At 57.6% G+C, this 52255-nt stretch carries 53 protein-coding genes and 1 tRNA gene (1 of these 54 cut by a window edge); 17 read left to right on the top strand and 37 right to left on the bottom strand.

Annotated features, from left to right (window positions below; genetic code table 11):
* From murB to FEZ62_RS16580, 8 genes are all read right to left on the bottom strand, one after another.
* On the bottom strand, nucleotides 1-369 hold the start of the coding sequence (gene murB / locus FEZ62_RS16545) for a UDP-N-acetylmuramate dehydrogenase (protein ID WP_172929010.1). It extends 651 nt beyond the left edge of the window; the window shows 369 of its 1020 coding nt (coding positions 1-369); its start codon is at nucleotides 367-369; its stop codon lies off the left edge, out of view.
* Nucleotides 366-830 (bottom strand): low molecular weight protein-tyrosine-phosphatase, encoded by a 465-nt coding sequence (locus FEZ62_RS16550; protein WP_150549480.1) that lies wholly within the window; start codon nucleotides 828-830, stop codon nucleotides 366-368. Before FEZ62_RS16550 ends, murB begins: the two co-directional genes overlap by 4 nt.
* The gene (kdsB, locus tag FEZ62_RS16555) at nucleotides 830-1594 is read right to left on the bottom strand and encodes a 3-deoxy-manno-octulosonate cytidylyltransferase (RefSeq protein ID WP_172929013.1); all 765 of its coding nucleotides are present in this window, start codon (nucleotides 1592-1594) and stop codon (nucleotides 830-832) included. The genes FEZ62_RS16550 and kdsB overlap by 1 nt, the downstream gene beginning before the upstream one ends.
* On the bottom strand, nucleotides 1595-1780 hold the full coding sequence (locus tag FEZ62_RS16560; protein ID WP_069898793.1) for a Trm112 family protein: 186 nt from the start codon (nucleotides 1778-1780) through the stop codon (nucleotides 1595-1597).
* Between the two features lie 51 nt (nucleotides 1781-1831).
* Nucleotides 1832-2845 (bottom strand): tetraacyldisaccharide 4'-kinase, encoded by a 1014-nt coding sequence (gene lpxK / locus FEZ62_RS16565; RefSeq protein WP_172929015.1) that lies wholly within the window; start codon nucleotides 2843-2845, stop codon nucleotides 1832-1834.
* A gap of 35 nt (nucleotides 2846-2880) precedes the next feature.
* Nucleotides 2881-3309 carry a biopolymer transporter ExbD gene (locus tag FEZ62_RS16570; protein ID WP_069898796.1) on the bottom strand — a complete coding sequence of 143 codons (429 nt, stop codon included), beginning with the start codon at nucleotides 3307-3309 and terminating at the stop codon, nucleotides 2881-2883.
* Nucleotides 3306-3938 (bottom strand): MotA/TolQ/ExbB proton channel family protein, encoded by a 633-nt coding sequence (locus FEZ62_RS16575; protein ID WP_069898798.1) that lies wholly within the window; start codon nucleotides 3936-3938, stop codon nucleotides 3306-3308. The genes FEZ62_RS16570 and FEZ62_RS16575 overlap by 4 nt, the downstream gene beginning before the upstream one ends.
* Nucleotides 3939-4010: 72 nt before the next feature.
* On the bottom strand, nucleotides 4011-6233 hold the full coding sequence (locus FEZ62_RS16580; protein WP_242454981.1) for a DNA internalization-related competence protein ComEC/Rec2: 2223 nt from the start codon (nucleotides 6231-6233) through the stop codon (nucleotides 4011-4013).
* 230 nt (nucleotides 6234-6463) lie between these two features.
* On the opposite strand from FEZ62_RS16580, the gene FEZ62_RS16585 reads away from it, so the two are divergent.
* Entirely contained in the window at nucleotides 6464-6991 is a 528-nt protein-coding gene (locus tag FEZ62_RS16585; RefSeq protein ID WP_069898800.1) for a DUF2062 domain-containing protein, read from the top strand.
* A 153-nt stretch (nucleotides 6992-7144) separates the two neighbouring features.
* Here the strand turns inward: FEZ62_RS16585 and FEZ62_RS16590 are convergent, their stop codons facing one another.
* From FEZ62_RS16590 to FEZ62_RS16600, 3 genes are read right to left on the bottom strand one after another with little or no spacing between them, the layout of a single operon-like run.
* A complete protein-coding gene (locus FEZ62_RS16590) occupies nucleotides 7145-8389 on the bottom strand; it encodes a lipoprotein-releasing ABC transporter permease subunit (protein ID WP_090508544.1) in 1245 nt (414 codons plus the stop codon).
* A complete protein-coding gene (gene lolD / locus FEZ62_RS16595) occupies nucleotides 8389-9072 on the bottom strand; it encodes a lipoprotein-releasing ABC transporter ATP-binding protein LolD (protein ID WP_172929081.1) in 684 nt (227 codons plus the stop codon). The genes FEZ62_RS16590 and lolD overlap by 1 nt, the downstream gene beginning before the upstream one ends.
* Nucleotides 9073-9094: 22 nt before the next feature.
* The gene (locus tag FEZ62_RS16600) at nucleotides 9095-10345 is read right to left on the bottom strand and encodes a lipoprotein-releasing ABC transporter permease subunit (RefSeq protein WP_150549484.1); all 1251 of its coding nucleotides are present in this window, start codon (nucleotides 10343-10345) and stop codon (nucleotides 9095-9097) included.
* A gap of 95 nt (nucleotides 10346-10440) precedes the next feature.
* On the opposite strand from FEZ62_RS16600, the gene FEZ62_RS16605 reads away from it, so the two are divergent.
* The 3 genes from FEZ62_RS16605 (at nucleotide 10441) to FEZ62_RS16615 (ending at nucleotide 12195) form a co-directional block, all read left to right on the top strand.
* Nucleotides 10441-11022, top strand: coding sequence for a PilZ domain-containing protein (locus FEZ62_RS16605; RefSeq protein WP_090508545.1), 582 nt, complete (start codon nucleotides 10441-10443; stop codon nucleotides 11020-11022).
* Between the two features lie 61 nt (nucleotides 11023-11083).
* The gene (locus FEZ62_RS16610; RefSeq protein ID WP_172929016.1) at nucleotides 11084-11371 is read left to right on the top strand and encodes a phosphodiesterase; all 288 of its coding nucleotides are present in this window, start codon (nucleotides 11084-11086) and stop codon (nucleotides 11369-11371) included.
* Between the two features lie 104 nt (nucleotides 11372-11475).
* Nucleotides 11476-12195 carry a glycerophosphodiester phosphodiesterase family protein gene (locus FEZ62_RS16615; RefSeq protein WP_172929018.1) on the top strand — a complete coding sequence of 240 codons (720 nt, stop codon included), beginning with the start codon at nucleotides 11476-11478 and terminating at the stop codon, nucleotides 12193-12195.
* A 187-nt stretch (nucleotides 12196-12382) separates the two neighbouring features.
* Here the strand turns inward: FEZ62_RS16615 and sthA are convergent, their stop codons facing one another.
* The 9 genes from sthA to FEZ62_RS16660 all read right to left on the bottom strand — a co-directional run bounded on the left by sthA (nucleotide 12383) and on the right by FEZ62_RS16660 (nucleotide 20993).
* Nucleotides 12383-13777, bottom strand: a complete 1395-nt coding sequence (gene sthA / locus FEZ62_RS16620; RefSeq protein ID WP_069898813.1) for a Si-specific NAD(P)(+) transhydrogenase — start codon at nucleotides 13775-13777, stop codon at nucleotides 12383-12385.
* Between the two features lie 113 nt (nucleotides 13778-13890).
* The gene (gene nqrM, locus FEZ62_RS16625) at nucleotides 13891-14118 is read right to left on the bottom strand and encodes a (Na+)-NQR maturation NqrM (RefSeq protein ID WP_069898815.1); all 228 of its coding nucleotides are present in this window, start codon (nucleotides 14116-14118) and stop codon (nucleotides 13891-13893) included.
* Complete coding sequence (locus FEZ62_RS16630) at nucleotides 14115-15140, bottom strand: FAD:protein FMN transferase (protein WP_172929020.1); 1026 nt, start codon at nucleotides 15138-15140, stop codon at nucleotides 14115-14117. Before FEZ62_RS16630 ends, nqrM begins: the two co-directional genes overlap by 4 nt.
* A gap of 2 nt (nucleotides 15141-15142) precedes the next feature.
* The gene (nqrF, locus tag FEZ62_RS16635) at nucleotides 15143-16366 is read right to left on the bottom strand and encodes an NADH:ubiquinone reductase (Na(+)-transporting) subunit F (protein ID WP_172929022.1); all 1224 of its coding nucleotides are present in this window, start codon (nucleotides 16364-16366) and stop codon (nucleotides 15143-15145) included.
* Between the two features lie 15 nt (nucleotides 16367-16381).
* A complete protein-coding gene (nqrE, locus tag FEZ62_RS16640; RefSeq protein ID WP_010485177.1) occupies nucleotides 16382-16990 on the bottom strand; it encodes an NADH:ubiquinone reductase (Na(+)-transporting) subunit E in 609 nt (202 codons plus the stop codon).
* A complete protein-coding gene (locus FEZ62_RS16645) occupies nucleotides 16990-17664 on the bottom strand; it encodes an NADH:ubiquinone reductase (Na(+)-transporting) subunit D (RefSeq protein ID WP_170827724.1) in 675 nt (224 codons plus the stop codon). The genes nqrE and FEZ62_RS16645 overlap by 1 nt, the downstream gene beginning before the upstream one ends.
* Nucleotides 17661-18449: a Na(+)-translocating NADH-quinone reductase subunit C gene (locus FEZ62_RS16650; protein WP_069898823.1), complete on the bottom strand. Its 789-nt coding sequence runs from the start codon at nucleotides 18447-18449 to the stop codon at nucleotides 17661-17663. The genes FEZ62_RS16645 and FEZ62_RS16650 overlap by 4 nt, the downstream gene beginning before the upstream one ends.
* Nucleotides 18442-19653, bottom strand: coding sequence for an NADH:ubiquinone reductase (Na(+)-transporting) subunit B (locus FEZ62_RS16655; protein ID WP_069898825.1), 1212 nt, complete (start codon nucleotides 19651-19653; stop codon nucleotides 18442-18444). The genes FEZ62_RS16650 and FEZ62_RS16655 overlap by 8 nt, the downstream gene beginning before the upstream one ends.
* A gap of 2 nt (nucleotides 19654-19655) precedes the next feature.
* The gene (locus FEZ62_RS16660; RefSeq protein WP_172929024.1) at nucleotides 19656-20993 is read right to left on the bottom strand and encodes a Na(+)-translocating NADH-quinone reductase subunit A; all 1338 of its coding nucleotides are present in this window, start codon (nucleotides 20991-20993) and stop codon (nucleotides 19656-19658) included.
* Nucleotides 20994-21265: 272 nt separating this feature from the next.
* Here FEZ62_RS16660 and FEZ62_RS16665 point away from each other — a divergent pair, with 272 nt between their 5' ends.
* On the top strand, nucleotides 21266-21829 hold the full coding sequence (locus tag FEZ62_RS16665; RefSeq protein ID WP_172929026.1) for a chalcone isomerase family protein: 564 nt from the start codon (nucleotides 21266-21268) through the stop codon (nucleotides 21827-21829).
* A gap of 61 nt (nucleotides 21830-21890) precedes the next feature.
* On the opposite strand, the gene FEZ62_RS16670 is transcribed toward FEZ62_RS16665, so the two are convergent.
* Nucleotides 21891-23357, bottom strand: coding sequence for a glyceraldehyde-3-phosphate dehydrogenase (locus tag FEZ62_RS16670; protein ID WP_069898831.1), 1467 nt, complete (start codon nucleotides 23355-23357; stop codon nucleotides 21891-21893).
* A 134-nt stretch (nucleotides 23358-23491) separates the two neighbouring features.
* Between FEZ62_RS16670 and mfd the strand changes: the two genes are divergently transcribed.
* Together mfd and FEZ62_RS16680 are read left to right on the top strand one after the other, a co-directional pair.
* Nucleotides 23492-26929, top strand: a complete 3438-nt coding sequence (mfd, locus tag FEZ62_RS16675) for a transcription-repair coupling factor (protein WP_172929028.1) — start codon at nucleotides 23492-23494, stop codon at nucleotides 26927-26929.
* A 9-nt stretch (nucleotides 26930-26938) separates the two neighbouring features.
* The gene (locus tag FEZ62_RS16680; RefSeq protein ID WP_172929030.1) at nucleotides 26939-27472 is read left to right on the top strand and encodes a CsiV family protein; all 534 of its coding nucleotides are present in this window, start codon (nucleotides 26939-26941) and stop codon (nucleotides 27470-27472) included.
* 944 nt (nucleotides 27473-28416) lie between these two features.
* Here the strand turns inward: FEZ62_RS16680 and FEZ62_RS16685 are convergent.
* Genes FEZ62_RS16685 through FEZ62_RS16700 form a run of 4 tightly spaced genes read right to left on the bottom strand, consistent with a single transcriptional unit; the run spans nucleotide 28417 to nucleotide 31461 of the window.
* Entirely contained in the window at nucleotides 28417-29151 is a 735-nt protein-coding gene (locus tag FEZ62_RS16685) for an S-methyl-5'-thioinosine phosphorylase (RefSeq protein WP_172929033.1), read from the bottom strand.
* A 10-nt stretch (nucleotides 29152-29161) separates the two neighbouring features.
* A complete protein-coding gene (nagZ, locus tag FEZ62_RS16690; protein WP_172929035.1) occupies nucleotides 29162-30160 on the bottom strand; it encodes a beta-N-acetylhexosaminidase in 999 nt (332 codons plus the stop codon).
* Between the two features lie 21 nt (nucleotides 30161-30181).
* Nucleotides 30182-30706, bottom strand: coding sequence for a L,D-transpeptidase (locus tag FEZ62_RS16695; RefSeq protein ID WP_172929037.1), 525 nt, complete (start codon nucleotides 30704-30706; stop codon nucleotides 30182-30184).
* A 47-nt stretch (nucleotides 30707-30753) separates the two neighbouring features.
* Entirely contained in the window at nucleotides 30754-31461 is a 708-nt protein-coding gene (locus tag FEZ62_RS16700) for a TetR/AcrR family transcriptional regulator (protein ID WP_172929039.1), read from the bottom strand.
* A gap of 256 nt (nucleotides 31462-31717) precedes the next feature.
* On the opposite strand from FEZ62_RS16700, the gene lexA reads away from it, so the two are divergent.
* Together lexA and sulA are read left to right on the top strand one after the other, a co-directional pair.
* Entirely contained in the window at nucleotides 31718-32323 is a 606-nt protein-coding gene (lexA, locus tag FEZ62_RS16705) for a transcriptional repressor LexA (RefSeq protein WP_069898845.1), read from the top strand.
* Between the two features lie 10 nt (nucleotides 32324-32333).
* Nucleotides 32334-32804 (top strand): SOS-induced cell division inhibitor SulA, encoded by a 471-nt coding sequence (sulA, locus tag FEZ62_RS16710; RefSeq protein WP_172929041.1) that lies wholly within the window; start codon nucleotides 32334-32336, stop codon nucleotides 32802-32804.
* A 76-nt stretch (nucleotides 32805-32880) separates the two neighbouring features.
* Here the strand turns inward: sulA and FEZ62_RS16715 are convergent, their stop codons facing one another.
* The 6 genes from FEZ62_RS16715 to fadB form a co-directional block, all read right to left on the bottom strand.
* A complete protein-coding gene (locus tag FEZ62_RS16715; RefSeq protein ID WP_069898849.1) occupies nucleotides 32881-33114 on the bottom strand; it encodes a hypothetical protein in 234 nt (77 codons plus the stop codon).
* A 77-nt stretch (nucleotides 33115-33191) separates the two neighbouring features.
* Complete coding sequence (locus tag FEZ62_RS16720; RefSeq protein ID WP_172929043.1) at nucleotides 33192-33710, bottom strand: DUF6586 family protein; 519 nt, start codon at nucleotides 33708-33710, stop codon at nucleotides 33192-33194.
* A 68-nt stretch (nucleotides 33711-33778) separates the two neighbouring features.
* Entirely contained in the window at nucleotides 33779-36388 is a 2610-nt protein-coding gene (topA, locus tag FEZ62_RS16725; protein ID WP_069898851.1) for a type I DNA topoisomerase, read from the bottom strand.
* A gap of 116 nt (nucleotides 36389-36504) precedes the next feature.
* Nucleotides 36505-36741: a DUF1653 domain-containing protein gene (locus FEZ62_RS16730; protein ID WP_069898853.1), complete on the bottom strand. Its 237-nt coding sequence runs from the start codon at nucleotides 36739-36741 to the stop codon at nucleotides 36505-36507.
* A gap of 80 nt (nucleotides 36742-36821) precedes the next feature.
* Nucleotides 36822-37997, bottom strand: coding sequence for an acetyl-CoA C-acyltransferase FadA (gene fadA / locus FEZ62_RS16735; protein ID WP_090508558.1), 1176 nt, complete (start codon nucleotides 37995-37997; stop codon nucleotides 36822-36824).
* A gap of 30 nt (nucleotides 37998-38027) precedes the next feature.
* Nucleotides 38028-40175 (bottom strand): fatty acid oxidation complex subunit alpha FadB, encoded by a 2148-nt coding sequence (gene fadB, locus FEZ62_RS16740; RefSeq protein WP_172929045.1) that lies wholly within the window; start codon nucleotides 40173-40175, stop codon nucleotides 38028-38030.
* Nucleotides 40176-40380: 205 nt separating this feature from the next.
* Here fadB and FEZ62_RS16745 point away from each other — a divergent pair, with 205 nt between their 5' ends.
* On the top strand, nucleotides 40381-40884 hold the full coding sequence (locus FEZ62_RS16745; protein WP_172929047.1) for a hypothetical protein: 504 nt from the start codon (nucleotides 40381-40383) through the stop codon (nucleotides 40882-40884).
* Here FEZ62_RS16745 and FEZ62_RS16750 read toward each other — a convergent pair.
* Nucleotides 40881-41318, bottom strand: coding sequence for a hypothetical protein (locus FEZ62_RS16750; RefSeq protein ID WP_090508561.1), 438 nt, complete (start codon nucleotides 41316-41318; stop codon nucleotides 40881-40883). The genes FEZ62_RS16745 and FEZ62_RS16750 overlap by 4 nt on opposite strands.
* Before the next feature lie 87 nt (nucleotides 41319-41405).
* Here FEZ62_RS16750 and FEZ62_RS16755 point away from each other — a divergent pair, with 87 nt between their 5' ends.
* Nucleotides 41406-41846, top strand: a complete 441-nt coding sequence (locus FEZ62_RS16755) for a universal stress protein (RefSeq protein ID WP_090508562.1) — start codon at nucleotides 41406-41408, stop codon at nucleotides 41844-41846.
* A 48-nt stretch (nucleotides 41847-41894) separates the two neighbouring features.
* On the opposite strand, the gene FEZ62_RS16760 is transcribed toward FEZ62_RS16755, so the two are convergent.
* Nucleotides 41895-43817 (bottom strand): ATP-binding cassette domain-containing protein, encoded by a 1923-nt coding sequence (locus FEZ62_RS16760; protein WP_172929054.1) that lies wholly within the window; start codon nucleotides 43815-43817, stop codon nucleotides 41895-41897.
* 303 nt (nucleotides 43818-44120) lie between these two features.
* On the opposite strand from FEZ62_RS16760, the gene FEZ62_RS16765 reads away from it, so the two are divergent.
* Nucleotides 44121-46052: a transglycosylase SLT domain-containing protein gene (locus FEZ62_RS16765; protein ID WP_172929062.1), complete on the top strand. Its 1932-nt coding sequence runs from the start codon at nucleotides 44121-44123 to the stop codon at nucleotides 46050-46052.
* 48 nt (nucleotides 46053-46100) lie between these two features.
* On the opposite strand, the gene FEZ62_RS16770 is transcribed toward FEZ62_RS16765, so the two are convergent.
* Nucleotides 46101-46907: an MOSC domain-containing protein gene (locus FEZ62_RS16770; protein ID WP_172929064.1), complete on the bottom strand. Its 807-nt coding sequence runs from the start codon at nucleotides 46905-46907 to the stop codon at nucleotides 46101-46103.
* On the opposite strand from FEZ62_RS16770, the gene FEZ62_RS16775 reads away from it, so the two are divergent.
* On the top strand, nucleotides 46906-47397 hold the full coding sequence (locus FEZ62_RS16775) for a DUF1499 domain-containing protein (RefSeq protein ID WP_172929066.1): 492 nt from the start codon (nucleotides 46906-46908) through the stop codon (nucleotides 47395-47397). The genes FEZ62_RS16770 and FEZ62_RS16775 overlap by 2 nt on opposite strands.
* On the opposite strand, the gene yegS is transcribed toward FEZ62_RS16775, so the two are convergent.
* A complete protein-coding gene (yegS, locus tag FEZ62_RS16780; RefSeq protein ID WP_172929067.1) occupies nucleotides 47394-48290 on the bottom strand; it encodes a lipid kinase YegS in 897 nt (298 codons plus the stop codon). The two genes, FEZ62_RS16775 and yegS, sit on opposite strands and share 4 nt — an antisense overlap.
* Before the next feature lie 191 nt (nucleotides 48291-48481).
* On the opposite strand from yegS, the gene FEZ62_RS16785 reads away from it, so the two are divergent.
* Complete coding sequence (locus tag FEZ62_RS16785) at nucleotides 48482-49180, top strand: pirin family protein (protein ID WP_172929070.1); 699 nt, start codon at nucleotides 48482-48484, stop codon at nucleotides 49178-49180.
* Nucleotides 49181-49230: 50 nt separating this feature from the next.
* On the opposite strand, the gene glp is transcribed toward FEZ62_RS16785, so the two are convergent.
* A complete protein-coding gene (gene glp / locus FEZ62_RS16790; RefSeq protein WP_172929072.1) occupies nucleotides 49231-50445 on the bottom strand; it encodes a gephyrin-like molybdotransferase Glp in 1215 nt (404 codons plus the stop codon).
* Nucleotides 50442-50981, bottom strand: coding sequence for a molybdenum cofactor biosynthesis protein B (gene moaB, locus FEZ62_RS16795; RefSeq protein WP_172929074.1), 540 nt, complete (start codon nucleotides 50979-50981; stop codon nucleotides 50442-50444). The genes glp and moaB overlap by 4 nt, the downstream gene beginning before the upstream one ends.
* A 68-nt stretch (nucleotides 50982-51049) precedes the next feature.
* Here moaB and mobA point away from each other — a divergent pair, with 68 nt between their 5' ends.
* The 3 genes from mobA (at nucleotide 51050) to FEZ62_RS16810 (ending at nucleotide 52173) form a co-directional block, all read left to right on the top strand.
* The gene (mobA, locus tag FEZ62_RS16800) at nucleotides 51050-51622 is read left to right on the top strand and encodes a molybdenum cofactor guanylyltransferase MobA (RefSeq protein ID WP_172929075.1); all 573 of its coding nucleotides are present in this window, start codon (nucleotides 51050-51052) and stop codon (nucleotides 51620-51622) included.
* Nucleotides 51623-51719: 97 nt separating this feature from the next.
* Nucleotides 51720-51941 carry a YgdI/YgdR family lipoprotein gene (locus tag FEZ62_RS16805; RefSeq protein ID WP_069898878.1) on the top strand — a complete coding sequence of 74 codons (222 nt, stop codon included), beginning with the start codon at nucleotides 51720-51722 and terminating at the stop codon, nucleotides 51939-51941.
* 155 nt (nucleotides 51942-52096) lie between these two features.
* A tRNA-Pro gene (locus FEZ62_RS16810) sits at nucleotides 52097-52173 on the top strand.
* Nucleotides 52174-52255: the final 82 nt, after the last annotated feature.

Genomic DNA, 52255 nt, shown 5'->3' on the forward strand with positions numbered 1-52255 from the left:
GGCGCCCACAGTGCCGGGAATCAGGCTGAGGTTTTCCAGGCCAACAAAGCCCTGCGCCAGACTCCATTGCACGAATGGATGCCACGGCTCGCCAGCTTGCGCCTCGACCACAACCCTGTCGGCGTCATCTTCAATAATGCTGATACCGCGAGTCGCCATGCGCACGACCAGCGCATCAATGTTCCCAGTGATCAGCATGTTGCTGCCGCCGCCGAGCAACAGCACCGGCAGCTGTTGCTGCTTGGCGAAACTCAGTGCCGCGCGCAGTTGCTCATCGTCGTGTACTTCAACCAGCGCCTTGGCAGTCGCCTCGATGCCAAACGTATTGAGACGTTTGAGCGAGACGTTGTGCTCAACCTGCAAGCTCATAAACGTCCCTCTAGCTCAGCCACCAGCGCATCACAGGCCTGCTCGAGCAGATCGAGCACGTTCTCAAAGCCGTCATCGCCGCCGTAATACGGGTCCGGCACCTGCTCCACTGCCAAGCCGTAGCGGCGCAGGAACAGATCGAGTTCAGCGCGGCCATTGGCAGGCTGAACCTTGGCAAGGTTGCTCAGGTTGCTGTTGTCCATCGCCAGAATCAGGTCGAAAGCGGCGAAGTCTGCCGTTGAGACCTGACGCCCGCGCAAGCCTGACAGATCGTAACCACGGGCTTGCGCGGCACTGCGCATTCGGCTGTCGGGTGGATTGCCGACATGCCAGTCACCCGTGCCCGCTGAGTCGACTTCAATCTGCGCGCTCAACCCTGCCTTGCGCAATTTTTGGCGCAAGATGCCTTCAGCCGCAGGCGAGCGGCAGATATTGCCCAGACACACGAACAATACGCGCATCAGCCGGCCAACAACTGACGAACGCGGTCCAGATCTTCCTGGGTATCAACCCCGGCAGGAGGCGCTTCCAGCGCGTCGGCAACATGGATGCGCACGCCATTCCACAGCGCCCGCAATTGCTCCAGACACTCGGTGTTTTCCAGCCAGCACGGGCCCCACTCGACGAAGTCGTGCAGGAACTTGGCGCGATAGGCGTAAATTCCGATGTGCCGGCGGTATGGCACACCGGCTGGCAACTGGTCGCGGTCACCGGCAAAGTCATCCCGCGCCCACGGCAGCGGCGCGCGGCTGAACGTCAGCGCCAGACCATTGAGGTCGGTGACAACCTTGACCACATTGGGGTTGAACAGTGCAGCCGCCTCGTTGATCGGCTCTGCCAGCGTGGCAATGCCCGCCTGCGCATTGGCGGCCAGATTGCTGGCGACCTGATCGATAATCACCGGCGGTATCAGTGGCTCGTCGCCCTGCACGTTGACCACGATGGCATCCGCAGGCAAACCCAGCGCTATGGCCACTTCGGCCAGGCGGTCGGTACCTGAATTATGATCGACCCGCGTCAGCAGCACCTCGGCACCGAACGCCTGACAACGCTCGACGATGCGTGCATCGTCAGTTGCAATCACCACCCGATCAGCACTGCTTTTACAGGCTTGCTCCCAGACATGCTGGACCATCGGCTTGCCTGCAATGTCCTGCAAAGGCTTGCCGGGCAGGCGCGTGGAGGCATAACGCGCCGGGATTACCACCGTGAATGCAGGGCTCATTTACTTGTCCAGTCGCTCATCAGTATTGAGGGTGCGCGCTTCCGTTTCGAGCATGACAGGGATACCGTCACGCACCGGATAGGCCAGGCCATCGGTTTTGCAGATCAATTCGGATTTATCGGCAACCAGTTTCAGCGGGCCTTTGCACAGCGGGCACGCCAGAATATCGAGTAATTTCGGGTCCATGGACAATCCTTAAACATCAATGGGCCGCCCGGCCGAGCACCAGAGTGCGGGCTAGCGCGGCAGATCAGTGGGTTGCAGCAACGCCTGCACGCGTTCGGTGAACCACAAGGTGAAGGCTTCTGAAGGCTGAGCATCAACCGCAAGATACCACCAGTTCGGCTGGGCAAAGGCGTGGCACTTGACCGCGTCTTTTTCCGTCATCACCAACGGCAGCGCCGGGCTGAAATCCAGCAGTTGCGCAGAAAACTGCGCATGGTCACTGAACGCATGCGTTATGGGCTGCAAGTGTAGCGCTTCGAGGGTTTTGAAGAAACGCTGGGGATTACCGATTCCCGCGACTGCATGCACCTGCTGGCCATTGGGGAAATGGTCCAGCGGGCAACGCTCGCCGGTCATTACGTTGATCAACGCTTGCGGCTGCAGGGTGAAACCAAAGCCGTCTTGCGGATCTGCCGGCGCACCGTTGTAGAGCAACGCATCCACCGATTCGAGCCGTTCAACCGGCTCACGCAATGGCCCCGCTGGCAAGCAACGGCGATTGCCCAGGCCACGCGCCGCATCGATCAGCACCAACTCCATGTCGCGGGCCATGCGGTAATGCTGCATGCCGTCGTCACTGAGAATCAGTTGCAAGGGTTCGGCGTCCAGCAAGGCGGCAATGGCGCGGCTGCGATCAGGATCGATCATCAGCGGCACGCCGCTGCGCTGAACAATCAGCAGCGGCTCATCACCTGCAATCGCTGCGTCTTGATCTGCCTCGACCCGCCACGGCAATTGCGGCGGCTTGGCGCCATAACCGCGACTGACTACGCCAACCTTAATGCCGCGCTGCTGGCAATAATTGACCAGCCAGAGGATCAACGGCGTCTTGCCGGTGCCGCCTACGGTGATGTTGCCGACCACGATAACCGGCACGGGCGCACGGTAAATCTCGCCGACACCGGCCAGAAAACGCTCGCGCTTGCCCTGCACCACTCGGCGATAAAGCGCTTCCAGCGGGCTGAGCGCGCCGAGCAGTGGATGCCCCTTATACCAGGCAGCAACAAGACCATCAGACAACGGCATCGGAGAACCTCAAGAAAAAACGACTGCGCCGCTGATCAGGGCGCAGTCTCGGCCTCGACGGTGGTGATTCGCAGGTGCGCGAAGCCCAGCTTGCCCGCTGCGTCCATCGCCGTAACCACGGCCTGGTGCTCGGTTTTGGCGTCGGCACTGATGCTCAATGGCAAGCTGGTGTCGCCATCGGACTCCTTCTGTAGCGCGTTCATCAGGCTGTTGAGGTCGCTTTTCAGCAATTCCTTGCCATTCACCGAGAACGTACCATCTACCGCGATCAACACTTCAAGCTGCTTGATTTCGGTCTGTTCCGGCGGAGTGCCGGTAACAGCCTCAGGCAAATCGACCTTAAGCTGAGTTTCGCGGGTGAAAGTTGTCGTCACCACAAAAAACAGCAACAGGATAAACACCACATCAATCAATGGGGCGAGGCCGATCTCGACATTTTCACGTGGTTTGCGTCGAAACTTCACGCCTTGTCCCCGCCTATCTCTACGTCACGATCCCCCTGCACCACTTCAACCAGCTTGATTGCTTCCTGCTCCATGCCAACCACCAACTCATCAACCCGACGCTGCAGGTAACGGTGGAAGAACAGAGCCGGGATCGCGACCATCAAGCCCGCCGCCGTGGTAATCAGCGCCTTGGCGATACCGCCGGCGAGCAATGGCGCATTGGCCATGCCTGAATCCATGAACGAGGAGAAAATCTGGATCATGCCCAGCACGGTGCCGAGCAAGCCGAGTAACGGGGCGATACCGGCGATGGTGCCCAGCGCGTTGAGATAGCGCTCAAGATCGTGGACGACGCGTGCGGCCGCCTCTTCGATGCATTCCTTCATGATCTCGCGACCATGCTTGGAGTTGGCCAGACCCGCGGCGAGAATTTCACCCAACGGCGAGTTGGCGCGCAGCTCCTTGAGCTTTTGCGCGTTGAGTTTCTTGGCCTTGATCCAGCCCCAAACGGTGGCCAGCAAGTTGCCAGGCTTGACGCGACTCGGGCGCAAGGTCCACAGCCGCTCGGCAATGATCGCAGCCGCCGCAATTGAACACAGTATGATTGGCAGCATCATCCAGCCGCCCGCTTTAACCAGTTCCCACACAGTGAACAACCCCCTCGATAAAAGTCGCGCCACTCTAGCATAGGGTCAATCGCTAGCCGACCGCCGCTGTTCTCATTTTTCTCGCCAAAAGCGAGATTCTGTCCGCAATGTTTTAGCGTCTGTGAACTGACCAAGCTGAACGGTCACCGCGCCCTGCTCCACAGTGTCGTACACGCGCGCCGGAATTTGCGCATAGCGCGCCAATACATCCGCGGCCGGGTGACCAAAAGCATTGTGCTTGCCCCGCGAGATTAGCACCGCTTGCGGGGCAACCCGCTGAACAAATGCGCGAGAAGACGACGAACGACTGCCATGATGCGCCGACAGCAGCCAGCGCGCCTCAAGTTCCAGCCCGCTGGCCAGCAGCGCGCTTTCGGCCGCCACATCGATATCGCCGGTCAGCACGATCCGCTCGCCCTGCGCTTCAATGATCAGCACGCATGACGCCTGATTCGCATCACTGGCACCTGCCCAGCGCCAGCTTTGCAGGATCACGCCATCCCATTGCCACGTGCGTTGCCGGCATGGCTGAGCCTGCCAGCGTGACGGTAACCGGCCGCCTTCGCCGCTGATGACATGTTCGACCGGCATGCCTTCGATTACCGCCGAGGCGCCGCCTATATGATCATTGTCGCCATGACTCAACAGCAGAAGGTCGAGTTGCGCGATATTCAGCGCGCGCAGCGAAGGAAGCACCACACGCTCACCCAAATCGAAATCGCCAAAGCGCGGCGCCGCGTCATACAACAACGCATGGTTGCGCGTGCGCACCACCACCGCGAGGCCCTGACCTACATCGAGCATGGTCACGACAGCCGTACCCTCTGCGATTCTCTGCGGCGTGGTAAACAGCAACGGCAGCATCAGCGGCCAGCCAAACAAGCGCAGCGGTAACCCCGAGGGCAGCAACAGCAACAACGTGCCCGCACAAGCCAGCAACCACACGCCCAGACCATAAGCACCCGGCTGCCATGCGGGCAACCAGTGCGCCAACGGTGTGAGCCCGCGAAACAGCATCTCGACCAAGCCGCCGGCCAACCATAAAAGCCCTGCGCCCACATAAGGCACCGACAACAACAAGCTGCCCGCCAGTGCCACCGGTACGACGACCAACCCCACCAATGGCACCGCGACAAGATTCGCCAGCGGCCCGCTCAGGCTCACGGGCAGTCCCAATGCCAACATCATCGGCAGCAATCCCAGGGCGATCGCCCACTGCGCGCGCACCAGCGATTGCCCCCACGACCAACCGCCGAGACGCCCACCGAAAATCAACATGAGCAGCGCCACCGCTGAAAAGGACAACCAGAAGCCAGCCTGCAAACTCGCCAGCGGCTCATTGAGCAGCACGACGATCAAGGCGAACAGCAACACGTAGGACGCGCCAATCCGACGAAATCGCAAACGCCAAAGCAGCACCAACCCGACCATCGCACAAGCACGCTGCACCGGCACCTGAAACCCGGCCAGAAACCCGTAGACCAATGCGCCGCAAAGCGCTAACGCACAGGCGCACGGCAGCCAGGGAATGGCTTGTGGCCAACAGCCGATCCGCGCAAGCCCCGCGACCAGCGCATACAACAGCCCCGCCAACAAGCCGATATGCGTGCCGGATATCACCAACAAATGCACAGTGCCAGTGGTCTTGAGAGTGGCCCAGTCAGCAGGCGCGATTGCAGAGCCATCGCCCACTACAAGCGCCGTCAGCATCGCCTCACGCCCGTTTGCCGGGGTCGCCAACAGCCGCTTGCGTAACCTGTCGCGCCAACTGCCCAAACCACTCGCCGGGGCAATACGCTGGCCGTCCTTGACCGAACCGGTTGCGCCGATGCGTTGCGCCAGCAACCAGGTTTCATAATCGAACACCTGCGGATTGACCAAGCCATGCGGGCGTTTCAAGCGCACAGCTAAACGCCAGACTTCACCCGCAACCACCGAATGCTGGCCGTACCAGGAGAGGCGTATTTTTTGCGGCAATAACGCCCGGCGCGAAACCGGGTATGCAAGCTCAAAGCGCACAACGCCATCATCCTGCTGCGCCAGCCCCACCACCTGCCCTTGCAACCAGAGCGTGCGACCATCCAGCTCAGGGGCCAGACGGTCATCCAGCGCCAGCTGTGCACCGGCGCACGCCCATACCAGCCCCAGCACGAACCAGCCAATGCTGTTAATCCGGGTGAACAACAAACCGACAGCCAGCAACACGAGCAGGCCAAGCAACCATGGTGGCGGCAGCACGGGCAATAAACGTAATGACAATAAGCCGAGCACAAGCGCTATCATCCCTGAGCGCATTCGAACTCCTTGAACACCCGTTCCCTGGGCGATTGCAAATGCTGGGTGAAAAACTTGGCGAAGCGGTTTAGCATCGCTGCGCTGAGGTTAGTCGAGCCAGAGCACTTGCATGGGTGAGCAATGAATTTTCCTGCGATTGCCAGCCAAAATTCTCTTGATCAAGGTTGAGAGAGCAGCCCTTAACTTTTGAGTGCATAATACTTGCGCTTTTAGCCGGTCAGAGACCTTACATGCCGCGTCGTTTTATTAAGCGCTACATGCCAAACCCGGAGAGCATCAGGAACAACAAGTCCCTGCGCTTTCTAGGCACGTTGATGCACGACCCCAATTTGTGGCACTTGAATCGCCACTCAGTCAGCCGCTCCATGGCGATCGGTTTTTTCTGGGCGATGATTCCAATGCCCATGCAAATGGTGGCCGCTGCATTCTCGGCGGTGTTCTTGCGCGGCAACCTGCCCATCTCTGTCGGCTTGGTCTGGCTGACCAACCCCATCACCATGCCGCCGGTGTTTTATTGCAGCTACAAGTTCGGCGCCTGGCTGATGAGCACCCCGACCTTAAGAATCCCTGAGCATGTAACCCTGCATTGGGTTGGCCAGGTTCTGCAAACGCACTGGCAGCCGCTCTATCTGGGTTCATTTGTGCTGGGCCTGATCCTCGCGGTGCTCAGCTACTTCGGCACCAACGCTTATTGGCACTGGTGGGTTCGGCGCAACTGGCGCAAGCGTCAGGAAGCCCGCGCACAGAAAGGTCAATAGCTGCCCATCAGCAAGCCAGCCCATTGTTATCGTCACTTGATTATTGAGCCGTTGAACGTGGCGACGCGACGTTCGGGGCAGCCTGCGCGTGCCTGTAAGCGGTTGGCAGTTGAGCGGAAGACGCCGCCTTGCGACAGGCGCCCCGCTCCACACTTACTCGTAGCGCAACGCTTCAGCAGGCTGAATGCGCGATGCCCGCCATGACGGGTACAGGGTGGCGAGAAAACTCATGCCCAATGCGGCCACGCAGATCAGCACCACATCGGTAACCTGCAATTGCGATGGCAGGCTATTGATGAAGTAGACATCCGAGCTGAACACATGCTGGCCACTCACGCGCTCAATCCAGCCCACCAACTGGCTGACGTTGAGCGCTGCAGCAACGCCAAGCACGCAGCCGATCAACGTGCCGATCGTACCGATCACCGTACCTTGAACGATGAAAATACCCATGATCTGCCGCGGTGTGGCACCCAGCGTGCGCAGAATGGCAATGTCCGCGCCCTTATCGGCGACCACCATGATCAATGTCGCGATGATATTGAACGCGGCCACTGCAACGATCAGCAATAGCAGCAGGCCGATCATGGTTTTTTCCATTTTCATGGCGCTGAACAGGCTGCCCTGCGTCTGCGTCCAGTCACTGGCCTGATAATTCGCGCCCAGATCAGCCGCCACAGCCGCTGAGACCTGAGGTGCCTGATACAGATCCTTGAGCTTGAGTCTTACGCTCTGCACCTGCCCCGGCTCATAGCGCTGAATATCCGCCGCATCGGCGACGTTGATCAACGCCAGCGAGCTGTCCAGTTCCGCGCCCACCTTGAACACGCCAACCACGTTGAGGCGCTTCATGCGCGGGGTAATACCGCCAGGCACAGCACTGAGTTCAGGCACGATCAAGGTCAGTTTGTCACCGACTTTGAGCTGGAAACGCCGCGCGGTGATGGCACCAATCACCACGCCACTTTCACCCGGCTGCAAATCGCTGAGCTTACCGGCGATCATGCTGTTGCCAATGATCGACACCTGCGGCTCAAGCGCCGGATCGACGCCCTGCAACTGAATCGGCTGCATGCTGCCACGGTAAGACAACATGCCTTCCAGCTCGGCAAATGGCACCGCCGCCAGCACTTCAGGGTTCTGTTTGGCCTTGGCCGCCACTGCTTGCCAGTCATCAAGCGGCTCGCTGGCAGCGATACTGGCGTGCGGCACCATGCCGAGAATCCGCGAACTCATTTCCTGCTGGAAACCGTTCATCACCGACAGCACTACGATCATGGCCAGCACACCGAGGGCCAAGCCGATCATCGAGGTCAGCGAAATAAACGAAATGAAGTGATTACGTCGCTTGGCCCGCGTGTAGCGAGCCCCGATAAAAATACTCAGTGGCCGAAACATCAGTTGGCCACCAGTTTGCCGTCTTCAAGACGCAGAATACGGTCCATCTTGCGCGCCAATTCAAGGTCGTGAGTTACCACCACGAACGCCGTGCGCGATGAAAGACTCAGCTCTTTGATGAGGTCCTGAATGCCCAGCGCGGTATGGTGATCGAGGTTGCCGGTCGGCTCATCGAGCAGCACCACACCCGGATTATTCACCAGTGCCCGCGCAACCGCGACGCGCTGACGCTCGCCGCCAGACAACTCGGCAGGCTTGTGCGACAAGCGGTGCCCCAGCCCCACGCGCTCAAGCAATGCAGTGGCGCGCTCACTCGCCTCGCGGATTGAGGTCTTGCCGATCAGCAGCGGCATGCAAACGTTTTCCAGCGCGGTGAACTCGGGCAGCAGGTGGTGAAACTGATAGACGAAACCCAGCGCGCGGTTACGCAACAGGCCACGTTGTTTCTCGTTGAGTGCGGACAATTCCTCGCCCGCCAGCCAAACGCTGCCGGTACTCGGCGTATCCAGCCCGCCCAGCATGTTCAGCAGGGTACTTTTACCCGAGCCGGAACTGCCAACAATTGCCAGGCGCTCACCCGGATGCAGCTCAAGCTGCAAGCCATCAAGCACCACAACCGATTGCGGGCCTTCGTCATAACTCTTGCTTAGGTTGCGACAGCTCAGAACAGCCTGATCCTGCATCACTCGATCACCCTTAATCGGATTACTCATAGCGCAACGCCTCCGCAGGCTGGGTGCGCGCAGCACGCCATGCCGGGTATAGGGTCGCGAGAAAACTCAACAACAAGGCCGCACCGCAAACCATCACCACATCAGAGGTGAGCAGTTGCGAGGGCAGATAATCAATAAAGTAGACGTCGGCGTTGAGGAACTTGATCCCCAACAGGCGCTCGATACCGGCAATAGCAGCACTGACGTTGAGCGCTGCGAATATGCCCAGCAATGCACCGATGGCTGTACCAATCACACCGATGACCGTGCCCTGCACCATGAAGATCGCCATGATCTGCCGGGGTGTCGCGCCAAGGGTGCGCAAGATGGCGATATCGCCTTTCTTGTCATTGACCACCATCACCAGCGTCGAAATGATATTGAACGCCGCCACCGCAACGATCAGCAGCAGGAGCAAGCCGATCATGGCCTTTTCCATGCGAATGGCCTGATACAGATTGCCGTGGGTGCGGGTCCAGTCGCGGGCATAAAAGTCGCCCTGGCCGAGTGACTGAGCAAGCTGCCAGGCAATACGCGGCGCCTGGAACAGGTCATCAAACTTGAGGCGAATGCCTTGCACCTGATCACGCGGCCAACGCTGCAGGCGGGCCAGATCCTCGACATTGGTCATGGCCAGATAGCCGTCGATCTCGCCCGCGCCGACATGGAAAATGCCAACCACGGTAAAGCGCTTGAGCCGCGGAAACATCCCCGCTGGCGTGACTGAAACCTCGGGCGAGACGAAAGTGATCTTGTCGCCCATGCCGACGCCGAGTTTCTTCGCGGCGTTATCACCGATGACAATCCCAAACTCGCCGGCCTTGAGTGAATCCAGGCTGCCTTGCTTGAAGAAGTTGCCGATGATCGAGACTTTCGCCTCCTCGACCGGATCAACCGCGTTGATCAGCACTTTCGACACTTTGCCGTTGTTGGTCAGCAGCCCCTGCATCTGGCTGAATGGCGCAACGGCAAGCACCTGTTTGTTGGCCATGGCCTTGTCGCCAAGGCTGCGCCAGTCGCTCAAAGGCGTCGGGCTTTCGATGGTGGCATGCGGAACCATGCCCAGCACGCGGCTGCGCATTTCATGATCGAAGCCATTCATAACAGACAGCACTACAATCATTACCAATACACCGAGCGCGAGCCCGATCATGGAGGTGAGGGAGATGAATGAAACAAAATGGTTGCGGCGTTTGGCTCGCGTGTAGCGTGTACCAATAAATACGAACAGAGGTCTGAACATGTTGGAAGTTGCTTCGCGGAAAAGAGAAACGTCCTTGTGGCGGGGCTCGACGAGCAGCTTTACACTCTGACCACTACTGCTGCTGCGGGTTCGCCATGCCGACTCAAGATGAAAAAGATCGACGCGAATACTATCGCATCGAAGATACGATAGCACTGGATTTCCGGCAGTTAAGCGCCGCCGAAGCGGCCTCGCAAGAGCCACTTGTGGGCGGCTCGACTGTGTTCAATCTGCTCAGTGAATTGCACCTGCTCGACTTCGAGTCGCAGCACATGTTGCGCCATATCAGTGAGCGCGACCGCACGCTGGCCAGCTACCTGAAGGTCATTAACAAGCGCTTCGACCTCCTCAGCCAGGCGGTTGCACAGAGCCTGCTGGAAGATATCGGCGAGCCGCGCCCGGTCATCATCAGCGAGGGTGGCGTGAGTTTCAGCGACCCGGAAAAACTGCAAGTCGGGACACAGCTTGCAATGAAAATTGTGCTGATGCCGCAAGCATTGGGCCTGATGTTGCGCGCCAAAGTTGTGCATTGCACCGCAATCGCCACCGACAGCTACGACATCGGCACCGAGTTCGAAGCGTTAACCGATGCACAGCGCCAATTACTCGCCCGGCATATATTGCAGCGCCAGGCGCATGAGCGCCGTACGGCAAGGGAGCAGGCAGATTTGACCTGACCTGCGCTGCCCCAGTCGCCCCAAGAAAATTGTCTACAGCCACCTGACCCACGAGCCTGCCATGCGCTGTTTGCCACTGTTATTTGCTGCACTGCTACCACTGGCCTGCAATGCAGAAACCCTGACTATTCCGCTGGGCACACAAGGCGCTGGCGCTGATGCGCCCGTAATGCCTAAGCGTGGCGAGTCGCGTCGGGCAGTTCTTGAGCGTTACGGGCTGGCCGATGAAGAGCACGCACCGGTTGGCAATCCGCCGATTACGCGCTGGGATTATCGCCAGTTCAGCGTCTACTTCGAGTATGACCATGTTGTCGACAGCGTTCGCCACCGTCCTGTGCGCGCGCAGTAATCCGAGTGGCTCTGCTGCGCGGCTTGACCGGCATGGCGTCAAGCTTTATCAATAGCACTGTGCATCGCTGAGGCAGCGATCCGTCGTTAATTCAAGGAGCTACTGTGACGCTGATTTATGGACACCGCGGCGCCAAAGGCGAAGCCCCAGAAAACACCCTGCGCAGCTTCCAGCAATGCCTTGAGCATGGCGTAACGCGTTGCGAGCTGGATTTGCACCTGTCGCGAGATGGCGAGCTGATGGTCATCCACGACCCGACTCTAAAGCGCACCACCGGCCGGCGCGGCAAGGTAGCCGAACATGACGCCGCCGAACTGGTTGAATACGACGCGCGCCAAGGTGGCCCTGGCGCCGTGCAACCCTGCCCGATCCCGCGCCTCAGTGAACTGTTCGAGAAGTGCCCGTTTGAGCATTGGCAACTTGAAGTCAAAAGCGCCTCCAAGGTGCGCGCCGCCCGCACGGTTGAAGCCATTGCGGCGCTGGCCGAAAAATTCGGCATCAGCGACAAGGTGACTGTCACCTCCAGCTCACGCGAAGTATTACGCGCCCTGCAACGCCTTGCGCCGCACCTTTCACGCGGGCTGGTGGCCGAATATTCCTGGCTCGACCCGATCAAGGTCGCCCTGCACTACGATTGTCAGTATCTGGCGCTGAACTGGACCCTGTGCACCCCGGAGCGACTGCTCAAGGCGCAGAAAGCAGGCTTGCACGTCACCGTTTGGACGGTTAACGAGCCGGCACTCATGCGCAGACTCGCCGACTTTGGCGCCGACAGCATCATCACCGATTTTCCGGGTCTGGCGGTGCGCACGCTGAGCAGTTGACGCGCAGGCTGGACGAGGAAAACGATCGCCACTTAGAGTTGGCGACTGGCCTTAAACCAAAAAACCGCCCATGAAGGCGGTTTTTTGTTGCAGCCTGATCAGAAACTTTCGCGATTGGGCCACTGCCAATCTTGCGAGTTACTGAACGGGTCCTCCCCGACCGGCTCAGGCCACCGATCGGAGTCGGTCAAAAAAGCCGGTTGAGCCCGTCAAACGCAGCCACCCGATAGGCCTCAGCCATGGTCGGGTAGTTGAAGGTGGTGTTGACGAAATACTTGAGGGTATTCGCCTCGCCCTTCTGGTTCATGATCGCCTGACCGATGTGCACAATCTCAGAGGCCTGATAGCCGAAGCAATGCACACCCAGCACTTCCAGGGTTTCGCGGTGGAACAGAATTTTCAGCATGCCCACCGGCTCGCTGGAAATCTGTGCACGGGCCATGCCCTTGAAGAACGCCTTGCCCACTTCGTAAGGGATTTTATCCTGGGTCAGCTCGCGCTCGTTCTTACCGATCGAGCTGATTTCCGGAATGGTATAAATCCCGGTCGGCACGTCATTGACGAAGCGCCAGCTGTCGTTCTGCACGATGCTGCCCGACGCCGAACGCCCCTGATCGAATGCGGCGCTGGCCAGGCTCGGCCAACCGATCACATCACCGGCGGCGTAGATGTTCTTCACCGAAGTGCGGTAATGCTCATCCACTTCCAACTGGCCGCGGCCGTTGGCTTTGAGGCCGACGTTTTCCAGCGCCAGTTTGTCGGTGTTGCCAGTACGGCCATTACACCAGAGCAACGCATCTGCCTTGATCTTCTTGCCCGACTTGAGGTGCAGCACCACGCCGTTATCAACGCCTTCAATGCGCTCATATTCTTCGTTATGGCGGATCAATACGTTGGTGTTGCGCAGGTGATAGCTCAAAGCGTCTGAGATTTCAGCGTCGAGGAAGCTGAGCAACTGATCGCGGTTGTCGATCAGGTCTACCAGCACGCCCAGACCGCTGAAGATCGACGCGTATTCACAACCGATTACACCGGCCCCGTAAATGATCAGGCGGCGCGGCGTGTGGCTCAGCGTCAGAATGGTGTCGCTGTCGTAAACACGCGGGTGATTGAAATCTACGCCGTCCGGGCGATAGGGACGCGAACCGGTCGCCACCACGATGTCCTTGGCCACCAGTTTCTCGACCGCGCCTGTCGGGCAAACCACTTCAACGGTGTGCTCGTCGGCAAAGCTGGCAGTGCCGTGAAATACATCGATACGGTTGCGGGCGTAGTAGCCGGTGCGAGAAGACACTTGCTTGGAAATTACCCGCTCCGCGCTTTTCAGCACGTCCGGAAACGAGAACCAACGGGGCTCGCCGATCTGGCGGAACATCGGGTTGGTGTTGAACTGCATGATCTGACGAACCGAGTGACGCAGTGCCTTGGACGGCACAGTGCCCAGGTGTGTGCTGTTACCGCCGACTTCGCGGCGACTGTCGACTACAGCCACTTTGCGCCCGGCCTTGACCGCATTCATTGCCGCGCCTTCACCTGCGGGGCCCGAACCGAGCACCACCACATCGTAGTTGTAGACCGCCATGTTTACTCCTCAGATCACACCGGGCGTTTAGCCACGCCTCGGCAGGGCCGCGTTGCAAAATGAACGCGGCAATCAAAAATGTGCGTAACGTTTAGCTGCCTGTAAAACAGGTTTTAAAGCTTGGTTGCATCGTAGGCCAGAGCTGTTTTCTGAGTGCCTTCGGCGCTGTTGACCTCTTCGCACTTCTCACGGCTACCACCGCAGATCGAGCATTCTTTCTCGATGCCCAGATTGGCGATACCGCCGCACGAACCGGCGATTGGTTTGCGCCCCATGATGACGCCAACGGCCATCATTGAAACGACTGAGATCATGACCAGAAATACCACGACGAATGTCATTGCTCTTCTCCCGCAGCGAATAGCTGCTCGAATGCCGGACTACTGTGTGTGACGAAGGCTTTACCCTCACGCGTCACGAAGAATGCGGCGATATTTGCCTGTTTAGCATACGCCATACCGCGCTCCGGACCCAAAACCATCAGCAAGGTCGACAAGCCATCGGCCAACTGAGTCGACTCGTTGGCGACCGTCACCGAGGCCAGTTTGTGGGTAATCGGCGCGCCTGTTAGTGGATCGATGGTGTGCGAGTAACGCACGCCATTTTCCTCGAAATAGTTACGGTAATCGCCAGAGGTGGAAATGCCATAACCATCGAGTTGCAGAATCTTTTGTGAAACCCGCTCATCATCACGCGGCGCTTCGATCGCAATACGCCAGGGCTCACCATCCGGCTTCTTGCCAGCGGCCTTGAGCTCACCAGTGGCCTCGACCAAATAACTGCTGATGCCCAGCTCGCGCAGACGACTGATAATGCGGTCGACCGTGTAACCTGCAGCAATGCTGTTAAGGTCGAGTTGGATATCGACATCCTTGCACAAGGATTGCCCATCAATGCGCAGATGCTGGTGGCCGATATGCCGACGTGCTTCGGCGATCTGTTCAGCGCTCGGGACTTTCTCAACCCGCGCCTGCGGACCGAACCCCCAAAGGTTGAGCAAAGGCTCAAGGGTCAGGTCGAATGCGCCATTGCTGTCATCAGATAACTTGCCGCCGCTACGCACCAACTCAAGCATGCCTTCGGGAAGCTGCATGCAACTGCCGGCAGGTGCCTTGTTGAACTGCGAGATCAGCGAATCATCACGGTACGTCGACATCTGCTGATCAACCTCGGCCAGAATCGCCTCGGTCTCAGCGCGCACCTTATCGACATCAGGCGTGGCATCGGTGTGCACGTATTTGACGCTATAAGTGCTGCCCATTGTCGGGCCGCCAAACTCTTCTACCCGGTCCGAAAACCAGCAGCCCGTTAGGGCTGCCGCCAAGGCGACAGCAATAACGGGCTGAAGTACAGCGTGTTTCATGATCAACCGCCGAAATCGTCGAGAAGGATATTTTCCTGCTCTACACCCAGATCAACCAACATCTTGATCACAGCGGCGTTCATCATGGGCGGGCCGCACATGTAGAACTCGCAATCTTCCGGAGCCGGATGGTCCTTCAGATAGTTCTCGTACAGTACGTTGTGGATGAAGCCTTTGAGGCCGGTCCAGTTGTCTTCAGGCTGCGGATCGGACAGCGCCAGATGCCACTGGAAGTTCGGGTTCTCGGCCTGCAGCTGATCGTACTCTTCGTTGTAGAACGCCTCACGCATGGAGCGTGCGCCGTACCAGAAGCTGATCTTGCGGGTCGACTTCAAACGCTTGAGCTGATCGAAGATGTGCGAACGCATAGGCGCCATACCCGCACCACCGCCGATGAAGATCATCTCTGCATCGGTGTCTTTGGCGAAGAACTCACCAAACGGCCCGTAAACAGTGACCTTGTCGCCCGGCTTGAGGCTGAACACATACGAAGACATCTGGCCAGGCGGCAAGTGATCCTTGCCCGGTGGCGGCGATGCGATACGGATGTTGAACTTAACCAGACCGACTTCTTCCGGATAGTTGGCCATCGAGTAAGCGCGAATCACCGTCTCGTCAACCTTGGACACATACTTCCACTGGTTGAACTTGTCCCAATCGCCACGATACTCCTCTTGAATATCGAAGTCCTTGTAATGCACTTCGTGCGGTGGGCACTCAAGCTGAACATAACCGCCTGCGCGGAAGTCAACGCTCTCGCCTTCCGGCAGTTTCAGCGTCAACTCCTTGATGAAAGTGGCAACGTTCGGGTTCGACAGAACCGTGCATTCCCACTTCTTCACGCCGAACACTTCTTCCGGCACTTCGATCTTCATGTCCTGCTTAACCGCAGCCTGACACGACAGACGCCAGCCTTCTTTGGCTTCACGACGGGTGAAGTGCGATTCTTCGGTGGAGAGCATTTCGCCGCCACCCTCAGTGATTACGCACTTGCACTGCGCGCAAGTACCACCGCCGCCACATGCAGACGACAGAAACACATTGTTCGCCGCCAGGGTTTGCAGAAGCTTGCCACCAGCCGGCACGGTAATGGTTTTTTCACCGTTGATTTCGATGTTCACGTCGCCACTGGAAACCAGCTTGGCGCGCGCCATCAGAATGATCACCACCAACGCCAGAACGATGGCGGTGAACATGCCTATTGCGAGGAAAATTTCGTAATTCATCTGATCATTCCGTCCTTACAACTGCACGCCAGAGAAGGACATGAAGCCCAGAGACATCAAACCGATGGTAATGAAGGTGATACCCAAACCCTGCAAACCAGCCGGCACGTCACTGTACTTGAGCTTCTCGCGAATCCCTGCCAGAGCGGCGATTGCCAGTGCCCAAGACAGACCAGAACCGAAACCGTAAACGGTACTCTCGGCCAGGTTGTAGTCACGCTGAACCATGAACAGCGTGCCGCCCATGATTGCGCAGTTTACGGTGATCAGCGGCAGGAACACGCCCAGCGCGTTGTACAGCGCAGGTACGTACTTATCCAGGAGCATTTCGAGGATCTGTACGATTGCCGCGATAACACCGATGTAGCTCAGCAGACCGAGGAAGCTCAGGTCAACGTCCGGCAGACCGGCCCAAGCCAGCGCGCCATCTTTGAGCAGGTAGGTGTAGATCAGGTTGTTGGCCGGAACGGTAATAACCTGTACCACGATTACTGCGATACCCAGACCAATGGCCGTCTCGACTTTCTTCGAGATCGCGATGAACGTACACATGCCCAGGAAGAAGGCCAGTGCCATGTTCTCAACGAAAACGGCCTTAGCCAGCAGGCTCAAATAGTGTTCCATTAGTAAGCCTCCTTATTCGAGACCTGTGGCGCCATTTTGAAGCTTGGCTTCTCAACCTGGTCTTTCTTCCAGCTACGGATCGCCCAGATGAACAGGCCAATCAGGAAGAACGCGGACGGTGGCAACAGCAGCATGCCGTTCGGCTGATACCAGCCGCCGTCGTTGATCACCGGCAGGATTTCGAAACCGAGCAGTTTGCCGGCGCCGAACAGTTCACGAACGATACCCAGTGCGATCAGCATGGCGCTGTAGCCCAAACCGTTACCGATACCGTCGAAGAACGACAGCACCGGCGGGTTCTGCATGGCAAAGGCTTCGGCGCGGCCCATCACGATACAGTTGGTGATGATCAGGCCGATGAATACCGACAGTTGCTTGGACAGGCTAAAGGCATACGCCTTAAGTACCTGGTCCACCACAATTACCAGGGACGCAATGATCACCATCTGCACGATCATACGAATCGAGCTTGGGATCTGGCTGCGGATCATCGAGATAAACAGGTTGGAAAACCCGGTTACCAAGGTCAATGCGATCGACATTACCAGCGCGGTTTTCAGGTTCGAGGTAACCGCCAAAGCGGAACAGATACCCAGAATCTGCAAACCAATCGGGTTGTTGTTGAAGATCGGATTGAGCAGGACTTCTTTTATAGTCGGCTGCGACATGATCAAGCCTCCCCTGCGCGCAATTTAGTGATAAACGGACCAAAGCCTTCTTCACCCATCCAGAACTTGAGCAGGTGATCGACGCCATTACTGGTCAGCGTTGCACCCGCCAGCGCATCAACCTGATGCTCTGCTTTCGGGCTCTTCGGGTCTACGCCACCTTTAACCACCGAGATGGCAACTTTGCCGTCGTCAGCGTAAATGGTTTTGCCTGGCCACAGTGCCTTCCACTTCGGATTGTCGACTTCGCCGCCAAGACCCGGTGTTTCAGCGTGCTGGTAGAAACCAAAACCGCTGACCGTGTCGAGGTCGGCTTTAAGGGCGATAAAGCCATAAAGAGTCGACCACAGGCCCTGACCACGAATAGGCAGAACCACTTTATCCAGCTTGCCGTCGGCCTGAACCAGATACACGATGGTGTAACGCTCACGGCGCTTGAGCTTGGCCAGATCCTGATCGGACGTCAGCGCAATCGACTCAGCCGGATCTTTGGCACCCTGCAGCGGCTCATACTTGAGCGGATCTTTGGCATCGCTGAACGTGCCAGTTTGCAGGTCAACGATCTTGGCAGTAATGCGATCATTGAACAGCGCCTTGACTTCTTTACCGCTCATGCCCGGATTACCCAGACCGGCGATCGCCAGAATGCTGCGCTGCTTGTCGAGCAGACGGTTGTCTTGCTGCGTCGGCTTCAGCGCAATGGCTGCACCGGCAACGAAGACCGAGCACACCAGGCAAACCAACAGGGCCACCAGCAGCGTGCGTGCTGTGGATTCTTTTTGACTAGACATTGCGTGCCAGCCTCCGCTTGATATTGGCTTGAACGACGAAGTGATCGATCAGCGGTGCAAACAGGTTAGCGAACAGAATCGCCAACATCATGCCTTCCGGGAAGGCCGGATTGACAACACGGATCAAGACGACCATGAAGCCGATCAGCGCACCAAAGATCCACTTGCCGGTATTGGTCATCGAGGCCGACACCGGATCGGTGGCCATGAAGAACATACCGAAAGCGAAACCACCGACTACCAAGTGCCAGTACCACGGCATAGCGAACAACTGATTGGTATCTGAACCAATGGCGTTGAACAGCATGCTCAAACCGATCATGCCGATCATCACGCCAGAAACAATGCGCCACGAAGCAATCTTGGTAATCAGCAAGATGCCGCCACCGATCATCAGAGCCAGCGTGCTGGTTTCACCCAACGAGCCATGAATAGTGCCGACAAACGCGTCCATCCAGGTAATGCCGCTGCCCACAATGTTCTCAACGCCGCCAGCAGCCGCGAGGCTCAGCGAAGTTGCACCGGCAAAGCCGTCGACCGAAGTCCACACTGCATCGCCAGACATTTGCGCCGGGTAGGCGAAGAACAGGAACGCACGGCCAGCAAGTGCCGGGTTGAGGAAGTTCTTACCGGTACCGCCGAACACTTCCTTGCCGATCACCACACCGAAGCTGATACCCAGCGCCACTTCCCAGAGCGGGATGCTTGGCGGCAGGATCAGGGCAAACAACACGGAAGTTACGAAGAAACCTTCGTTGACTTCGTGCTTGCGGATCGAGGCAAACAGGACTTCCCAGAAACCGCCGACAATAAAGGCAGTGGCATAGACCGGGAGGAAGTAGGCAGCGCCCTGGATAAAGTTATCCCAGAGACTGGTCGGGTCGAACCCGGCCATGGCACTGATCAGCGAGAAACGCCAGCCTTCCTGAGCGGCCAGCAGATCAGGAGTTGCGCTGTAGATCAGGTTGGCCTGATAGCCAGTGTTCCACATGCCGAAGAACATCGCCGGGAAGGTACACAGCCAGACGGTGATCATCATGCGCTTGAGGTCGATGCCGTCACGCACGTGGGCGGTGGTTTTGGTCACGCTGCCCGGGCGATAGAAAAACGTATCGACTGCTTCGTACAAGGCATACCACTTCTCGTACTTGCCGCCATGTTCAAAGTTGTGCTCGATTTTATCGAGGAATGCACGGATGCCCATGATCAACCCTCCTTCTCGATGCTTGCGAGGTTGTCGCGCAGGATCGGGCCATATTCATACTTACCAGCACATACATACGTGCACAGCGCCAAATCTTCTTCATCGAGCTCAAGGCAACCCAGTTTCTGGGCCATCTCGGTGTCGCCGACGATCAGATAACGCAACAGTTGGGTTGGCAGAACATCGAGCGGCATGACCGCCTCGTAGTTGCCGACCGGAACCATGGCGCGCGGGCTACCGTTGGTCGTGGTGGAGAAAGCAAATTTCTTCGCTGCCGCCAGTTTGGAGACGAAAATATTCATCACGGAGTGCTTGTTCACACCGGCACGCAGGTAATGCAGCATCTCGCGGTCATTGCCTTCAACCAGGCAAGACACTTGCTGGTGATAACGACCGAGGAAGGCAAATGCGCCCTGAGCAGTACGACCGCCCAGCACCGAACCCGAGATAACGCGGTTTTCACCTGGCTCAAGCTCACCGGCAGTCAGCTCTTGCAGGCTGGCACCCAGACGGGTACGCAGCAGGCGTGGCTTGGTCACAACCGGACCGGCCAGTGCAACAACGCGCTCAACCCACAGTTGACCGGTGGTGAACAGCTTGCCGATAGCAATCACGTCCTGATAGCCGATAGACCAGACGCTTTTAGTGGCGCTGACAGGGTCGAGGAAGTGAATGTGTGTACCGGCGAGGCCAGCAGGATGCGGGCCAGTAAAGCTTTCAGCCTGAACATTGCTCAGCTTGTCGCCAGGAATGTTGGCGCCTTCAGCCTTGCACACGAATACCTTGGCCAACGCCGACAGCACTTTAAGGCCGTCTTCGAAGTCCGCCGCATACTCGGCAATAACCACAGCCGGGTCTGCCGCAAGCGGGTGGGTATCGATTGCAGTCACGAAAATAGAGCTAGGCACGGCGTCAACCGCTGGGACCTTGCTGAACGGACGTGTACGCAATGCGGTCCACAGACCAGACTGCTGCAAGTTCTCACGAACCTGAGCAGACTCGAGAGCCACCAATTGGGCGCTCGGGTATTGCGCGAATGTTTCCTGCTCGTCACCGTCAAGATCAATCACCACCGACTGCAGAATACGCTTCTCGCCGCGATGAATTGCACTGACAACACCAGCACCTGGAGCGGTATACACCACGCCAGGCGTTTTCTTGTCGGAGAACAGAATTTGTCCGAGCTTGACCCGATCACCGACCTGAACGTTCATCGTTGGCTTCATACCGTGGTAATCGAAGCCGACGACGGCGATGCTGCGTACGGGCCTTGCGGCTTCAATACGCTGCACCGGCTCACCGGTGATGGGCAAGTCGAGCCCACGTTTAATGTTGATCATAGGTTTGCCTAACCACTGATTTAAAAGCTTTTTCTAGAATACGGTCAACGTCTGTAAGCCTAATGAAAAATCCCACACTGCAATAAATGCAGCGTGCAAGGCGATGTTGAGCGCGGGTAAAAAATCCGTTTGATTATAAAGACGCCCCCCTCCACTGACCACCCAAGCGCTTGCTTTTTTTAACTATTCCGTAACAGGGCGCAACAGACAGGGGCTTGACTCAGGTCAGAAGCAGGCTCAAATAAGACTAAAGTCTGAGGACAACTTACGACATGCGAAATATTCTTATTTTCATAGTTCTTTGCCTGCTCGGCTTCAATGCATTTGCCAACACCAGCGAGCGACTTAATCAGGCGGCATTTGCCCCGCAAGTGCGCATCGACAATCAGCCACTGGCACTTAAAAGCCAGGCGGTGTTCACCTACTTGTGGGCAGACGTATACGCCGCAGCGCTATACACCCGCCCCGAACAGAGCCCCAAGCAGGCATTACGCCTTAATAGCAATACGCGCCTTGAGCTTTATTACTTCAGGGCGATAGACCGTGATGATGTGATTAAAGCGGCCTGGACCACCTTGGAGAAACAGTTAACCACTAACACACTGGAAAAACTACGCAGTGAAATCGATCGATTGCACGCGCAGTTCACTGACATACGCCCCGGCGACCGCTACGCGCTTAACTTCGACCCGACCAATGGTCTGAGCTTCGACATTAATGGGGCGCGGCGCTTCACCAGCCCAAACACCGAGCTTGCCCGCGCCTACCTCGGCATCTGGCTGGCCCCTTCTGGCTTGTCCGACGAGCTGCGTAACACCCTACTCGCCGGACAGTGAATCTTTACCAAGCCCATAAAAAACGGGAGCCGAAGCCCCCGTTTTTATTTACCGGTGGCGATTAGCCTGGAAACGCTGGCGGGTTAACCCCAACCATGTCTTCCATCACACGCACCACCTGGCAGCTGTAACCGAACTCGTTGTCGTACCAAACGTACAGAACAACGCGGTTATCGTTGGCGATAGTCGCCTCGGCATCAACCACACCGGCGTGACGCGAACCCACGAAGTCGGTCGAAACCACTTCCTGCGAGTTAACGTAGTCGATCTGCTTGTGCAGTTCCGAGTGCAGCGCCATGTAGCGCAGGTAATCGTTAACTTCTTCGCGGGAAGTCGACTTCTCAAGGTTGAGGTTGAGAATCGCCATCGACACGTTAGGCGTCGGCACACGGATCGCGTTACCGGTCAGTTTGCCTTTAAGAATCGGCAATGCTTTAGCCGCAGCGGTAGCTGCGCCGGTTTCAGTGATAACCATGTTCAGCGCTGCCGAACGACCACGGCGGCTGCCTTTGTGGAAGTTATCGATCAGGTTCTGGTCGTTGGTGTACGAGTGCACAGTTTCAACGTGACCGTTGACGATGCCGTACTTGTCATTGATTGCTTTAAGCACCGGCACGATGGCGTTGGTGGTGCAAGAAGCGGCCGAGACGATCTTGTCGTCTGCGGTGATTTCTGCGTGGTTGATGCCGTGAACGATGTTCTTCAGCTCGCCTTTACCCGGCGCTGTCAGAACTACACGATCAATACCCGGGCACTTCAGGTGCTGGCCCAGGCCTTCGGCGTCACGCCACTTACCGGTGTTGTCCACCAGCAAAGCGTTCTCGATACCGTACGAGGTGTAATCGATCGATGCTGGATCGTTCGAGTAGATCACCTGGATCAGGTTGCCGTTGGCAGTCAGGGTGCTGTTGGCTTCGTCAACAGTGATGGTGCCGTCGAACGGACCATGTACCGAATCACGACGCAGCAGGCTTGCACGCTTGACCAGGTCGTTGTCAGCACCTTTACGCACAACAATGGCGCGCAGACGCAGGCCATCGCCACCGCCGGTCTTCTCGATCAGGATGCGTGCCAGCAGGCGACCGATACGGCCAAAGCCGTACAGCACCACGTCAGTGCCCTGACGTCCGGCAACATTTTGCTGACCGGCTACAGTCGTCAGCTCATCGCGCACGAACTGCTCCATGCTGCGACCGTTGGCTTCTTTGTGGAACTTGGCAACCATGCGGCCAAGGTCAACAGAAGCAGCGCCCAGCTTGAGCTCGCTCATGGTTTTCAAAATCGGGAACGTGTCGTGTACCGACAGTTCGTTATCGCCATCCAGACGGTGGCGCGCATAACGGTGAGCCTTCAGGATCTGAATAACCGAACGATTGATCAGGCTACGACCATAGATCGAAGTGACCACGTTGTTATTGCGATAGAGCTGGCCAATCATCGGAATCATTGCTTCCGCGAGGGCTTCGCGATCAATCCATTCACCAAGACACTGGTCGGGCTTCTGAGTCACGGGCAGTACCTTCCACATTCTGTAGGGGCTGAAAAAAGGGGCTACATTATGACGGCGGACGCGCTTTCGAGCAATGCAATCGTGTCATAACTGACAGCAGGCATGCTTGATCGGTACAATCAGCGCCCTTGTGTCTTGACCGTGAGCTGCCTGTGTCCGTACTGCGCCTACCGTCCCTGCCCGCCTCGGCCGGCAAACAACACTGGGGGAACCTGCCCGGTGCCGCCTTGAGCCTGGCAATTGCCGAAGCCGCCAGCAGTGCAAAGCGTTTCACTTTGTTACTGACTGCCGACAGCCAAAGTGCTGAGCGCCTGGAGCAAGAACTCAGATTCTTCGCCCCTGAGCTGCCGGTTTTGCACTTCCCGGACTGGGAAACGCTGCCGTATGACCTGTTTTCCCCTCACCAAGACATCACTTCCCAGCGTATTTCCGCGCTGTATCGCCTGCCAGAGCTGAAACACGGGGTTTTGGTAGTCCCGATCACCACCGCCCTACATCGCCTGGCACCTAAACGTTTCTTGCTGGGCAGCAGCCTGGTGCTTGATGCCGGGCAAAAGCTCGAAGTCAACGAGATGCGCAGCCGCCTCGAAGCCGCTGGATATCGCTGCGTGGACACCGTGTATGAGCATGGCGAATTTGCCGTGCGCGGAGCGCTGATCGACCTGTTCCCGATGGGCAGCCACCAGCCGTACCGTATTGATCTGTTCGATGACGAAATCGAAACCCTGCGCACCTTCGACCCGGAGACTCAGCGCTCGATCGACAAGGTTGAGTCGATCAAGCTGCTGCCTGCGCGCGAATTCCCGCTCGAGAAGAAAGCCGTGACCGATTTCCGCGGACGCTTTCGCGAGCGTTTTGACGTTGATTTCAGGCGCTGCCCGATCTATCAGGATCTTTCGACCGGCATTACCCCGGCCGGTATCGAGTATTACCTGCCGCTGTTCTTCGAAGAGACCGCGACCCTGTTCGACTACCTGCCGCAAGACACGCAGGTGTTCTCGCTGCCCGGTATCGAAAAGGCCGCCGAACAGTTCTGGACCGATGCGCGCAACCGCTACGAAGAGCGCCGCGTAGACCCTGAACGCCCATTGCTGCCGCCAAGCGATATTTTCCTGCCGGTTGAAGACTGCTTTGCACGCCTGAAAGACTGGCCGCGCGTAGTCATCAGCAAGGAAGACATCGAAGACGGCGTCGGCCGCCAGCGCTTCAATGCGCAGCCGATGCCAGATTTGGCGATTCAAGCCAAGTCCAGCGAACCACTCGCCGCCCTGCGCCGGTTTATCGAAAACTACCCGGGCCGCATTCTGTTCTGCGCCGAATCCGCCGGTCGCCGCGAAGTACTCCTCGAACTGTTGGCCCGGCTTAAGCTCAGCCCGCGCGAGTTCGAGGGCTGGCCGCAGTTCACTCAGGCTAAAGATCGCCTTGGCATCACCATCGCACCGCTCGACGAAGGCCTGGTGCTGGATGAAATCGCCCTGATTGCCGAAAGCCCGCTGTTTGGCCAACGCGTCATGCAGCGTCGTCGTCGCGAGAAAACCCGTGACGCTGGCGAAAACGTCATCAAGAACCTCACCGAACTGCGCGAAGGCGCTCCGGTGGTGCACATCGATCACGGTGTTGGCCGCTATCAAGGCCTGATCACCCTGGAAATCGACGGCCAAAGCGCTGAGTTTCTGTCGCTGCAATACGCCGAAGAAGCCAAGCTGTACGTGCCGGTTGCCAGCTTGCACCTGATTGCCCGCTACACCGGCAGCGATGACGCCCTTGCGCCGCTGCACCGCCTTGGCTCTGAGGTTTGGCAGAAAGCCAAGCGCAAAGCGGCCGAGCAGGTACGCGATGTGGCCGCTGAACTGCTGGATATCTATGCCCGCCGCGCTGCCCGTGAAGGCTACGCCTTTGCCGACCCAATGGCCGATTACGCCACGTTCAGCTCGGGCTTCCCGTTCGAAGAGACGCCGGACCAACAAGCAGCCATCGACGCGGTTCACGACGACATGCTCGCACCCAAGCCGATGGATCGTCTGGTCTGTGGCGACGTTGGCTTCGGCAAGACCGAAGTCGCCATGCGTGCGGCCTTTATCGCCGTGCATGGCGGCAAACAAGTTGCGATCCTGGTGCCGACCACCCTGCTCGCCCAGCAGCATTACAACAGCTTCCGCGACCGCTTCGCCGATTGGCCGGTAAAGGTCGAGGTGATGAGCCGCTTCAAGAGCGCCAAGGAAGTTGGCGAGGCCATGCAGCAATTGGCCGAAGGCAAGGTTGATATCGTCATCGGCACCCACAAGTTGCTGCAGGATGACGTCAAGTTCAACAACCTGGGGCTGGTGATCATCGACGAAGAGCACCGTTTCGGTGTGCGCCAGAAAGAGCAGCTGAAAGCGCTGCGCAGCGAAGTCGACATTCTCACCCTCACCGCCACGCCAATTCCGCGCACACTGAACATGGCCGTTGCCGGCATGCGCGACCTGTCGATTATTGCCACCCCGCCAGCGCGGCGCTTGTCGGTACGCACCTTTGTGATGGAGCAGCAAAACACCGTCATCAAAGAAGCGCTGCTGCGTGAACTGCTGCGCGGCGGTCAGGTTTACTACCTGCACAACGATGTTAAAACCATCGAAAAATGCGCCGCTGATATCGCCGCACTGGTGCCTGAAGCCCGTATTGGTATCGGCCACGGACAAATGCGCGAGCGCGAACTGGAACAGGTGATGGGCGACTTCTATCACAAGCGCTTCAACGTACTGATCGCCTCGACCATTATCGAAACCGGCATCGACGTGCCGAGCGCCAACACCATCATCATCGAGCGCGCCGACAAGTTTGGCCTTGCCCAACTGCATCAGTTGCGCGGTCGCGTCGGTCGCAGCCACCACCAGGCGTATGCGTACCTGCTGACACCGCCACGCAAGCAACTCACCGACGACGCGCAGAAGCGCCTCGAAGCCATCGCCAACGCGCAGGATCTCGGCGCAGGCTTTGTGCTGGCCACCCACGACCTTGAGATTCGTGGCGCTGGAGAGCTGCTTGGTGATGGCCAGAGCGGACAAATCCAAGCCGTTGGCTTCACGCTGTATATGGAAATGCTTGAGCGCGCGGTGAAATCAATCCGCAAAGGTGAGCAACCTAATCTCGACCAGCCACTCGGTGGCGGCCCTGAAGTCAACTTGCGCGTACCGGCGCTGATCCCGGAAGACTACTTGCCCGACGTGCATGCGCGGCTGATTCTGTACAAGCGCATTGCCAACGCCGCCAACGAGGATGACCTCAAGGAACTGCAGGTTGAGATGATCGACCGCTTCGGCCTGCTTCCCGAGCCGACCAAGAATCTGGTGCGCATTACCCTGCTCAAATTGCAGGCCGAAACACTCGGCATCAGTAAAGTCGACGCCGGTCCGCAAGGCGGTCGCATCGACTTCACCGCCGACACCCAGGTTGATCCGCTAACCTTGATCAAGCTGATCCAGAGCCAACCCAATCGCTATAAATTCGAAGGCGCGACGCAGTTCAAATTCCAGATTTCGATGGAACGCCCCGAAGAACGTTTCAATACCCTTGAGGCGCTGTTTGAGCGCCTGATGCCGAAAAACTAAGGATTTTGCATGCGCGCATTTCGAAGTGCTGCCTTACTCGCTCTCACCCTGCTGACGCTCGCGTCCGCGCCTGTGAGCGCCAATGATACTTACAAGGTTGAGGTCATCGTATTCCGCCAGCCGGGCGAGCCTATTCCTTCGAGCAAGCTCGCGCCGGAAGGCTGGAGCGCCGGCGCCATGGCCATCAGCAAAGAGCAATCACGCGAAACCGCACTGGACCAAGAGGCGGCCAAGCTCAGCCCTGAAAACGGTTATGAAGTGCTGCTGCATCAAGCCTGGAGCCAACCCATCAGCGAGACGCCAAACAGCGTAGCGATCTCCAACGGCGAGCAGCAACTGGGGCATTACCCAGTCGAAGGCACGCTGACATTCAGCCAGGGGCGCACATTCAAGGTCGACACGCAGTTGTGGGTCAACCAGTTCGACTCCAGCGGCCTGGTCAGCGCCAGCGAACACATCAAGAAAACCGGCTCACCCGTCACCCGCGGCAAACTGACCTTCATCGATTACCAAAGCCTCGGCATATTGATCCGCATCCGCTAACCCCGCCCCCGCCCGGACAAAGCAATCGCAAGCCCGGGCCAAATCCCCGGCGGTTGGAGGGTAACGTACGAACGATGGATGACGATGGATAACGTGCGAACGCTGGATATCGTGCGGAGGATGGATAGCGTGCAAAGCATCGCAATCCGTCATAACCCCCGCAACCGCACCATAAATCCCGCGCCATCCCACAGGCCGCCACGTCGGAAGCCGCAATGCGGATTCCAACCTCCATTGAAATAACAGCCGATCAATTCAAAACCCAACAACCCACCGGCAGATTGATAACGTACGGTCGATGGATAACGTGCGAACGTTGGATATCGTGCGGAGGATGGATAGCGTGCGCAGCATCGCAATCCGTCATAACCCTCGAAGCCGCACCATAAATCCCACGCCAACCCGCAGGCCGCCATGTCGGAAGCCGCGATGCGGATTCCAACCTCCATTGGAATAACAGGCAATCATTTCAAAACCCACCAACCCACCGGCAGATTAATAACGCACGGTCGATGGATAACGTGCGAACGTTGGATAGCGTGCAAAGCATCGCAATCCGTCATAACCCCCGCAACCGCACCATAAATCCCGCGCTAACCCGCAGGCCGCCATGTCGGAAGCCGCGATGCGGATTCCAACCTCCATTGAAATAACAGCCGTACAATTCAAAACCCAACAACCCACCGGCAGATTGAAAACGTACGGTCGATGGGTAACGTGCGAACGTTGGATAGCGTGCGGAGGATGGATAGCGTGCAAAGCATCGCAATCCGTCAAAACCCTCGCAGCCGCACCATAAATCCCGCGCCAACCCGCAGGCCGCCATGTCGGAAGCCGCGACGCGGATTCCAACCTTCGTCGGATTTACAGCCCATAAAACTCACATCCCAAACAGCATAAAGGCCCGCAAACGGGCCTTTATGCAAAGCAAAACCTGAACGCGATCAGCTCAGCACTCTGACCAATACGGCTTTAACTTTGCCCATGCCCTGCTCAAGCGCACGCTCGATCTCGGCCATGGTAATCAACGCGGTGGCCTTGCCCGCTGCCGGGTTAACCACCAGCGACAGGCATGCATACGGCAGAGAAACCTCACGCGCCAACACGGCCTCAGGCATACCGGTCATGCCGACGATATCGCAGCCATCACGCTCCATGCGGGCGATCTCGGCTACTGTTTCGAGGCGCGGGCCTTGAGTTACGCCATAAACGCCGTGGCTGCTGAATTCACAGTGTTCGGCAGCCAGAGCGGCGATCAGCAGTTCACGCAACTTTTCATCGTACGGGTAGCTGAAATCAACGTGGGTAACGTGATCGAGCTCGCCTTCAAAGAAGGTGTGTTCGCGGCCCGAGGTGTAATCAATCACCTGATGCGGCACGCAGAAGTGCCCGGTGCCCATGGCCATGTGAATACCGCCCACGGCATTCACTGCAATAATTGCTTCGGCGCCAGCCTGCTTGAGCGCCCAGATATTGGCGCGATAGTTGACCTGATGCGGCGGGATACGGTGCGGATGGCCATGACGCGCCAGAAACAACACTTCACGCCCGGCGTATTCGCCACGCAGCACCGGAGCTGATGGCGCGCCGTACAGCGTATCCATGTTCAATGCAGCCGTAATTGTCAGGCCTTCCAGCTGGGTCAGGCCCGTACCGCCAATGATGGCGTAAACAGTCATCAAGCGCCCCTTATTCGATTAATTGTGCGCTACGCAGCGCGTTAATGGCCTTCAACCAGCGTGGGTGCTGGCGGTATTCAACACCGGGGAATGCCTGACGACGCATACGCGCCAAGCCATCCGGCGCTACAACCTGCAGGCGCTGGGCTGCGCTCAACGCCAGCTCGGCGGCGGCACGGTCATTACACACCAGGCCCATGTCGCAACCGGCACTGAATGCAGCTTCGATACGGCTCGCCGCATCGCCCACCACGTGAGCGCCCGCCATGGACAGGTCATCACTGAAAATCACGCCTTTGAAGCCCAGTTCGCCGCGAAGGATCTCCTGCAGCCAGCGTTTGGAGAAACCTGCAGGCTGATTATCGACCTGCGAGTAAATAACGTGGGCCGGCATGACGGCGGCCAGTTGATTGCCGAGCAGGGTAAACGGCTGCATATCTTCAGCGCGTATTTGCTCAAGGCTGCGTTCATCCACCGGAATAGCCACATGCGAATCGGCTTCAGCCCAACCATGCCCCGGAAAATGCTTGCCGGTTGCCGCCATGCCCGCCTGATTCATGCCTCGGATAAATGCACCCGCCAACTCGGCAGCACGCTGCGGCGAGCTTTCAAAGGCGCGGCTGCCTACCACTGCGCTGCGCTGGTGATCAAGGTCAAGCACCGGCGCAAAGCTTAAATCGAGCCCGACAGCCAGCACTTCAGTGGCCATCAGCCAGCCGCAATGCTCAGCCAGTTCAGCCGCATTGCTGTTATCGGCAATGGCGCGCATGGCAGGCAGGCGCACGAAACCCTGACGCAAACGCTGAACGCGACCGCCCTCTTGATCCACGGCCAGCAGAATATCCGGGCGAACTGCGCGAATAGCTGCCGACAGTTCGCGAACCTGACGCGGGTCTTCGATATTGCGGGCAAATAAGATCAGACCACCGACTTCGGGCTGACGCAGAATTTGCCGGTCCTCGGCCGTCAGCCAGGTACCGTCGATGTCCAGCATCAGTGAACCTTGCATGCTTGAGCTCACAAATATTCCTTAAGTAAGTGACGCCTGCGCCCATTGCGGACACGGCGCCTCATCGATCAAAACGCGGCAACCGACCGAGATCATGTCATACAGACCGATCAAGTCGGGATTACGCAGCCGGATGCAGCCATGAGACAACGCAACGCCCATGGGTTCAGTGGGCGGCGTGCCATGCAAATAGATATAACGACGAAAGGTATCCACCTTACCCAAACGATTGCGCCCGGGCTCACAGCCGCTCAACCAGAGAATGCGGCTGAGAATCCAGTCGCGCCCCGGGAACTGCTCGGCGAGCGCTGCAGACCAGACCTCAGAGGTCCAGCGGCGGCCGCGCAACACGGCACCTTCCGGCAGGCCTGCGCCGATTTTGGCGCGCACCACATGCATGCCACGCGGCGTGCAACCGGAGCCGTTGAGTTCGCCAGGACCATTCAGGGCAGTGGAGACAGGCAGACGTACAACCAGCGCATCATCGGCGAAACCGTAGAGCGTCTGATCAGCCAGAGAGATGTGTAGAAAGTTAACGGTAGACATGCGCGCTAGCTTAGCGGAACAAAGCCAGCGCGCCCACCCGTGAGCGCTTAAACCTTGGCGGTTGCGCTTGAGCCTTTGGCACGGGGAATCAATTGCGCGGCCGCCAATGCAGGATCAGACACGCCGGTTTCCGAGCGCATGCCCGCAGCGAGGAAAGGCACCATTAAGCGCATGACCTGCTCAAGCGACGTATTAACCCCGAAGTCGGTTTCCGACATGGCGCGCAAAGCCTTGATACCGGACATGCTGAACGCAGCGGCGCCGAGCATGAAGTGCACGCGCCAGAACAGCTCAAGCGGCGGGATACGCGGCGCAGCATCATGAACCAGGAGCATGTAGCGACGGAAAACCTTGCCGTAAACTTCTTCAAGGTACTTACGCAAGTGGCCCTGACTCTGGCTGAACGCCAAACCGAGCAAGCGCATGAAGATTGACAAGTCATTACCACTGCGCGGCTTTACCGCCAGCGCCTGCTCGACCAACAAATCGAGCAACTCTTCAAGGGTGGCCTTGTAGCCCGGCGTGGCCTGACGTCGGTCAAGCTCACGCTCAAGGCTGACACAGAAAGGACCGAGGAAGCGTGAGAACACAGCCTGAATCAAGGCTTTCTTCGAGCCGAAATGATAGTTAACCGCCGCCAGATTGACTCCAGCCTTGCTGGTGATCAATCGCAATGACGTTTCGGCAAAACCCTTCTCGGCGAACAGTTGCTCGGCCGCATCGAGAATGCGCTCTACGGTTTCTGACTGTGCCATAAACGAATACCTGACAAACACTTGTTTGAAACATACGTATTAGATGAACAGCTTGTCAAGCTACAACTTCAATCATCACACAAGTGAATAACAAGCTTTATAGCAAAGTCCACGCCGATATTAACGAGACGTTTCACACAACCTGCAAGTAACACTGATTTCGGGCGGCGACACGACAACAGTGAAAAAGGATTATTGCCAAGCCCAATCTACTGTATATAATCCCAGTCACTGTATAAAAAGACAGAGCCCAGAAATGATTAAGCTGACGCCACGCCAATCCGAGATCCTTGAGTTCATCAAGCGCTGCATCGAAGACAACGGCTTCCCGCCTACCCGGGCAGAAATCGCTCAGGCGCTCGGCTTCAAGTCGCCCAACGCCGCCGAAGAACACCTTAAGGCACTGGCCCGCAAAGGGGCCATCGAAATGACGCCGGGCGCTTCTCGCGGTATCCGCATTCCGGGTTTTGAACCCAATGAAGAAGACGGCCTGCCAGTCATTGGCCGGGTCGCTGCGGGCGAGCCTATTCTGGCACAACAGCACATCGAAGAATCCTGCAAGATCAATCCGGCGTTCTTTCATCCGCGCGCCGATTATCTGCTGCGCGTGCATGGCACCAGTATGAAAGACATCGGCATTCTGGACGGTGACCTTCTAGCCGTGCACACCACGCGTGAGGCCCGCAACGGCCAGGTCGTGGTCGCCCGGATCGGCGATGAAGTCACCGTTAAGCGCTACAAGCGCCAGGGCAATACCGTTTGGCTGATTGCTGAGAACCCTGAGTTCCAGCCAATTGAAGTCGACCTTGAACAACAAGAATTGGTTATCGAAGGATTGAGCGTCGGCGTTATACGCCGCTAGAGGAGTTCTCATGCAGTTTCCACAGTCGCACAACCGCACACAATTGCCACTGTTTGGCGCGTTTCTCCCAGCTCCTGCTCTGGTGCCTGAAGCACCTGCGCACATCGAGCGAGTGGAAACACCAGAAGCATTCAGTGAAATTTCCCTACGCGGAGCCGCTGGATCCTGCCTGAACCTGCTCGCCCCAATGCTGCGAGAACTCAGCGAAAACAATGAGCAACGCTGGCTGACCCTGATTGCGCCACCAGCAAGCCTCACCCAAGCGTGGCTACGAGACGCTGGCCTCAATCGCGAGCGCATCTTGCTGCTGCACCCACGCAGTAAGCAGACGCCCTTGCAGCTCGCTCAGGAAACACTGCGTCTGGGCCGCAGCCATACCGTGATCAGCTGGCTGCATCCGCTGGAACGTAAAGCCCGTCTGTTGCTTGAAGCCGCTGCCAAAGAAGGCGCTGCGCAGAGCCTGAATATCAGCCTTGGCTGAAACCGCTTAATCATTGACCCAACAAAAAGAGCAGCCCTGAGGCTGCTCTTTTTATGTGTGTACTCTGCCGATTGAATCAGTGCAGTACGCGCGGACCTTCGTCGTGCTGGAAGTCGTTCTCAGCAAGATGACCGGCCATCTGCACGCCCACATTGAGCATGGCCTTGGCCACTTCTACGTGCTGGCCCTGCAGAAATGTCTTGGCTTCCTCAGAGAAATCGAGCACTACCAGCGACTCTTCATCCTCTGCGCGACGCAGAGCAATGCGGCCGTCAGGTAGTTCAACGATTTCCAGAAACGAGGTAGGCATAAGTATGAATCTCCAAGTTAGCCAATTATTGTAACAGGCGACCGAGACTCACCCTAGCCCGCCGATCAAATCGCTGCTTACCACTCAGTCAGCGACTCGCGAAAGCGTCGTGCCAACGACTTCAATTCCTGACGCCATGCCTCAAGTTCAGCACTGCTCAACTCGACCGGCTCTTCCTCAAGCGTTACCGAAGTGATTAGCGGCGTGGTCGGGTCTACTTTGGCCTTGCTGGCAGTCTGTTGCGGCACAAAGAGATCGGCATAGGCCTTCAGCAATTGTGCCAGCCAGGTTTCAGATTGCCCGGCAAGCTCAACCAGCTCTGCAAACTCAGGGCTCGGCGCTGCTTCAAGCAACGCTTTATCGAGCAGCATTTCGGCGCGCGGCGCATTGCTTTGAGGCAGCCGATAGAAACCTGCCACTTCATGGCACAGCCCAAGCAGCGCGCCGTACAAGTGAAACAGAGCCGATTCGCGCTCAGCCTGAATCAACGCCGGAGAATTGATCGCCTGGCCAGCCTCGGCCTTGCGCAACGACTCCAGCGAGAGCCCGGCATAGAAGATTTTTTGATTGGTGCGGGTGTAAAGCTCGCTCGCCATGTTGGCGCCCTCCACTGCGGATCAGTTCAATATACGCGCGCCAGCGATGAACTGGCGCGCGTTTTTGATCAGCGTTTCTTGTCTTCGACTTTCCACTTGCCGCCATCAAAGAACGCTTTCCAGCCAGTCGGCTTACCGTCGACCTCGGTCTGGACATATTGCTCTTTGGTCTTGCGGCTGTAGCGCACTACAGACAGACGCCCTTCCGGGTCTTTCTTTGGTGCGTCGAGCAAGAAGTGGTATTTCGGGTCGATCTCGTCTTTATGCGGAATCAACTCAGCGACCAGCGGCGCACGTGTTTCACGGTTCTTCGGGAACTGGCTTGCGGCCAGGAACAGCCCGGAAGCGCCGTCACGCAGAATGTACGTGTCGTTAACCTTCTCGCACTTGAGTTCCGGCATTTTGACCGGATCCATCTTGGGTGGCGCCGGCTCACCGCTGCGCAGCAACTTGCGGGTGTTCTTGCATTCAGCGTTGGTGCAACCGAAGAACTTGCCGAAACGACCGGTCTTCAACTGCATCTCGCTGCCGCACTTGTCGCACTCAAGGCTCGGACCTTCGTAGCCCTTGATGCGATATTGACCCATCTCGATTTCATAACCCGCGCAATCCGGGTTATTGCCGCAAATGTGCAGCTTGCGGGTTTCGTCGAGCAGGTAGGCATCCATCGCCGTGTCGCAAATCTTGCAGCGATGCTTGCTGAGCAACAGCAACGATTCCGACTCGCCCTCATCGTCCGCCGCAATTTCATCGCCTGGGACCAGGTTGATGGTCGACTTGCAGCGCTCTTTTGGCGGCAGGCTGTAGCCCGAGCAGCCGAGGAACACGCCGGTCGAGGCAGTGCGAATCATCATCGGACGGCCACATTCACGGCACGGAATATCAGTCAGCGTTGGCGAATTGGCACGCATACCGCTGTCGCCATCGGCTGCCACTTCAAGCTTCTTCTTGAAGTCGCCGTAGAACTCGTCAAGCAGGTGCTTCCACTGACGCTCACCCTGCGCCACATGGTCGAGGTTCTCTTCCATGCTCGCGGTGAAACCGTAGTCCATCAGATTGGAGAAGCTTTCGCTCAGGCGCTCGGTAACGATGTCGCCCATCTTCTCGGAGTAGAAACGCCGGTTGTGAATGGCCACATAGCCACGGTCCTGAATCGTCGAAATAATCGCCGCATAAGTCGAAGGGCGACCGATACCGCGCTTTTCCATCTCTTTAACCAGGCTGGCTTCAGAGTAACGCGCGGGCGGCTTGGTGAAGTGCTGAGTCGGATCGAGCTTGAGCAGCTTGAGCACCTCGCCTTCAGCCATGTCCGGCAGCACGCCATCATCGCCAGGCTTGCCGACTTGCGGCAAGGCACGGGTGTAACCGTCAAACTTGAGGATACGGCCCTTGGCGCGCAGCTCGAAGCGATCTGCAGCCACGGTAACCGTGGTCGACAGGTATTTGGCAGGCGGCATCTGGCAGGCCACGAATTGGCGCCAGATCAGCTCGTATAGACGCTCAGCATCACGTTCCATGCCGCTCAACTGAGTCGGCTTGGTGTTGACGTCGGACGGACGAATCGCTTCGTGCGCCTCTTGTGCGCCTTCCTTGCTGCTGTAAACGTTAGGCTTTTCTGGCAGGTACTCCTTGCCGTATTCACCCACGATAAAGTCACGCACCATGCTCACTGCGTCAGCCGACAGGTTGGTCGAGTCGGTACGCATATAAGTGATGTAACCCGCTTCGTACAAACGCTGGGCCATCATCATGGTTTTCTTCACACCAAAGCCCAGGCGCGTACTGGCAGCCTGCTGCAAGGTGGACGTAATAAACGGCGCCGACGGCTTGCTGCTGGTCGGTTTGTCTTCGCGCTTGGCAATGCTGTAACTGGACGACTTGAGCGCCTCAACGGCGGCCATGGCCTGCGCTTCGTTGAGCGGCTTGAAGGCAGCGCCATTCTCACGGGCCACTTCAAAGCGCACGGTGTCCTTGTTGCCGGTGGCCAGATCAGCGTGCACATCCCAGTATTCTTCCGGGACAAAAGCGCGAATTTCTTTCTCGCGCTCGACAACAAGCTTCACCGCTACCGACTGCACACGGCCGGCCGACAGACCCCGCGCGATCTTCGCCCACAGCAGTGGCGAGACCATGTAGCCCACGACGCGATCGAGGAAGCGCCGTGCCTGCTGGGCATTGACTCGATTAATGTCGAGATCGCCCGGCTTGGAGAACGCCTCTTGAATGGCTTTCTTGGTAATTTCGTTGAACACCACCCGCTTGTAGCGGCTGTCATCACCACCAATGGATTCGCGCAGGTGCCATGCAATGGCTTCCCCCTCGCGATCCAAGTCGGTTGCGAGATAGATGGTGTCGGCTTCTTTAGCGAGTCGGCGCAGTTCGTCGACGACCTTTTCTTTGCCTGGAAGGATCTCGTAATGGGCTTTCCAGCCGTTTTCCGGATCAACCCCCATGCGCGCCACCAGCTGACGCTTGGCTTTTTCCTTGGGCGTCAATACTGGCGCCTCTGAAGCTGCCTTACCGCGTTTGGCGGGCTCTTTAGCCGCACTAGCCGAACCACTGGTAGGCAGGTCTCGGATATGGCCGATGCTCGACTTCACCACGTACTCGTTACCCAAGTACTTGTTGATGGTCTTGGCCTTGGCCGGGGATTCCACGATGACCAGCGATTTACCCATGGATCAGAAGATTCCTGAAGTTCGAAAAATTTGAAAGGCGCATCCGCCTGACGTGGCACCGCTATATATAGTGGCGATAGAGCCGAGGTCAAGCACAGTAATTGCGCGACAGTGACTCAGGGACGGTCGAAAAGTGGCGCATGCGCCTCAACCAGAGCGAATCGAGGGACACTTTCACCCTCAACTGTAACGTGACTGCAGAACATTTCCAGCGGACGCACCCAAATCCCGTATTCACCATACAGGGCTTGATAGACCACGACCTGCTCTTGTGTTTCAGAATGCCTGGCCACGCCGATAACGCGATACTCGGGGCCTTTATAATGGCGATACAGTCCGGGTTGCAAATCCATCGTGATAATCCTTGAAAAAAATCTGACGCCGGACAAACAAAAACCGGGGCACTTGGCCCCGGTTTGATGCCAGCTAACGCTTAAACGCGTTCGAAGACAGTCGTAATACCCTGACCGAGGCCCACGCACATAGTAGCAACACCCAAGGTGCCGCCATTTTGCTTCATGACGTTGAGCAGGGTACCGGAGATACGGGCTCCGGAACAACCAAACGGGTGACCCAGTGCAATCGCGCCGCCGTGCAGGTTGACCTTTTGCTCCATCTGATCGAGCACTTTCAGGTCTTTCAACACAGGCAGAGCTTGGGCTGCAAAGGCTTCATTGAGTTCAAAGAAATCAATGTCACCGATGCTCAGGCCAGCACGAGCCAGGGCTTTCTTAGTCGACGGAACCGGGCCGTAACCCATGATCGCCGGATCAACACCCGCAACAGCCATGGCGCGAACCACAGCCATCGGCTGGATACCCAGATCCTGTGCACGCTGAGCGGACATCACGATCATGCAGGAAGCGCCGTCAGTGATCTGCGAGGAAGTACCCGCAGTCACGGTGCCGCCTTTCGGGTTAAACGCCGGACGCAATGCAGCCAGGCTTTCGATCGTGGTCTCTGGACGAATGGTCTCGTCGTAGTCGAACACTTTCAGGAAGCCGTTCTCGTCATAACCCTGCATCGGGATGATTTCGTCTTTGAATTTGCCTTCGACTGTCGCTTTGTGCGCCAGACGATGCGAACGCTCGCCGAATGCATCCTGCTGCTCACGGGTGATGCCGTGCATCTTGCCGAGCATTTCAGCAGTCAGACCCATCATGCCCGAGGCTTTTGCCGCGTACAGCGACAGGTGCGGGTTTGGATCAACGCCGTGCATCATGCCAACGTGGCCCATGTGCTCCACACCGCCAACCACGAACACGTCGCCGTTACCGGTCTGGATCGCCTGCACAGCAGTGTGCAGCGCGCTCATGGAAGAACCACACAGACGGCTGACCGTCTGGCCGGCACTGGTGTGCGGGATCTGGGTCATCAGCGACGCCATGCGCGCGATGTTCCAGCCCTGCTCCAGGGTCTGGTTTACGCAACCCCAGATTACGTCTTCGACTTCAGCCGGATCGACCTTGGTGTTACGGTCCAGCAGGCCGCGAATCAGGTTCGCCGACATGGTTTCGGCACGGGTGTTACGGTGCATGCCGCCCTTGGAGCGCCCCATCGGGGTGCGACCGAAGTCGACAATCACTGCATCTCTTGGATTCAAGCTCATCGTTTTACTCTCGCTTTAATCTGTCCGCTATTAACCGAAAAACTTCTGGCCATTTTTAGCCATTTCACGCAGTTTTTCGGTCGGCTGGTACAGCGCACCCAGTTCGGCATACTTGTCGGCCAGGGCAACGAATTCGGCAACACCAATGCTGTCGATGTAACGCAGCGCACCACCACGGAATGGAGGGAAGCCAATACCGTAGATCAGGCCCATATCGGCCTCGGCAGCGCTATCCACGATGCCGTCTTCCAGGCAACGTACGGTTTCCATGCACAGCGGAATCATCATGAAGTTGATGATGTCCTCGTCGGTCAGTTCGCGTTCTTCGCGGATGATCTGCTTGAGCAGCTCATACGACTGCGGATCAACGACTTTCTTCGGCTTGCCGCGCTTGTCAGTCTCGTAAGCGTAGAAACCTTTGCCATTTTTCTGGCCAAGGCGATCGGCTTCGTACATCACGTCTACCGCGGTACGGCCTTCTACAGCCATGCGATCCGGGAAGCCTTCAGCCATTACGTCACGGCCGTGGTGGCCAGTGTCGATGCCGACAACGTCAGACAGGTACGCCGGGCCCATTGGCCAGCCGAACTTTTCCATAACCTTGTCGATACGGGTGAAATCAACGCCGAATTCAAGCAGCTTGGAGAAGCCACCGAAGTACGGGAACAGTACACGGTTGACCAGGAAGCCCGGGCAATCGTTAACCACAACCGGGGTCTTACCCATCTTCTTGGCGTAGGCAACAGTTGTCGCGATAGCCACGTCGCCCGACTTCTCGCCACGAATAACCTCAACCAGCGGCATCATGTGTACCGGGTTGAAGAAGTGCATGCCGCAGAAGTTTTCCGGACGCTTGAGGGCCTTGGCCAGCAAGCTGATGGAAATGGTCGAAGTGTTGGAGGTCAGAATGGCGTCTTCACGCACCACGCCTTCAACTTCAGCCAATACGGCTTGCTTGACCTTCGGGTTCTCGACAACGGCTTCTACAACGATATCGACGTTGCCGAAATCGCCGTAAGACATGGTCGGGCGAATAGCGTTAAGCGCCTCAGCCATTTTCGCCGGAGTCAGACGGCCTTTCTCAACGCGCTTGCCAAGCAGCTTGGACGCTTCGTTGAGGCCAGTCTGGATACCGTCTTCACGGATGTCTTTCATCAGGATCGGCGTGCCTTTGACAGCCGACTGATAGGCGATACCGCCGCCCATGATGCCAGCGCCGAGTACGGCAGCCAGTTTCACGTCTTTGGCGATTTCGTCGTGGTGCTTGGCTTTTTTCTTCAGTTCCTGATCGTTCAGGAACAGGCCGATCAAGCTGGCAGCAACCGAAGTCTTGGCCAGTTTGACGAAGCCTGCAGCTTCAACTTCCAGCGCTTTGTCGCGGCCGAAGTTTGCAGCTTTCTGAATGGTTTTGATCGCTTCAACCGGCGCCGGGTAGTTCGGGCCAGCTTGACCGGCAACAAAACCCTTGGCGGTTTCAAATGCCATCATCTGCTCGATGGCATTGAGCTTGATCTTATCCAGCTTCGGCTGACGCTTGGCCTTGTAATCCAGCTCGCCGGAGATGGCGCGCTTGAGCAGGTCCAGAGCAGCGGCCTGGAGCTTGTCCGGAGCAACCACAGCGTCGACAGCGCCTGCTTTGAGGGCGTCTTCAGCACGGTTTTCCTTGCTCGCAGCGATCCACTCGATGGCGTTATCAGTACCGATCAGGCGTGGCAGGCGCACAGTGCCGCCGAAGCCCGGGTAGATGCCCAGCTTAACTTCTGGCAGGCCGACTTTAGCGGTGGCCGACATGACGCGGTAATCCGCAGCCAGGCACATTTCGAAGCCGCCGCCCAGTGCGATGCCGTTGATGGCTGCAACTGTCGGAACATTGAGGTCTTCGAAGTCGCTGAAAATCTTGTTGGCTTCAAGGTTGCCGGCAACCAGCTCTTCATCAGGCAGCTTGAAGTTTTCAACGAACTCGGTGATATCGGCGCCGACGATGAATACGTCTTTGCCGCTGGTAACAATCACGCCTTTGATCGAACCATCGGCCTTGATTGCATCAACGCTCTGACGCAGCTCGTTAAGGGTTAGACGGTTGAACTTGTTGACGGACTCACCCTTGAGGTCGAAATTCAATTCGACGATGCCACTCTCAAGAGCCTTAACCGTGATGGCTTTACCTTCGTAAATCATCAACTGATCTCCACGGTATGGAAGCTAAACAGTACACATCGGTGCCTACTGACCAACCAGCGTGCGGGTAAGAACCCTTAAAGTCGCTAATTGCCCAGAACACCCGCCGACGCGATATTCGGAACAAGTGACCTTGCCTTATTCAGGCAAACGGTCAATTCATACGCCCGTTTGATTTGGGTAGCACACCTTCACGGAAATCCCCGTGATTGTCAATTGCCACACAACGACTCCAATCCTTTATAGCGCTGCAAATTGCAGTTTCAGGCTGCTCTGCAATTGCTTCAAAAGCATTATCATCAATGGCAATGAAGCACTATTTCATATTTACCAGCCGTTACCAGTGCAATTTTCCGAACAACGCCGCAGAGCCCGGACGGAACTTGATCAAGCAGCTAGCAGCCACACGCAGCACGGCTTTGTTGTCTCAGCGGGCTATGCCATAATGGCTGACTGCCTGATCTTGGCTTTGGACATCCCTGTAAGTTTGGGACAGTCCCCGACGCACAATGTTTTAATTGCGTCTAAAGTGAATGCACGGTCGCCAACGCTGACCGTCGAAATAGCCGCTGTTGATTACTGTGCAAAATTGATAGCGAAGATTTCGCTGAAAAGAATTCCGGCCTGCCTGGCCAACCCTAAAGCCCAGTGGCAGCACTGGGCTTTTTCTTTTGCGCTAATAAACTGCGCAACCGCTGCCTTGGGCTAGGCATGCGCCTTTAAGAAAGTGGCGATTTTCTCCAAATCGCCCGGCTTGCCGGCTTCGCCCCAGCAAATACCGACCATCTGCGCATTGGCTTCTGCTTTATAAACATCCGCCGGCAACTCGGCCAACGCGGCCGCGAGTGCTGGATCGGCACAAGGCTCACGCCACTGATTAAGCCAATTACCTGCGCCATCTTGCCAAAAGCACCAATGCTCGCGCCGCCCACGCAGGCGTGAACGGTGATATTGCGGGCAGGAATCGAGCGGTTTATTTTCCAGCCAGTAAGGCCACTCTTGCCGTGAAAGCTGCATGATGAGGCCCATTCGCCGGGCTTCGGTGCGAACATCCATGCGCCCGCGCAACCGGCGCGAAGGCATCAACATTGCGAACGGGCTCAACACACAAAAAAGCAAGATTAGTATTATCCAAAAGTTCATTGCATGTAGCCCATTGAGAAATGCCTGTGTAAGGTGAATAAAACAGCCATACTTATTACTATCGGTCACTCTTATAAGGAGTTCCCCATGTCCTACCAGCATATTATGGTCGCCGTCGACTTAACCGAAGAGTGCGACCCGGTAATGAAACGTGCAGTAGCGCTCGCTGATGGCACGCATGCCAAGCTGTCGGTGGTTCACGTTGTAGAGCCAATGGCGATGGCCTTTGGTGGCGATGTGCCGATGGACCTGTCGATGTTGCAGCAGCAACAGTTTGATCAGGCTCGCGAGCGCCTTGATGCATTCTCGACCAAATACCCGCAGCTGCTGGCCGATCAACGCCACCTGACCTACGGCCAGCCGCGTCAGGAGATCCACAAGCTTGCTGAAGAGCAAGGCTGCGACCTGATCATCGTCGGCAGCCACGGTCGTCACGGCCTCGCCCTGCTGCTCGGCTCGACCGCCAATGACGTGCTGCACGGCGCACCTTGCGATGTACTCGCGGTACGCCTGAAAAAAGATTCATAAACGCTTTGTAGACTCCACCCGCCTGCTCCCCGCAGGCGGGTAGCCTGATCAGCCTTCCAGTTCCGCCCAACGCTCAACCAGCGCATCCAACTCAGCCTGCTTGGTTTCTACTGTGGCCAGTACGGCGGCGGTCTTGTCGGCGGCTTGCTGATAAAACGCCGGATCAGAAATCTGCTCTTGCAGCGCAGCCAGCTCGGCTTCCAACTGATCGATCTGCCCCGGAATTGCTTCCAGTTCGCGCTGCAGCTTGTAGCTCAATTTCTTTTTCGCCGGCGCTGGCTGCTCAACCACCGGAGCGGCTGGCTCAACTGGCGTCTCAACCACAGCCGAGGCCAGTTCTGCCTTGCCCGACTTGGTTTCACCGACGCCCAGCAAACGTGCCGAACCGCCCTGACGCAGCCAGTCCTGATAACCACCAACGTACTCACGCACGCGGCCTTCACCTTCAAACACCAAGGTGCTGGTCACTACGTTGTCGAGGAATGCCCGGTCGTGGCTGACCATCAGCACAGTGCCCGGGAATGTCAGCAAGACTTCTTCAAGCAGCTCAAGCGTCTCGACGTCGAGGTCGTTGGTTGGCTCATCAAGCACCAGCAAGTTGGCGGGCTTGCTGAACAGCTTGGCCAGCAACAAGCGCGCACGCTCACCACCCGACAGCGCTTTAACCGGCGTGCGGGCACGCTGCGGGCTGAACAGGAAGTCGCCGAGATAACTGAGCACGTGACGGTTTTGGCCGTCGATCTCGATGAAGTCGCGACCTTCAGCCACGTTATCGATTACGGTTTTTTCCAGATCCAACTGATGACGCAACTGGTCGAAGTACGCCACATCAATGCGCGTACCTTCGGTAACGCTGCCGCTGGTAGGCTGGAGGCCCCCCAGCATCAGCTTCAACAGCGTGGTTTTGCCGGTACCGTTAGCGCCAAGCAGACCAATCCGGTCGCCTCGCTGCAGCACCATCGAAAAATCCTTGACCAGAAACGGGCCGCCCGGATGCGCAAAGCTGACGTCTTCCAACACCATGACTTGCTTGCCTGACTTCTCGGCAGTTTCCAGCTGGATGTTGGCCTTGCCGGTACGCTCGCGGCGCTCACTGCGCTCAACGCGCAACGCTTTCAGGGCACGTACACGGCCTTCGTTACGGGTGCGACGGGCTTTAATGCCCTGACGAATCCACACTTCTTCCTGGGCCAGACGCTTGTCGAACAGCGAATTCGCTGTCTCTTCAGCCGCCAGCGTTGCTTCTTTATGCACGAGGAAGCTGGCGTAATCGCCATTCCAGTCGATCAGGCCGCCACGGTCCAACTCAAGGATGCGCGTGGCCAGATTTTGCAGAAATGAACGGTCGTGGGTAATGAACAGAACCGCGCCCTGAAACCCCGTCAAAGCCTCTTCCAGCCAGGCGATTGCACCGATGTCCAGGTGGTTGGTTGGCTCATCGAGCAACAGCAAATCCGGCTCGGATACCAGCGCCTGCGCCAGCAGCACGCGACGACGCCAGCCACCCGACAGCTCGGCCAGGGTTTTGTCGGCCGGCAATTGCAGGCGGCTCAAAGTGCTGTCGACCAGTTGCTGCAAGCGCCAGCCGTCACGGGCTTCAAGGTCTTGCTGGACATGCATGAGCTTGTCCAGATCGGCATCGCTGTGAATGTTCTGGCTGAGGTGATGGTATTCGGCGAGCAACGCACCCACGCCATCCAGACCTTCGGCCACCACATCGAATACAGTGCGGCCATCGGCGACCGGCAACTCTTGCGGCAGCTCACCGATTTTCAGCCCGGGCGCGCGCCATACAGCGCCGTCATCGGGCTTCTGGTCACCCTTGACCAATTTGAGCATGCTCGACTTGCCCGTGCCGTTGCGGCCAATGATGCACACGCGTTCGCCACGGGCAATCTGCCAAGACACCTTGTCCAGCAGCGGCGATGCGCCGTAGGCCAGGGAGATATCGGTGAACTTAAGCAGGGTCATAACAAGCCTCAACAGTGCGGCGATGACATTGGCCTGATGGGTTACTGCGCTTGAATGCACCTAAGTCGCAGAACCGCTGAAGCCGAGGGAGGCCATCGCGAAAACTAATAGTTGCCGGCGCAACACGCTCAGCAAAACTGGGCGCGCATTCTACCCGAGATAGCGCAAGCCTACCCGGGCATTTTTCCGCCTTTACACGTTAAGCCGACCATCTGCCTTTCGTCCGACCCCAGCAAACAGCTAAGCTAGGGTCATTCGGCGCTATGTTCAGCGTGCGCCCCACATGCCAACTCAGGAAGAGTCATGTTCTGTCGCCCTTTCACTCTGATTTCTTGCATTGTTCTCTCTTTAAGTTCAATCGCATCGGCTCAGGCTGCGAGCCTCAGCCAGCAACGTCAATACTATGATGAGGCCAAACGTGCTCTGGCCAAAGGCGACGACGGCCCGTATCGCCGTTACGCCAGCGCCCTCAGCGGCTACCCGCTGACACCCTATCTGGCATACGACGAATTGACCGCCCGCCTGAAAAGCGCCAGCAATCAGGAAATCGAAGCGTTTCTCGCCAAGCATGGTGATTTGCCTCAGGCCAGCTGGATGAAGCTGCGTTGGTTGCGCTGGCTTGCCCAACGCGGCGATTGGGCGACGTTCGAAACCTATTACGATCCTTCGCTGAATTTCACTGAGCTCGACTGCCTCCACGGCCAGTATCAGCTCAGCCACGGCTTGCTCGAAGAAGGCGATGCCACGGCGAAGAAACTCTGGCTGGTCGGCAAATCGCAACCCAACGCCTGTGACCCGATGTTCGAGCAATGGGCTGCGACCGGCAAGCTCACCGAGGATCTGCGCTGGCAGCGCGCCAAACTGGCTGTAGAGCGAGGCAACTACGGTCTGGCCACGTACCTGAGCAAAACCATGCCAACCCTCGGCGGTCGCGCGCAACTAATGGTCGATGTGGCGCAGAAGCCGCAATTTCTCAGCCAGACCAATCGTTTCCTGCCCGCCGATGCAGCAATGGCCGACGTGGTGGGTTTGGGCCTGCGCCGTCTGGCACGCCAGGACCCGGAAAAAGCCCTGAGCCTGCTCGATGGCTACAGTTCGCGCATGCATTTTTCTGAGTCCGAGAAACTGGCAATTGCCCGTTCGATCGGCTTATCAATGGCCAAGAACTTCGACCCGCGCGCCCTGCCGGTAATGGCCAAATACGATCCTGACATGCGTGATGACAACGTCAGCGAATGGCGCGCACGCCTGCTGCTGCGCTTTGGGCGCTGGGATGAAGCCCACAAGCTGACCGAGAACATGCCCAAGGAACTGGCCCAGACCAGCCGCTGGCGCTACTGGCAGGCCCGCAGCCTGCAACTCGCGGAGCCGAACAGTACCGAGCCGGCCAAGCTGTATCGCAGCCTCGCCACCGAGCGCGACTTTTACGGTTTCATGGCGGCCGATCAGGTCAAACTGCCCTATTCGCTGAATAACCAGCCAATGAAGCTCGATCCCAGCGTCGTCGCCAAGGTACGCAACACGCCCGGCATTCAGCGGGCGCTGGAGTTTCATGACCGTGGCGAAATCGTCAACGGCCGCCGCGAGTGGTATCACGTAAGCCGCCGCTTCAGCCGCGAAGAACTAGTTGCCCAAGCGCGTCTGGCCTACTCGATGCAATGGTATTTCCCGGCCATCCGCACGCTCGGCCAAGCGCAATACTGGGACGATCTGGATGTACGTTTCCCGGTGATCTATCGTAAAGAGCTCACCCGCGAAGCCAAGAAGCGCGGCCTGCATTCCAGCTGGGTGTTTGCCATTACCCGTCAGGAAAGTGCGTTTATGGCCGATGCACGCTCACCGGCTGGCGCAATGGGCTTGATGCAGCTTATGCCGGCCACCGCCAAAGAGACGGCGCGTCGTTACGACATCCCGCTGGGCTCGGCGAATCAGGTCTTGGTGCCCGACACCAACATCCAGCTGGGTGCGGCGTACATGAACCAGATTTACGGCCAGTTCAATGGCAACCGCGTGCTCGCCACGGCGGCATACAACGCCGGGCCGGGTCGGGTGCGTCAGTGGCTACGAGGCAGCGACCACCTGGCGTATGACGTCTGGGTGGAAAACATTCCTTACGATGAAACACGTAAGTACGTGCAGAACGTACTGACTTACGCAGTGATTTACGGCAAGAAACTCAACCTGCCGCAACCACTGATTGGCTGGAACGAACGCTACTTCGACGACCAGCAATAACCGGCAAAACGAACAAAATCAGGTGCGGGCAATCTGCACCTGAATTCTTTACTCGAGCACCTCGACCGTCATTCCCACCTGCAACTCACCTGCACCATCGGCAATCAGGTTCTGGCCGAAATACACCTCGCCTTCGCGTTCACGATAAGTCTTCAAAGTGGTCAACGGTTCGCGATCGGCGCTGCGCTCACCTGTGGCCGGATCGAGCGTGGTCATGATGCAGCGTGAGCAACCCTTGGCCACCCGAAATTCGATTTCGCCAATGCGAATACGCTTCCAGCTGTCTTCGGCATAAGGCTCAGCGCCGGTAATTACCAGATTCGGCCGGAAACGCAGCATCGGCAGTTCACGCCCAACCCGCGCCGACAAATCATCCAGCGAGGACTGCCCGATCAGCAGCAACGGAAAACCATCGGCAAAACCCACTTTGTCGCCCGCCTCGCCATAACCGCTGTCCACTTGCCGGGCACGCGCCTCAGGCACATATACCAAGCGGCAGTCACGCCCGAGAAAACGGCTAACCCACGCGGCGGCCTCATCACCGGCATCCGGCACACGGAAACTGTCGCGCCACACAGTGACGCCGCGCAAAGCGTCTTCACCGGTCGGCACCGCAACGAACAGCTCAGGCATATTCGGCGCGGTCAGCAGAACTCCATCCTCGCCGCGCCAGTGAACATTCATCTGAGTCATCTGCGCCAGCAAGCGCTGCGTCAGGAAGCGCCCAGACTCGGCGTCCACCGCCATCCAGCGGCGATCACCCTGCAACCCAAGTAAACCGACCCTGCTACTATCAAGCAACTGCCCTGCGGCAGATTTCATTGGGTAGCGATACAACGCCGAGAGACGCATCATGACAACAGATCCCCGTCTGCAAAAAATTAAGTTTCTGGCCACTGGCAAACATTTGCCCAAAGGCCTGCTATTGGCGTGCACATTATTGCTCAGCGCCTGCAGCGGCACGCCAGCTGAAAATCTGGGTGTTCATGATGGTCAACTGGCGCCCTGCCCCAGTTCGCCCAACTGCGTCAGCAGCCAGGCCAGTGATGCCGACCACAAAGTAGACCCGCTGCCACTGCTTGGCAGCGCCGAGAACACCCGCGAGACCTTACTGAAACTGATTAACAGCCAGCCCGGCGCACGCCTTGTCGATCAGGATACGTCGTATCTGCGCGCCGAGTACACCAGTGACTTGCTGCGTTTTGTGGACGATGTCGAGTTCATGATTACCGCCAGCGACGTGCAGGTGCGCTCGGCCTCCCGCCTCGGCTATTCCGATTTGGGAGTGAACCGTAAACGCGTCGAACAACTGCGCCAACGCATGCTGCAATTGCCGCTGCCTTAATTCGCAAGCAAGTCTGAACCGGCTGGCAGGTGCACTCGCAGCGCCGCGGGCCGCGCGACAAAGCGCATCTTGCGCCCCGAACGCGGCTCGCCGTCGAGATTAACGTCGAGTCCTTCATCCGCTTCGATTTCCAGCCAGGCGAGACGCGCACTCAGCGAAACACTTTCAACGCCATTCAGCGTGCCATTGAGCATGGTGCCCAAGGTGCTCACCGCATCCGCTTGCGCCGGAACAATGCAAACATCCAGCAAGCCGTCGTCTATTCGCGCTTTCGGGCAGAGCACGTGTCCGCCGCCCGCTTGCCGGCCATTGCCAATACCCAGCGCCAGAAACTCGCCCTGCCACTCGAAATCCGGCCCGGTGAAACGGCCAAATGCACTGTGCACTTCGGCGAACCGGCTAAGCCCGGTGAGGAAGTACGCCGCCCCGCCCAGCGCGGCTTTAAGGTCTTCCGGGGTATTGGCAGTTACGCTCGAGCCGAATCCGCCGGTGGCCATATTAAGGAACAGCTGACCGTCGAGGTCGCCCAGATCGATACGCTGGGGCGCCTTGTCGAGAAGCTTCAGCGCGGCATGCGGATTGAGCGGCACGCCCGCGGCCACGCAAAAATCGTTGGCGGTGCCCAGTGGTAACAGGGCCAGGCTCACACGGGTATCTTGCAGCGCCATGGCTTCGGCGACATCACGCAAGGTGCCGTCACCGCCGCCGGCAATCAGCGTTGCGTAGTCATCCTGCAGCGCCTCGTTGACGATTCTCGCTGCATCGCCCGCCTCCCAGGTAACCCGCACATCGATGTGCCAGCCACTTTTGCGCTTGGCCAATACGGCGGCGCGCACTTCGGGGTCCATGGCCTTCTTGCCATGCAATATCAATAACGCTTTGCGTTCCTGCATCAATCCTCCTCTTGTCACGGCCACTGGCACAGATGCTGGCAAGGACAGCGCTGACAAATAATCTAATTAATAGATATTAATACGCAAATATTCAGCATTTTATATCGAATCAATTTGACGGAAGATAGCGTTCAACCCAACTAAGGGGTCGGTTGAATCCACTGCCGACATCAAGTGATGAGGATATACCAATGATCGAAGTTCGCCCGTTTGAGCAATTAGGTGGTGCAAATCACGGCTGGTTGGCCGCTCGTCATCACTTCTCATTTGCCGAATATTACGACCCTAAGCGCATGGCCTGGGGCCAGTTACGTGTATGGAATGATGATGAAATAGCGCCGCAAACAGGCTTTCCACCGCACCCGCACCGCGACATGGAAATCATTACCTATGTACGTAAAGGCGCTATCACTCACCAGGACAACCTCGGCAACAAAGGCCGCACCGAAGCCGGCGATGTTCAGGTCATGAGTGCCGGCACCGGTATCACCCACAGCGAATACAACCTTGAGGATGAGACCACCCAGATATTTCAGATCTGGATAATGCCCAATCAGTTCAACTCGGCGCCATCCTGGGGTGCCAAGCCTTTCCCGAAGGCTGAGCGCGCCGGCCAGTTTGTCACCCTAGCGAGCGGCAACCCCGAGGACAGCGATGCTCTTTCAATTCGGGCCAACGCCCGGGTTGTGGCCGCGACAATCAAAGCCGGGCATTCGGCGGAGTATCAGATTGCGGCGGGCCGCAAGGTGTATCTGGTGGCGGCAACTGGCGCCTACAGCGTAAATGGCGTGGCTGCCAAAGCACGTGACGGGGTTGCGATAAGCGACACCCAAACCATCAGCGTCAGCGCCAGTGAAGACACCGAAATCGTTCTGGTTGATGTTGAGTAAACCAACGCTCCGCCGGTCTGCCGTGCGGAGCGTTTTGCTGTACTTTGCTCCTACCCCAGCAACTCGCTCAGCGGGATAAACCGCACGCTGTCGCCCTCAGCCAGCGTGGTGTTTTCCAGCACTTCGGCCAAACCATCGGCCCAGGCAGCGCTGCGCAGAACCCCGGAACTCTGATTCGGATAGATCACCACGCGCCCGTGCTCCATGCGCGCGCGCAAATATTCGCGACGCTTGCCCGCTTTACTCCAGGTAAAACCAGCAGGCACCTCGAAACTAAGTGGAGCAACATTCTCCACACCCATCCGGCGCAGCAGATAAGGCCGCGCCAACAGGCCGAAGGTGACCAACGTAGACGCCGGATTACCGGGCAACCCCAGCACCGGCACGCCGCGAAAATGACCAAAGGTCAGCGGTTTGCCGGGCTTGATTGCCAGCTTCCACAAGGTCAGCTCGCCTTCTTCGCGCAACGCCTCACCTAAAAAGTCAGCTTCGCCAACCGACACACCGCCGGTTGAAAGGATTAAATCAGCACCTTTCAATGCACCCAGCGCCGCACGCGTAAGCTCAAGGTCATCGGCAAGAATGCCGCCGTCAATCACTTCACAACCCAGGCGCTGCAACCAGCTCATCAGCAAGCGCCGGTTACTGTTGTAGATTTGCCCGGCCGCCAGCGGCGTACCCGGCTCGACCAACTCATCGCCGGTAGATAACACCGCCACCCGCACACGCCTGCGCATCATCAATCTGGCTGCGCCTAATGAAGCCGCCAAGCCCAATTCGATTGGCCCAAGCTGCGTACCCGCTGGCAATACCGTATCGCCAACACGGGTTTCCTGACCTTGTGCGCGCACATTCTGGCCCAAGCGCATCGCGTGCTTGAACTGCACGCTGCCATCGGCTGCAACCTCGACGTTTTCCTGCATTTCAACCGTGTCGGCACCTGCCGGCAACGGCGCACCGGTGAATATCCGCGCACAAGTGCCGGGCTGCAATGTTGTCGGTGCGGTACCGGCCTGAATGCGCTGACTGATTTGGAGCGCAGTGCCCTGCCAGTCGGCCAAAGCCAATGCATAACCATCCATTGCGCTATTGGCCCAGGGCGGCAGATCCAGGCTGGAAATCAGCGGCTCGGCCAGAATACGGCCATCGGCGTCAGCCAACTCGACACTCTCAATTTCCAGCGCAGCGCCAGCACTCGCCTGTTCCAGCAAGCGCTCAAGCGCCGCTTCGACTGGCATCAAACCTGGCTGATCACAGCAGCTCATCCGCGACTCTCACACGCGTCGGCAACTTGCAGATGCGTGACGAAATTGCAGGGCCGGTGACGCGAGTCGAGTTGCTCGGCGAGAATGCCGTCCCACGCGGTGCGACAAGCATTGGTCGAACCCGGCAGACAGCAAACCAAGGTGTTATTCGACAGCCCCGCCAAGGCGCGCGACTGCACGGTGGAAGTGCCGATATCGGCAACCGAAATCTGGCGGAACAGTTCGCCAAAGCCATCGACTTTTTTATCCAGCAAGCAGCTCACCGCTTCCGGCGTGCTGTCGCGTCCGGTAAAGCCGGTTCCACCTGTGATCAAAACAACCTGCACTGAATCTTCGGCAATCCAGGTCGCGACCTGGGCGCGGATCTTGTACAGATCATCTTTCAGAAGCACACGCGAGGCCAGGTTGTGACCGGCTGCCTGCAAGCGGTCTACAAACAATTGCCCGGAGGTGTCAGTATCGAGTGAGCGCGTATCGCTGACGGTCAGTACGGCTATATTCAGGGGCACGAACTGCGCCTCGGCCTTGTGATTCATGGCAGGCTTCCAATAGTTAGAGACAATGGCCATATTTATATCACAAGCCCAACTCAGGAAACGTTGACATGGATGCGCCAACACGCGAGAACCTCATTTCGGTTTTACTGCTCGCAGGCGGCAGAGGACAACGCATGGGCGGCCACGACAAAGGCCTGCTGTTATGGCAGGAACGGCCACTGATAAGTTGGTTGTATGAGCTCACGCGGCCACTGACAGACGACTTGATCATCTCGTGCAATCGCAACCTGTCGCGCTACAACGAATACGCCGATCAACTGGTGCAGGATGAATCTGACACCTTTGAAGGGCCGCTGGCCGGGATTCGTGCTGGCCTCAAGGTCGCCCGCCACGCGCAGCTTCTGGTACTGCCCTGCGACGCGCCGAAAGTCGACGCCGCACTGATTCGCTCGCTGATTGAAAACGCTGGCAAACAGCCGGTTGTGGTGCGACAAGACGGCTACTGGGAGCCGCTGTTCAGCCTGATTCCAACCTGTTTAAAAGACGATCTCGAAGCGGCCTGGCAGCGCGGCGAACGCAGCCCGCAACGCTGGCTGCGCACACTCGACCCGGTGGCAGTGGAATGCGCTATTGACGACCCTCGTCTGGCTAATTTGAATACACCGGAGCGCTTAAATTAACTCGCCACACAACACATCACTTACAAACGGGGAACTTTAAAAGCTTTACCCCGTCCGAATGGATGTACACCTTTCGTTATAGCTCAGGAGAGAAACAATGAATCAACGGTATATCGCCGCCGCTGTGCTAGCCCTCGGTCTGGTCGCACTGACTGGGTGCTCCTCGCCTTCCGTGATCACGTTGAATGACGGCCGGGAAATTCAGTCTCTGGATGTTCCAGATTATGACGACGACACCGGTTTCTACGAATTCGAGCAATTGGATGGTAAGCGTACCCGCGTCAACAAAGACCAGATCCGCAGCGTTAAAGAGCTATAAGCAATAGCTGCACTCACCCCGCGGGTTAGCTTGAAATCTGCGCATGAGTGCCCGGGGCCCATCATTAATGATCGCTCTCAGGCACTTCGGCGTGGTTAAATTTTTTGAGCTAACCTCTTGTACTGTAAAACTTTTTCAGTACAATTTGGATTATTCGGAGTGTAGCGCAGCTTGGTAGCGCGTCTCGTTCGGGACGAGAAGGTCGCAGGTTCGAATCCTGTCTCTCCGACCAAATCCCGGATTGCACTGTCGACTCATCGACGCCCGCAATCTTCAAAAAGCCCGCCTCAGCGCGTAATGCTGTTCACTTAAGC

The organism is Pseudomonas sp. MS19 (assembly GCF_013277615.1).
GTDB lineage: Bacteria > Pseudomonadota > Gammaproteobacteria > Pseudomonadales > Pseudomonadaceae > Aquipseudomonas > Aquipseudomonas marincola.

Excerpts from the sequence above, each read along its gene's own strand:
- FEZ62_RS16550 (WP_150549480.1), bottom strand. The coding sequence starts at position 830 with ATGCGCGTATTGTTCGTGTGTCTGGGCAATATCTGCCGCTCGCCTGCG.
- kdsB (WP_172929013.1), bottom strand. The coding sequence starts at position 1,594 with ATGAGCCCTGCATTCACGGTGGTAATCCCGGCGCGTTATGCCTCCACG.
- FEZ62_RS16560 (WP_069898793.1), bottom strand. The coding sequence starts at position 1,780 with ATGGACCCGAAATTACTCGATATTCTGGCGTGCCCGCTGTGCAAAGGC.
- lpxK (WP_172929015.1), bottom strand. The coding sequence starts at position 2,845 with ATGCCGTTGTCTGATGGTCTTGTTGCTGCCTGGTATAAGGGGCATCCA.
- FEZ62_RS16580 (WP_242454981.1), bottom strand. The coding sequence starts at position 6,233 with ATGCGCTCAGGGATGATAGCGCTTGTGCTCGGCTTATTGTCATTACGT.
- FEZ62_RS16585 (WP_069898800.1), top strand. The coding sequence starts at position 6,464 with ATGCCGCGTCGTTTTATTAAGCGCTACATGCCAAACCCGGAGAGCATC.
- FEZ62_RS16590 (WP_090508544.1), bottom strand. The coding sequence starts at position 8,389 with ATGTTTCGGCCACTGAGTATTTTTATCGGGGCTCGCTACACGCGGGCC.
- lolD (WP_172929081.1), bottom strand. The coding sequence starts at position 9,072 with ATGCAGGATCAGGCTGTTCTGAGCTGTCGCAACCTAAGCAAGAGTTAT.
- FEZ62_RS16600 (WP_150549484.1), bottom strand. The coding sequence starts at position 10,345 with ATGTTCAGACCTCTGTTCGTATTTATTGGTACACGCTACACGCGAGCC.
- FEZ62_RS16605 (WP_090508545.1), top strand. The coding sequence starts at position 10,441 with ATGCCGACTCAAGATGAAAAAGATCGACGCGAATACTATCGCATCGAA.
- FEZ62_RS16610 (WP_172929016.1), top strand. The coding sequence starts at position 11,084 with ATGCGCTGTTTGCCACTGTTATTTGCTGCACTGCTACCACTGGCCTGC.
- sthA (WP_069898813.1), bottom strand. The coding sequence starts at position 13,777 with ATGGCGGTCTACAACTACGATGTGGTGGTGCTCGGTTCGGGCCCCGCA.
- nqrM (WP_069898815.1), bottom strand. The coding sequence starts at position 14,118 with ATGACATTCGTCGTGGTATTTCTGGTCATGATCTCAGTCGTTTCAATG.
- FEZ62_RS16630 (WP_172929020.1), bottom strand. The coding sequence starts at position 15,140 with ATGAAACACGCTGTACTTCAGCCCGTTATTGCTGTCGCCTTGGCGGCA.
- nqrF (WP_172929022.1), bottom strand. The coding sequence starts at position 16,366 with ATGAATTACGAAATTTTCCTCGCAATAGGCATGTTCACCGCCATCGTT.
- nqrE (WP_010485177.1), bottom strand. The coding sequence starts at position 16,990 with ATGGAACACTATTTGAGCCTGCTGGCTAAGGCCGTTTTCGTTGAGAAC.
- FEZ62_RS16650 (WP_069898823.1), bottom strand. The coding sequence starts at position 18,449 with ATGTCTAGTCAAAAAGAATCCACAGCACGCACGCTGCTGGTGGCCCTG.
- FEZ62_RS16655 (WP_069898825.1), bottom strand. The coding sequence starts at position 19,653 with ATGGGCATCCGTGCATTCCTCGATAAAATCGAGCACAACTTTGAACAT.
- FEZ62_RS16660 (WP_172929024.1), bottom strand. The coding sequence starts at position 20,993 with ATGATCAACATTAAACGTGGGCTCGACTTGCCCATCACCGGTGAGCCG.
- FEZ62_RS16665 (WP_172929026.1), top strand. The coding sequence starts at position 21,266 with ATGCGAAATATTCTTATTTTCATAGTTCTTTGCCTGCTCGGCTTCAAT.
- FEZ62_RS16670 (WP_069898831.1), bottom strand. The coding sequence starts at position 23,357 with ATGTGGAAGGTACTGCCCGTGACTCAGAAGCCCGACCAGTGTCTTGGT.
- FEZ62_RS16680 (WP_172929030.1), top strand. The coding sequence starts at position 26,939 with ATGCGCGCATTTCGAAGTGCTGCCTTACTCGCTCTCACCCTGCTGACG.
- FEZ62_RS16685 (WP_172929033.1), bottom strand. The coding sequence starts at position 29,151 with ATGACTGTTTACGCCATCATTGGCGGTACGGGCCTGACCCAGCTGGAA.
- nagZ (WP_172929035.1), bottom strand. The coding sequence starts at position 30,160 with ATGCAAGGTTCACTGATGCTGGACATCGACGGTACCTGGCTGACGGCC.
- FEZ62_RS16695 (WP_172929037.1), bottom strand. The coding sequence starts at position 30,706 with ATGTCTACCGTTAACTTTCTACACATCTCTCTGGCTGATCAGACGCTC.
- FEZ62_RS16700 (WP_172929039.1), bottom strand. The coding sequence starts at position 31,461 with ATGGCACAGTCAGAAACCGTAGAGCGCATTCTCGATGCGGCCGAGCAA.
- lexA (WP_069898845.1), top strand. The coding sequence starts at position 31,718 with ATGATTAAGCTGACGCCACGCCAATCCGAGATCCTTGAGTTCATCAAG.
- sulA (WP_172929041.1), top strand. The coding sequence starts at position 32,334 with ATGCAGTTTCCACAGTCGCACAACCGCACACAATTGCCACTGTTTGGC.
- FEZ62_RS16715 (WP_069898849.1), bottom strand. The coding sequence starts at position 33,114 with ATGCCTACCTCGTTTCTGGAAATCGTTGAACTACCTGACGGCCGCATT.
- FEZ62_RS16720 (WP_172929043.1), bottom strand. The coding sequence starts at position 33,710 with ATGGCGAGCGAGCTTTACACCCGCACCAATCAAAAAATCTTCTATGCC.
- topA (WP_069898851.1), bottom strand. The coding sequence starts at position 36,388 with ATGGGTAAATCGCTGGTCATCGTGGAATCCCCGGCCAAGGCCAAGACC.
- FEZ62_RS16730 (WP_069898853.1), bottom strand. The coding sequence starts at position 36,741 with ATGGATTTGCAACCCGGACTGTATCGCCATTATAAAGGCCCCGAGTAT.
- fadA (WP_090508558.1), bottom strand. The coding sequence starts at position 37,997 with ATGAGCTTGAATCCAAGAGATGCAGTGATTGTCGACTTCGGTCGCACC.
- fadB (WP_172929045.1), bottom strand. The coding sequence starts at position 40,175 with ATGATTTACGAAGGTAAAGCCATCACGGTTAAGGCTCTTGAGAGTGGC.
- FEZ62_RS16750 (WP_090508561.1), bottom strand. The coding sequence starts at position 41,318 with ATGAACTTTTGGATAATACTAATCTTGCTTTTTTGTGTGTTGAGCCCG.
- FEZ62_RS16755 (WP_090508562.1), top strand. The coding sequence starts at position 41,406 with ATGTCCTACCAGCATATTATGGTCGCCGTCGACTTAACCGAAGAGTGC.
- FEZ62_RS16760 (WP_172929054.1), bottom strand. The coding sequence starts at position 43,817 with ATGACCCTGCTTAAGTTCACCGATATCTCCCTGGCCTACGGCGCATCG.
- FEZ62_RS16765 (WP_172929062.1), top strand. The coding sequence starts at position 44,121 with ATGTTCTGTCGCCCTTTCACTCTGATTTCTTGCATTGTTCTCTCTTTA.
- FEZ62_RS16775 (WP_172929066.1), top strand. The coding sequence starts at position 46,906 with ATGACAACAGATCCCCGTCTGCAAAAAATTAAGTTTCTGGCCACTGGC.
- FEZ62_RS16770 (WP_172929064.1), bottom strand. The coding sequence starts at position 46,907 with ATGATGCGTCTCTCGGCGTTGTATCGCTACCCAATGAAATCTGCCGCA.
- yegS (WP_172929067.1), bottom strand. The coding sequence starts at position 48,290 with ATGCAGGAACGCAAAGCGTTATTGATATTGCATGGCAAGAAGGCCATG.
- FEZ62_RS16785 (WP_172929070.1), top strand. The coding sequence starts at position 48,482 with ATGATCGAAGTTCGCCCGTTTGAGCAATTAGGTGGTGCAAATCACGGC.
- glp (WP_172929072.1), bottom strand. The coding sequence starts at position 50,445 with ATGAGCTGCTGTGATCAGCCAGGTTTGATGCCAGTCGAAGCGGCGCTT.
- moaB (WP_172929074.1), bottom strand. The coding sequence starts at position 50,981 with ATGAATCACAAGGCCGAGGCGCAGTTCGTGCCCCTGAATATAGCCGTA.
- mobA (WP_172929075.1), top strand. The coding sequence starts at position 51,050 with ATGGATGCGCCAACACGCGAGAACCTCATTTCGGTTTTACTGCTCGCA.
- FEZ62_RS16805 (WP_069898878.1), top strand. The coding sequence starts at position 51,720 with ATGAATCAACGGTATATCGCCGCCGCTGTGCTAGCCCTCGGTCTGGTC.